Annotated in this window: 53 protein-coding genes and 1 pseudogene (1 of these 54 running past the window's edge); 31 read left to right on the top strand and 23 right to left on the bottom strand. The window is 65.9% G+C overall.

All coding sequences use genetic code 11. The features are described from left to right. Positions 1-253: 253 nt before the first annotated feature. Positions 254-502 carry a hypothetical protein gene (locus CCOS865_RS28200; RefSeq protein WP_167469055.1) on the bottom strand — a complete coding sequence of 83 codons (249 nt, stop codon included), beginning with the start codon at positions 500-502 and terminating at the stop codon, positions 254-256. A 622-nt stretch (positions 503-1124) separates the two neighbouring features. On the opposite strand from CCOS865_RS28200, the gene CCOS865_RS12305 reads away from it, so the two are divergent. After that, positions 1125-2132 (top strand): FecR family protein, encoded by a 1008-nt coding sequence (locus tag CCOS865_RS12305; protein ID WP_119141124.1) that lies wholly within the window; start codon positions 1125-1127, stop codon positions 2130-2132. A 4-nt stretch (positions 2133-2136) separates the two neighbouring features. Here the strand turns inward: CCOS865_RS12305 and CCOS865_RS12310 are convergent, their stop codons facing one another. Next, on the bottom strand, positions 2137-3456 hold the full coding sequence (locus CCOS865_RS12310; protein WP_119141127.1) for a Na+/H+ antiporter family protein: 1320 nt from the start codon (positions 3454-3456) through the stop codon (positions 2137-2139). A 604-nt stretch (positions 3457-4060) separates the two neighbouring features. Here CCOS865_RS12310 and CCOS865_RS28740 point away from each other — a divergent pair. The 5 genes and pseudogenes from CCOS865_RS28740 to CCOS865_RS12330 form a co-directional block, all read left to right on the top strand. Beyond that, positions 4061-5026, top strand: a pseudogene (locus CCOS865_RS28740) (methyl-accepting chemotaxis protein); the annotation flags it as partial. 102 nt (positions 5027-5128) lie between these two features. Next, a complete protein-coding gene (locus tag CCOS865_RS28745; RefSeq protein WP_415842727.1) occupies positions 5129-5884 on the top strand; it encodes a methyl-accepting chemotaxis protein in 756 nt (251 codons plus the stop codon). A gap of 129 nt (positions 5885-6013) precedes the next feature. After that, positions 6014-6883, top strand: a complete 870-nt coding sequence (locus CCOS865_RS12320) for a LysR family transcriptional regulator (protein WP_119141131.1) — start codon at positions 6014-6016, stop codon at positions 6881-6883. 379 nt (positions 6884-7262) lie between these two features. Beyond that, on the top strand, positions 7263-8180 hold the full coding sequence (locus CCOS865_RS12325) for an AEC family transporter (RefSeq protein WP_119141133.1): 918 nt from the start codon (positions 7263-7265) through the stop codon (positions 8178-8180). Positions 8181-8228: 48 nt separating this feature from the next. Then, complete coding sequence (locus CCOS865_RS12330; RefSeq protein WP_119141135.1) at positions 8229-8840, top strand: cell wall hydrolase; 612 nt, start codon at positions 8229-8231, stop codon at positions 8838-8840. Between the two features lie 16 nt (positions 8841-8856). Here CCOS865_RS12330 and CCOS865_RS12335 read toward each other — a convergent pair whose 3' ends face one another. Beyond that, positions 8857-9486, bottom strand: coding sequence for a glutathione S-transferase family protein (locus CCOS865_RS12335; protein ID WP_119141137.1), 630 nt, complete (start codon positions 9484-9486; stop codon positions 8857-8859). Positions 9487-9574: 88 nt separating this feature from the next. On the opposite strand from CCOS865_RS12335, the gene CCOS865_RS12340 reads away from it, so the two are divergent. The 6 genes from CCOS865_RS12340 to CCOS865_RS12365 all read left to right on the top strand — a co-directional run bounded on the left by CCOS865_RS12340 (position 9575) and on the right by CCOS865_RS12365 (position 14773). Continuing rightward, on the top strand, positions 9575-10117 hold the full coding sequence (locus CCOS865_RS12340) for a GNAT family N-acetyltransferase (protein WP_119141139.1): 543 nt from the start codon (positions 9575-9577) through the stop codon (positions 10115-10117). A 232-nt stretch (positions 10118-10349) separates the two neighbouring features. Beyond that, a complete protein-coding gene (locus CCOS865_RS12345) occupies positions 10350-11669 on the top strand; it encodes an NAD(P)/FAD-dependent oxidoreductase (protein ID WP_119141141.1) in 1320 nt (439 codons plus the stop codon). A gap of 10 nt (positions 11670-11679) precedes the next feature. Next, positions 11680-12450 carry an NAD(P)-binding domain-containing protein gene (locus tag CCOS865_RS12350; RefSeq protein WP_119141143.1) on the top strand — a complete coding sequence of 257 codons (771 nt, stop codon included), beginning with the start codon at positions 11680-11682 and terminating at the stop codon, positions 12448-12450. 221 nt (positions 12451-12671) lie between these two features. After that, the gene (locus tag CCOS865_RS12355) at positions 12672-14057 is read left to right on the top strand and encodes an MFS transporter (RefSeq protein WP_119141145.1); all 1386 of its coding nucleotides are present in this window, start codon (positions 12672-12674) and stop codon (positions 14055-14057) included. A 12-nt stretch (positions 14058-14069) separates the two neighbouring features. Continuing rightward, positions 14070-14420: a cupin domain-containing protein gene (locus tag CCOS865_RS12360; protein ID WP_119141147.1), complete on the top strand. Its 351-nt coding sequence runs from the start codon at positions 14070-14072 to the stop codon at positions 14418-14420. 11 nt (positions 14421-14431) lie between these two features. Further along, the gene (locus CCOS865_RS12365; protein ID WP_119141149.1) at positions 14432-14773 is read left to right on the top strand and encodes a RidA family protein; all 342 of its coding nucleotides are present in this window, start codon (positions 14432-14434) and stop codon (positions 14771-14773) included. A gap of 167 nt (positions 14774-14940) precedes the next feature. Here the strand turns inward: CCOS865_RS12365 and CCOS865_RS12370 are convergent, their stop codons facing one another. Continuing rightward, complete coding sequence (locus CCOS865_RS12370) at positions 14941-15915, bottom strand: GlxA family transcriptional regulator (RefSeq protein ID WP_244216096.1); 975 nt, start codon at positions 15913-15915, stop codon at positions 14941-14943. A 310-nt stretch (positions 15916-16225) separates the two neighbouring features. On the opposite strand from CCOS865_RS12370, the gene CCOS865_RS12375 reads away from it, so the two are divergent. Then, positions 16226-16543, top strand: a complete 318-nt coding sequence (locus tag CCOS865_RS12375; RefSeq protein WP_119141153.1) for a DUF2388 domain-containing protein — start codon at positions 16226-16228, stop codon at positions 16541-16543. A gap of 106 nt (positions 16544-16649) precedes the next feature. Here the strand turns inward: CCOS865_RS12375 and CCOS865_RS12380 are convergent, their stop codons facing one another. Continuing rightward, complete coding sequence (locus CCOS865_RS12380; protein WP_119141155.1) at positions 16650-17561, bottom strand: LysR family transcriptional regulator; 912 nt, start codon at positions 17559-17561, stop codon at positions 16650-16652. A gap of 21 nt (positions 17562-17582) precedes the next feature. Further along, complete coding sequence (locus CCOS865_RS12385; protein ID WP_119141621.1) at positions 17583-18410, bottom strand: helix-turn-helix domain-containing protein; 828 nt, start codon at positions 18408-18410, stop codon at positions 17583-17585. A 109-nt stretch (positions 18411-18519) separates the two neighbouring features. Here CCOS865_RS12385 and CCOS865_RS12390 point away from each other — a divergent pair, with 109 nt between their 5' ends. From CCOS865_RS12390 to CCOS865_RS12415, 6 genes are all read left to right on the top strand, one after another. Continuing rightward, positions 18520-18831: a DUF2834 domain-containing protein gene (locus CCOS865_RS12390; RefSeq protein ID WP_119141157.1), complete on the top strand. Its 312-nt coding sequence runs from the start codon at positions 18520-18522 to the stop codon at positions 18829-18831. Continuing rightward, positions 18828-19265 (top strand): MAPEG family protein, encoded by a 438-nt coding sequence (locus tag CCOS865_RS12395; protein ID WP_119141159.1) that lies wholly within the window; start codon positions 18828-18830, stop codon positions 19263-19265. The genes CCOS865_RS12390 and CCOS865_RS12395 overlap by 4 nt, the downstream gene beginning before the upstream one ends. Before the next feature lie 166 nt (positions 19266-19431). Next, positions 19432-20931, top strand: coding sequence for a glycolate oxidase subunit GlcD (gene glcD, locus CCOS865_RS12400; RefSeq protein WP_119141623.1), 1500 nt, complete (start codon positions 19432-19434; stop codon positions 20929-20931). Beyond that, positions 20931-21983 carry a glycolate oxidase subunit GlcE gene (gene glcE / locus CCOS865_RS12405; protein WP_119141161.1) on the top strand — a complete coding sequence of 351 codons (1053 nt, stop codon included), beginning with the start codon at positions 20931-20933 and terminating at the stop codon, positions 21981-21983. The genes glcD and glcE overlap by 1 nt, the downstream gene beginning before the upstream one ends. A 9-nt stretch (positions 21984-21992) precedes the next feature. Continuing rightward, positions 21993-23219, top strand: coding sequence for a glycolate oxidase subunit GlcF (glcF, locus tag CCOS865_RS12410; RefSeq protein ID WP_119141163.1), 1227 nt, complete (start codon positions 21993-21995; stop codon positions 23217-23219). Between the two features lie 2 nt (positions 23220-23221). After that, positions 23222-23620, top strand: coding sequence for a heme-binding protein (locus tag CCOS865_RS12415; RefSeq protein WP_119141165.1), 399 nt, complete (start codon positions 23222-23224; stop codon positions 23618-23620). A 77-nt stretch (positions 23621-23697) separates the two neighbouring features. On the opposite strand, the gene CCOS865_RS12420 is transcribed toward CCOS865_RS12415, so the two are convergent. Together CCOS865_RS12420 and CCOS865_RS12425 are read right to left on the bottom strand one after the other, a co-directional pair. Continuing rightward, entirely contained in the window at positions 23698-25452 is a 1755-nt protein-coding gene (locus CCOS865_RS12420) for an FAD-dependent oxidoreductase (protein WP_119141167.1), read from the bottom strand. Then, on the bottom strand, positions 25449-26303 hold the full coding sequence (locus tag CCOS865_RS12425) for an IclR family transcriptional regulator (protein WP_119141168.1): 855 nt from the start codon (positions 26301-26303) through the stop codon (positions 25449-25451). Before CCOS865_RS12425 ends, CCOS865_RS12420 begins: the two co-directional genes overlap by 4 nt. 315 nt (positions 26304-26618) lie before the next feature. Here CCOS865_RS12425 and CCOS865_RS12430 point away from each other — a divergent pair, with 315 nt between their 5' ends. Beyond that, complete coding sequence (locus CCOS865_RS12430) at positions 26619-27443, top strand: sugar phosphate isomerase/epimerase family protein (protein WP_119141170.1); 825 nt, start codon at positions 26619-26621, stop codon at positions 27441-27443. Between the two features lie 153 nt (positions 27444-27596). On the opposite strand, the gene CCOS865_RS12435 is transcribed toward CCOS865_RS12430, so the two are convergent. Beyond that, entirely contained in the window at positions 27597-28970 is a 1374-nt protein-coding gene (locus tag CCOS865_RS12435; RefSeq protein WP_244216104.1) for an MFS transporter, read from the bottom strand. Positions 28971-29140: 170 nt separating this feature from the next. Then, the gene (locus CCOS865_RS12440) at positions 29141-31954 is read right to left on the bottom strand and encodes a non-ribosomal peptide synthetase (protein WP_119141172.1); all 2814 of its coding nucleotides are present in this window, start codon (positions 31952-31954) and stop codon (positions 29141-29143) included. Between the two features lie 208 nt (positions 31955-32162). Between CCOS865_RS12440 and CCOS865_RS12445 the strand changes: the two genes are divergently transcribed. Together CCOS865_RS12445 and CCOS865_RS12450 are read left to right on the top strand one after the other, a co-directional pair. After that, positions 32163-32498 (top strand): hypothetical protein, encoded by a 336-nt coding sequence (locus CCOS865_RS12445; protein ID WP_119141174.1) that lies wholly within the window; start codon positions 32163-32165, stop codon positions 32496-32498. A 209-nt stretch (positions 32499-32707) separates the two neighbouring features. After that, positions 32708-33640 (top strand): sensor domain-containing diguanylate cyclase, encoded by a 933-nt coding sequence (locus CCOS865_RS12450; RefSeq protein WP_119141176.1) that lies wholly within the window; start codon positions 32708-32710, stop codon positions 33638-33640. A 4-nt stretch (positions 33641-33644) separates the two neighbouring features. Here CCOS865_RS12450 and CCOS865_RS12455 read toward each other — a convergent pair whose 3' ends face one another. Both CCOS865_RS12455 and CCOS865_RS12460 read right to left on the bottom strand, forming a co-directional pair. Further along, on the bottom strand, positions 33645-34286 hold the full coding sequence (locus CCOS865_RS12455) for a DUF1109 domain-containing protein (protein ID WP_119141178.1): 642 nt from the start codon (positions 34284-34286) through the stop codon (positions 33645-33647). After that, positions 34273-34860 carry a sigma-70 family RNA polymerase sigma factor gene (locus CCOS865_RS12460; protein ID WP_119141180.1) on the bottom strand — a complete coding sequence of 196 codons (588 nt, stop codon included), beginning with the start codon at positions 34858-34860 and terminating at the stop codon, positions 34273-34275. Before CCOS865_RS12460 ends, CCOS865_RS12455 begins: the two co-directional genes overlap by 14 nt. 210 nt (positions 34861-35070) lie before the next feature. Here CCOS865_RS12460 and CCOS865_RS12465 point away from each other — a divergent pair, with 210 nt between their 5' ends. The 5 genes from CCOS865_RS12465 to CCOS865_RS12485 all read left to right on the top strand — a co-directional run bounded on the left by CCOS865_RS12465 (position 35071) and on the right by CCOS865_RS12485 (position 38339). Then, positions 35071-35361, top strand: coding sequence for a BufA1 family periplasmic bufferin-type metallophore (locus tag CCOS865_RS12465; protein ID WP_119141182.1), 291 nt, complete (start codon positions 35071-35073; stop codon positions 35359-35361). 16 nt (positions 35362-35377) lie between these two features. Next, positions 35378-36211, top strand: coding sequence for an MNIO family bufferin maturase (gene bufB / locus CCOS865_RS12470; RefSeq protein ID WP_119141184.1), 834 nt, complete (start codon positions 35378-35380; stop codon positions 36209-36211). Next, positions 36208-36963: an HvfC/BufC N-terminal domain-containing protein gene (locus CCOS865_RS12475; RefSeq protein WP_119141186.1), complete on the top strand. Its 756-nt coding sequence runs from the start codon at positions 36208-36210 to the stop codon at positions 36961-36963. The genes bufB and CCOS865_RS12475 overlap by 4 nt, the downstream gene beginning before the upstream one ends. Positions 36964-36973: 10 nt before the next feature. Continuing rightward, positions 36974-37441: a DoxX family protein gene (locus tag CCOS865_RS12480; RefSeq protein WP_119141188.1), complete on the top strand. Its 468-nt coding sequence runs from the start codon at positions 36974-36976 to the stop codon at positions 37439-37441. A 220-nt stretch (positions 37442-37661) separates the two neighbouring features. Then, positions 37662-38339 (top strand): response regulator transcription factor, encoded by a 678-nt coding sequence (locus tag CCOS865_RS12485; RefSeq protein ID WP_119141190.1) that lies wholly within the window; start codon positions 37662-37664, stop codon positions 38337-38339. Positions 38340-38381: 42 nt separating this feature from the next. Here CCOS865_RS12485 and CCOS865_RS28205 read toward each other — a convergent pair whose 3' ends face one another. Then, positions 38382-38522 (bottom strand): hypothetical protein, encoded by a 141-nt coding sequence (locus tag CCOS865_RS28205; RefSeq protein WP_167469056.1) that lies wholly within the window; start codon positions 38520-38522, stop codon positions 38382-38384. 298 nt (positions 38523-38820) lie between these two features. Between CCOS865_RS28205 and CCOS865_RS12490 the strand changes: the two genes are divergently transcribed. The 3 genes from CCOS865_RS12490 to CCOS865_RS12500 all read left to right on the top strand — a co-directional run bounded on the left by CCOS865_RS12490 (position 38821) and on the right by CCOS865_RS12500 (position 43428). Continuing rightward, a complete protein-coding gene (locus CCOS865_RS12490; RefSeq protein ID WP_119141192.1) occupies positions 38821-39339 on the top strand; it encodes a sigma-70 family RNA polymerase sigma factor in 519 nt (172 codons plus the stop codon). Further along, complete coding sequence (locus CCOS865_RS12495) at positions 39336-40289, top strand: FecR domain-containing protein (protein WP_341868377.1); 954 nt, start codon at positions 39336-39338, stop codon at positions 40287-40289. Before CCOS865_RS12490 ends, CCOS865_RS12495 begins: the two co-directional genes overlap by 4 nt. Before the next feature lie 688 nt (positions 40290-40977). Continuing rightward, on the top strand, positions 40978-43428 hold the full coding sequence (locus CCOS865_RS12500) for a TonB-dependent siderophore receptor (RefSeq protein ID WP_119141196.1): 2451 nt from the start codon (positions 40978-40980) through the stop codon (positions 43426-43428). 171 nt (positions 43429-43599) lie between these two features. Here CCOS865_RS12500 and CCOS865_RS12505 read toward each other — a convergent pair whose 3' ends face one another. The 10 genes from CCOS865_RS12505 to CCOS865_RS12550 form a co-directional block, all read right to left on the bottom strand. Then, on the bottom strand, positions 43600-44586 hold the full coding sequence (locus tag CCOS865_RS12505) for a D-2-hydroxyacid dehydrogenase family protein (RefSeq protein ID WP_119141198.1): 987 nt from the start codon (positions 44584-44586) through the stop codon (positions 43600-43602). A gap of 67 nt (positions 44587-44653) precedes the next feature. Continuing rightward, positions 44654-44944 (bottom strand): DUF1330 domain-containing protein, encoded by a 291-nt coding sequence (locus CCOS865_RS12510; RefSeq protein ID WP_119141199.1) that lies wholly within the window; start codon positions 44942-44944, stop codon positions 44654-44656. A 124-nt stretch (positions 44945-45068) separates the two neighbouring features. Then, positions 45069-46601: an acyl-CoA synthetase gene (locus CCOS865_RS12515; RefSeq protein ID WP_119141201.1), complete on the bottom strand. Its 1533-nt coding sequence runs from the start codon at positions 46599-46601 to the stop codon at positions 45069-45071. Between the two features lie 41 nt (positions 46602-46642). Continuing rightward, positions 46643-47419 (bottom strand): enoyl-CoA hydratase-related protein, encoded by a 777-nt coding sequence (locus tag CCOS865_RS12520; protein WP_119141203.1) that lies wholly within the window; start codon positions 47417-47419, stop codon positions 46643-46645. Continuing rightward, positions 47420-48415, bottom strand: a complete 996-nt coding sequence (locus tag CCOS865_RS12525) for an NAD(P)H-dependent flavin oxidoreductase (protein ID WP_119141205.1) — start codon at positions 48413-48415, stop codon at positions 47420-47422. It lies immediately after the preceding gene. 1 nt (position 48416) lies between these two features. Further along, positions 48417-49577 (bottom strand): acetyl-CoA C-acetyltransferase, encoded by a 1161-nt coding sequence (locus CCOS865_RS12530; protein WP_119141207.1) that lies wholly within the window; start codon positions 49575-49577, stop codon positions 48417-48419. Then, positions 49570-50370: an enoyl-CoA hydratase/isomerase family protein gene (locus tag CCOS865_RS12535; RefSeq protein ID WP_119141209.1), complete on the bottom strand. Its 801-nt coding sequence runs from the start codon at positions 50368-50370 to the stop codon at positions 49570-49572. Before CCOS865_RS12535 ends, CCOS865_RS12530 begins: the two co-directional genes overlap by 8 nt. Continuing rightward, complete coding sequence (locus CCOS865_RS12540; protein ID WP_119141211.1) at positions 50367-51434, bottom strand: phosphotransferase; 1068 nt, start codon at positions 51432-51434, stop codon at positions 50367-50369. Before CCOS865_RS12540 ends, CCOS865_RS12535 begins: the two co-directional genes overlap by 4 nt. Beyond that, on the bottom strand, positions 51431-52606 hold the full coding sequence (locus CCOS865_RS12545; protein ID WP_119141213.1) for an acyl-CoA dehydrogenase family protein: 1176 nt from the start codon (positions 52604-52606) through the stop codon (positions 51431-51433). Before CCOS865_RS12545 ends, CCOS865_RS12540 begins: the two co-directional genes overlap by 4 nt. Then, positions 52603-53364: an SDR family NAD(P)-dependent oxidoreductase gene (locus CCOS865_RS12550; protein ID WP_119141215.1), complete on the bottom strand. Its 762-nt coding sequence runs from the start codon at positions 53362-53364 to the stop codon at positions 52603-52605. The genes CCOS865_RS12545 and CCOS865_RS12550 overlap by 4 nt, the downstream gene beginning before the upstream one ends. 212 nt (positions 53365-53576) lie before the next feature. Between CCOS865_RS12550 and CCOS865_RS12555 the strand changes: the two genes are divergently transcribed. Next, on the top strand, positions 53577-55220 hold the 5' portion of the coding sequence (locus CCOS865_RS12555) for a winged helix-turn-helix domain-containing protein (protein ID WP_119141217.1). 1017 nt of this gene lie beyond the right edge of the window; only the first 1644 of its 2661 coding nucleotides appear in the window; it begins with the start codon at positions 53577-53579; its stop codon lies off the right edge, out of view.

Here is a 55220-nt window from a genome sequence, read left to right on the forward strand (position 1 = left end):
TGCGTGGGTTCGGTGTAGATGCGTTGGGCGTTGGCCTTTTTGGGGCTTATCCGTTTGATGTGGAGGCGCTTATGGCCCCTTCCGCCCTTACGGCGGGTCCCTTTTTTTCTTTGAAAAAAAGTAACAAAAAACCGCTTGCTCCTGCATCCGGCCCGTCGCTGCGCTACGGGTTCCCTCACTCCGGCCTTGCTCCCGCGAGGACCGGGCTGTACGGGCCTTCCTGGCCCGCAGCCCTTGCCGGCCTTCCTGGCCGTCACCTCGCTTCGCAAGACCTCCGTTCGGCCTCCTGAAGTCGCGGTAGATCAAGATCACAAGCCAGATCAAGGGCCAGATCAAGGGCCAGATCAAGGGCCAGATCAAGGGCCAGATCAAGGGCCAGATCAAGGGCCAGATCAAGGGCCAGATCAAGGGCCAGATCAAGGGCCAGGGCACCGGCTGGCGAATCGCTGCGCTCTCGCTTGTTTATAAGGGCGGTACAGCGCGTCAGCGCCAGAATTTGCATTGGCAGTCCCGGCCTCTTCGCGGGTAAACCCGCTCCCACAGGTTCTCTGCTGACCGTAAGGCCACCACGGCCCCTGTGGGAGCGGGTTTACCCGCGAAGAGGCCAAGCTATCCACCACCATTGCCACTATCGAAGATAACGCCAGCCCAGGCGCCACCCCTAACTTGGCGACCTCAGGAGGCCGAACGGAGGTCTTGCGGAGCGAGGTGACGGCCATGGATGGCCGGCAAGGGCTGCGGGCCAGGAAGGCCCGTACAGCCCGGTCCACGCGGGAGCAAGGCCGGAGTGAGGGAACCCGCAGCGCAGCGGAGGGCCGGATGTGGGAGCCAGCGGTTTTTGGTTACTTTTTTCCAAGAAAAAAAGTGACCCGCCGTAAGGGCGGAAGGGGCCATAAGCGCCACCACATCAAACGGATAAGCACCCAAAAAACCCGACGCATCTACACCGAACAACGGCCCCAGCTTCTAGACTGACCCGGCATCAAGGCCTGCCCGACACCTTGCAATCTGCACGATCCGAGCAGAAACCCGACGAAAAATCGCGCATCTGATAGTCATTCGCCATTATCTCGGTTCTCGGCAGCCCCTTGGCAGGGGTAGAATGCGCAAAACCGGGAGCCGCAATGAACCACGACCGTCTCACCCCCACTGAAGAAGATGCCATCACCGACGCCGCGGCGCACTGGTGCATGCGCCTGCACGCCGATGACTGCACGGCGGCTGAGCGCGAGGCCTTCGACCAGTGGCTGGCGGCCGATCCCCGGCACCTCGACGAATACCGGGCGATGCGCGACATCTGGCAAACCGCCGACCTGCTGCCGCGCAACGCCGACGTTATCGCCTTCACGCCTCAACCGCAGCACCAGCCGGTCCGGCGCAACTGGCAACCGCTGGCGTCGGCCGCGGCGATCGCCCTGCTGGTGCTGCCGCTGGCCGGCTGGATCGGCTGGGAACAAGCCTGGTTGCCCAACCACTACCAGCATTTCGAGGCCAGCGACCAGGTGCGCCAGGTGCAACTGAGCGACGGCAGCGTGGTCGAGCTCAACCTCCACACCGACCTGCGCTTTCTCAACTACAAGGACCAGCGCCAGGTCACCCTGAGCAAGGGCGAGGCGTTTTTCAAGGTCACCCACGACAGCAGCCACCCGTTCATCGTCCGCGCAGGCCTGGGCCAGACCCGGGTCACCGGCACTCAGTTCAACGTCTGGAAGTACAACGACCAGGTCAAGGTGACCTTGGTCGAAGGCTCGGTGCTGGTCAGCAGCCATGGCAGCGACGGCGGCTATCGCCTTGGCCCAGGCATGCAGGCGGCCTACCACAGCGGCGATTTCGAGCCGACCCTGCGCCAGAGCGACGACACCGACAACAGCCTGGCCTGGCGCGATGGCAGGCTGGTACTGGACAACCTCAGCCTGTCGCAGGCGCTGCCGGTGATCAACCGCTACCTGGACAAGCCACTGTTGCTGGCCGATGAAAGCACCGGCGCGATCCGCGTCAGCGGCGTGTACAACACCCGTGAGGTGCGGCGCATGATCGACAACCTGCCCAAGGTGCTGCCGATCTACCTGACCCGCAGCAAGGACGGCAGCACCGTCCTCAACCGCATCACCCCGCTCACCCACAAGGGCTGACGCCTCAGAGCACCATCGCCGCGACCCAACCGAACGCCAGCAGCGGCAGGTTGTAGTGGATGAAGGTCGGCACCACGGTGTCCCAGATATGGTGATGCTGGCCATCCACATTGAGCCCCGACGTCGGCCCGAGGGTCGAGTCCGACGCCGGCGAGCCGGCATCGCCCAACGCGCCGGCGGTGCCGACGATGCACACGGTGGCCAGAGGGTCGAAGCCCAGCTGCACGCACAGCGGCACGAAGATCGCCGCGAGGATCGGCACCGTCGAGAACGACGAGCCGATGCCCATGGTCACCAGCAAACCTACCAGCAACATCAGCAAGGCACCGATGCCCTTGCTGTGGTCGATCCACTGCGCCGAGGTTTCGACCAGGCTGTTGACCTCGCCGGTGGCCTTCATCACGTCGGCAAAGCCGGACGCGGCAATCATGATGAAGCCGATCATGGCCATCATCTTCATGCCTTCGGTGAACAGGTCGTCGGTGTCTTTCCAGCGGACGATGCCTGACAGCGAGAAGATCAGAAAGCCGACCATGGCGCCGATGATCATCGAGTCCAGCCACAGCTGGACGATGAACGCGGCGCCGATCGCCAGCCCGGCCACCAGCAGCGTCAGCGGGTTGTAGCTGACGCTCACCTGCTCGACCTGCTCGATGCGCGCCAGGTCGTAGTCACGCTTCTTGCGGTAGCTGAAGAACACCGCCACCAGCAAACCGGCAAGCATGCCCGCCGCTGGCAGGGCCATGGCGTGGGTGACGTTGACGGCACTGACATCGACCCCGGCGCGGCTGACGTTGGCCAGCAGGATCTGGTTGAGGAAGATGTTGCCGAAACCGACAGGCAGGAAGATGTACGGCGTGATCAGGCCAAAGGTGATCACACAGGCGATCAGCCGGCGGTCGATACGCAGGCGCGTCAGCACATATAACAGGGGCGGCACCAGCAGCGGGATAAAGGCGATATGGATCGGCAGGATGTTCTGCGACGACACCGCCACCACCAGCATCAGGCCGATCAGCAGCCACTTGAGCTTGCCGCCGTCGGCGTGCCCTTGCCGGTCGATCATCGCCAGGGCGCGATCGGCCAGCGCGTGGGCCAGGCCGGATTTGGCGATGGCCACGGCAAAGGCGCCGAGCAGCGCGTACGACAGTGCCACGGTGGCGCCGCCGCCAAGGCCGCCATTGAAGGCCTTCAGTGTGCCTTCGATGCCCAAGCCGCCGACCAGGCCGCCGGTCAGGGCGCCAACGATCAGGGCGATCACCACATGCACGCGGGACAAGCTCAATATCAGCATGATGCCGACCGCGGCAATGACTGCATTCATGGTCTGGTTTACCTCGTTACGACAGACAAAAAGCGACGGTGCCGGCGACAGGCTGCGCGGTGGCAGTGGCCGGACCCAGGGGTGTTGTTATGAAGGGCGCACACTCTGAAGGGCGGGTAGGCAGATGTCAAATTGGCCAGACTAGGCTGGAACGCGGGATGCACGCCCGTCAGCCGGCCGATGTTAGCGCAAAAAGCCCAGCGCTTTAAATTGAACGTTTGAATAAAGAAAAATCGTACAACGCCGATACAGGCTGCAGACCTATTACAACGGATGCTCCCCAATGCCTCTGCGCCAACTGTCCATCCAGTGGAAGATCACCCTGCTCGCCGGCTTGTGCCTGGCCAGCATCGTCACCTTGCTGGTCGGCCTTTCGCTGTACCGCATGGACCACAGCTCCGACCTGGTCAAGGCGAGCAGCATGAAGATGCTCTCCGATTCGGCCCAGGCACGCATCGAGTCGCAAGGTGAAGTCCAGGCGCTGAACATCCGCCGCCAGTTCATGGACGCTTATCAGTACGGCGCCGGCTTTGCCCGCCAGGTGCTGTTCCTGCGCGAGCAGGCAGAAAAGCGCTTTCTGGATGCCTATGATCTGCGCGAAGACATGACCCAGCAGGTGCGCAGCGCGCTGCAGGCCAACCCCGACCTGCTGGGCCTGTCGCTGGTGTTCGAGCCTGACGCCCTGGACGGCAAGGACAGCCTGTTCGACGGCCAGGAGGCACTGGGCAGCAACGAAAAAGGTCGCTTCGCCTTGTACTGGTCCCAGCCGCGGGCCGGCCAGCTGACCGCCATGGCCCTGCCCGAGCACGACATGGCCAACACCGAACTCGGCCCCAGCGGCCAGCCCGCCAACACCTGGTGGGTGTGCCCGCGCAGCACCGGCAAGGTCTGCGTGGTCGAGCCGTACTTCTATGCCATCGACGGCCAGCAGGTCCTGATGACCAGCATCGTCTTCCCGCTGTCGGTCAAGGGCAAGGTGATCGCCACCCTGTCCATCGACATCAACCTCAACAGCCTGCAGGCGCTCAGCCAGGACGCCAGCCGCAGCCTCTACGAAGGCCGCACCACGGTCGGCATCATCAGCCCGGTGGGCCTGCTCGCCGGCTACAGCGCCGATCCGAGCAAGCTGGCCGAGCGCCTGGAGCGGGTCGACCCGGCCCAGGGCGCGGAGCTGGTGCGCACGCTGGCCGAGGGCAAGCTGCAGGTGGTGCACGCCGAGCAACGCCTGAAAGTGCTCGCCGCCTTTACCCCGATCCCCGATGCCAAGCCGTGGGGCGTGCTGCTCGACGTGCCGGAAAACGCCCTGACCGGCCCGGCCGAAGCACTCAAGGTCGAGCTCGACGCGCTCAACACCAGCGGCACCCTGCTCGAACTCGGCCTGGGCCTGGCGGCGGCCATCGCCGGGCTGCTGCTGGTCTGGCTGATGGCGCGCGGCGTGACCCGGCCGATCCTTGGCGTGGCTGCCATGCTGCAGGACATCGCCAGCGGCGAAGGCGACTTGACCCGCCGCCTGCAGTACGACAAGCGCGATGAGCTGGGCGAGCTGGCCGGCTGGTTCAACCGCTTCCTGGACAAGCTGCAGCCAACCATCGCCGAGGTCAAACGCTCGGTGCAGGCCGCGCGCGGCACCGCCGACCAGTCTGCCGCGATCGCCAGCCAGACCAGCGCCGGCATGGAGCAGCAGTACCGTCAGGTCGATCAGGTGGCCACCGCCTCGCACGAGATGAGCGCCACCGCCCAGGACGTCGCACGCAGCGCCGCGCAAGCCGCACACGCCGCGCGCGAGGCTGACCAGGCCACCCGCGAGGGCCTGGCGGTGATCAGCCGCACCACCGACAGCATCGACGCCCTGGCCGCCAACATGAGCGACACCATGGCCCAGGTCGAAGGCCTGGCGCAGAACAGCGAGAAGATTGGCTCGGTGCTCGAAGTGATCCGCTCGATCGCCGAACAGACCAACCTCTTGGCGCTTAACGCTGCCATTGAAGCGGCGCGTGCCGGCGAGGCCGGGCGCGGTTTTGCGGTGGTCGCCGATGAAGTGCGCAACCTCGCGCGGCGCACCCAGGAGTCGGTGGAAGAAACCCGTCAGGTGATCGAGTCACTGCAGGCCGGCACCCGCGAAGTAGTCGGCGCCATGGACAGCAGCCACCGCCAGGCCCAAGGCGGCGTCGAACAGGTCGGCCAGGCCGTCACCGCTCTGCAGCGGATCGGCCAGGCGGTGACGGTGATCAGCGACATGAACCTGCAGATCGCCTCGGCGGCCGAAGAGCAGAGCGCCGTGGCCGAGGAGATCAACAGCAACGTCGCGACCATTCGCGATGTCACCGAGTCGTTGTCCGGCCAGGCCACCGAGTCGGCGCGGGTCAGCCAGTCGCTCAACAGTTTGGCCAACCAGCAGCAGGGGCTGATGGACCAGTTCCGCGTCTGAATCAGGGTTGCCAGGGCGGCCTCACGGGGCGGCGGTGGGCGCAGGGAAGCGCCCACGGGGCTTGCCGCGCAAGCGCCCGGCGCAGAGAATGCCAGGCATAATCCTGCCGCCGCCCCGGAGCTCGCCCGCGTGTCCCTCAAAGCCCTGCGCACCCTGGTGACCATTGCCCGCCATGGCACCTTTGCCCGCGCCGCCGACCTGCTCAGCCTCACCCCTTCGGCCGTCAGCCTGCACATCAAGACGCTGGAACGCGAGCTTCAGGTCGAGCTGTTCGATCGCAGCCGGCGCCAGGTGGTATTGAGCGAGGCCGGGCAACTGGCGGTGGCCCGTGCCGAGAGCATTCTCAGTGCCTATGACGAACTGGCCGACACCTTGGCCAGCGGCCCGAGCCTGCGCGGCCGCCTGCGCATCGGCGCGATCCATACGGTGCTGGCCCGGCGCCTGCCCAAAGCGCTGCTGTGGATCAAGACGCACCACCCGCACCTGCACATCAGCGTTGTTTCGGGGATGTCGGCAGAGCTCGCCCGACGGGTCGAGGACGGCGAGCTGGATGCGGCGATCACCACCGAACCCGTGAGCCCCTATCCGCAGTGCCTGAGCTATAGCGCACTGTTCGAGGACCGTTTCTGGGCCATCGCCAGCCCCGAACTGGCCGGACAGAGCGTGGCGCAATTGCTCGCCAGCCAGCCGTTCCTGCGCTTCGACAAGCGCGCCTGGGCGGGCCGGCAGATCGAACAGGAGCTGCGCCGCCAGCATTTGCACGTCACCGAGCAGATGGAGCTGGACAGCCAGGAGGCATTGGCGCGGATGGCGGCGATGGGCTTGGGCGTGGCGATCATTCCGATTGCCGACGATGACCTGGAGCGCCTGCCGCCGGCCACCCGCTTGCCGTTCGGCGAGCCACAGCTGCGGCGCACGATGGTGCTGCTGGAGCATGAGAAGAGCCAGCGTCGGCACCTGAGTGCGGTGCTCAAGACCGCACTGGATGCTTCGCACTGAGTAGCAGCCCTTCGAGGTCCTCGCATTTTCCCTGGCTTTATTCTTGCCTCGAGCTCGCCGGGGCCGCTGCGCGCCCCTTTCGCGACACAAGGCCGCTCCCACAGGGATTGCGTCAACTGTCAGAAATTGGGCCAGACAGTTTCTGTTCCAAGCGCGACAGTGGCTGCCTGGCGCCGTCCATGTGGGAGCGGCCTTGTGTCGCGAAAGGGGCGCGCAGCGGCCCCGGCGAGCTCACGCCAAGCGCAATTTCAAAACACCTTGAAAAAGGATGGCCCCGCATCAATGCAGTTTTTCTCAACGGTGAATGCAGAAAACAACGTTTTTTTCTGCTGAATCGCCGCTGTAGTCTGCACCGGTACCCGACCACGGAACCTCTCCCATGCTTGACTTGCTGCTGACCACGCTGGTGCCGATCATCCTGTTGATTGCCCTCGGTACCTGGCTACGGGTCCGCGGCTTTCTGGCTGAAAGCTTCTGGCCTGGCGCCGAGCGCCTGAGCTACTACGTGCTGCTGCCGTCGCTGTTCCTGCACGGCCTGGCCACGGCCAACCTCGACGGTGTACCCGTGCTCGGGATGGTCGCGGTGCTGATGCTCTCGACCCTGCTCGGCGCGGTGCTGCTGGTGCTCTATCAGGGCGCGGTGAACCACGACGGCGCGGACTTCACCTCGGTGTTCCAGGGCGGCGTGCGCTTCAACAACTACATTGGCGCGACCTTGGCCGCCGGCCTCTATGGCAGTGCCGGGATCGCCTTGGCGGCGGTGGCCAACGCCGCCATCGTGCCGCTGGTGAACCTGCTCTGCGTGCTGGTGTTCGCCCGCTTCAGCGCCCGTCACAGTTCGCCATTGACCGTCCTCAAGGCGATCTTCGCCAACCCGTTGATCATCGGCTGCGCCGGCGGGCTGTTGCTGCGGGTCAGCGGCCTCGGCTTGCCGGCGGGGCTGGAGCCGACGATCAAGGCGCTCGGCCAGGCCGCCCTGCCCCTTGGCCTGTTGTGCGTGGGCGCGGCCCTGGGGGGTGCGCGTCTCGGCCAGCAGGTACGGCCGTTGCTGGCGGCGTCGCTGTTCAAGTTCCTGGTCATGCCGGTGGCGGCCTGGGGCCTGTGCCGGCTGCTCGGTTTGAGTGGCCAGGCGGCGGTGGTGGCGGTGTTGTTCCAGGCCCTGCCCACGGCCTCCTCGTCGTATGTCATGGCCCGGCAGATGGGCGGCAATGCGCCTTTGATGGCCACGATCATCGCCTTGCAGACCGTCGCCGCGGCGTTGACCCTGCCCTTGATGCTGAGCCTGACGCTGAGTTGAATTCCGCCAGCTAGACTGAGCTTCAGCTCACATTTCGGAAGCTCGACCATGCGCCTATCGTGGATGGTGTTCTGCTTGGCCCTGACCCTGCTCGCAGGCCCCCTCCATGCCGCCGACAGCGCCCAGGCCGCCGTCGCCGAAGACAAGGCCGAAGCCCTCGAGGAAAAGGTCGTCGACGAGGCGCCGCCGCCGAAAAAGAGCGAGACGCTCACCCCCAGCGAGGTCAAGGCCGTCGACCCGGCGGGCCAATCGCCGATGGACGACAGCATCACCTGCCTGGCGCGGACCATCTACTGGGAGGCCAAGCAGGCCGACGCCCAGGACATGAGCGCGGTGGCCAGCGTGGTGATCAACCGGCTGGGTAACGACGGCTTCCCCGACACGATTTGTGGGGTGGTCAAGCAAGGCGTCGAGAGCAAGAGCTGCCAGTTTTCCTGGTGGTGTGACGGGCGCTCCGACCAGGTCGAGGAAAAGGACCGCTACGACGTTGCCAAGGAAATCGCCCGCAAGGCGCTCAACCAGCAGCTCAAGGACCCTACCCACGGTGCGCTGTACTTTCACGACCGCACGGTGCACCCGGATTGGGCCAAGGCCTATCGCAAGACGGCGGAAACCAGGCTGTTCCTGTTCTACAAGCCTAACCAGGCACTGGCGCGCTGAATGGGTATCCGCTCACTCAGGCCGCCGGACCTCTGGGCATCAACTCGTAGGGATGCTTCCACCCCGGCGTAGCCTGGATTCGCGCTTTCCACGCCTCGATGTGGGTGAAGTCGGCCAGTTGCATGCCCGTGTCCTCCGGCATGAACACATAGCCGGCCAACGACAGGTCGGCAATGGTCAACCGCCCGCCGATCATGAACGGTGTCTGGCTCAAGTGCTGGTCGACTACCCGGTACGCCGCCGTAGCACGCTCACGGAAGAACGTGGTGACGTCGGTCTCGCCGGTTTTCTTCAGGCCGTAGAGAAACCGCAGGGTCGCGTAGTAGCTGGTGAACTTGTGGTTATCAAACAGCATCCAGCGCCAGCTCTCGCGGCGCTCTGCTTCGCTCTGCGGGCCGAACTGGCCGGTCTGCTGGGCGAGGTATTCGAGGATCAATGCCGACTGGGTGAGCGTATTGCCGCCATGCTCCAGCACAGGGACTTCGCCTTGCTCGTTGACCTCGCTGCGCCAGGCGTCGCCGCGGGTCTGGCCATGGAAGAAATCGACGAACAGCGGCTGCCAGTCCTGCCCGGTCAGTTCGAGCATCAGCGCGACCTTGTAGGCGTTTCCGGATTCGGCGAAGCAGTGCAGCTTGTATTCAGACATGGTTGACCTTCATATTCCGTTGAATGACCACGGGCCAGTAGATCACGAGCCCGATCGCGTCGCCAACCACCCCGAGCAAGGAGGCTCCATGCCCGTGTTAACGCCCTACCCTGAATTGCCCGAGACCCTTGATAGCGCCCGCCTGCGTGTGACCCGCCCCGATGCTGCGCTGGCACCTCAGGTGCACCAGGCGTTGTCGAGCAGCTACGCTTTGCACCAGCCTTTTCTGGTCTGGGCCAAGCCCGACTGGACACTGGATGACATCCGCCAAAGCCTGGACAAGAGCCAGATCGACTTCCTCGCGCCCACCGGGGAAAAGCGCTTTTTCGTGCTGACCCCGCAAGGGGATGCGGTGATCGGCTGTGTCGGCCTGACCCCGAGGGATGGCGAGTATGAGGTCGGCTATTGGGTCAGCCAGGGGTTCGCCGGGCAAGGCCTGATGCGCGAGGCTTTGGAGATGTTGCTCGATGCGCTGGAGGTGCCGGTTTGGCTCACCACTGCCTTGGACAACAGCGCCAGCCAGCGGCTGGCAGAGCGTGTGGGGTTCAGCAAGGTTGGCGAGACCCCCAGAGAGATTGATCCGACCACGCCGGGGCTGCTGTACCGGCGCGCGCCTGTGCAGAGGGGCTAAAGGCATCGAGGCGCATGTCACAGGCTTCTCTAGCGCCCTCGAGATCGAGCGCCGCCCGCGCGGCGCTCGATCGCAAGGGCGCTAGAGAAGCCGGTGACATGCGCATTCCAGCCCCAACACAGTCCAGTCCCCGCCCCCACACCGCCAAAACCTCCCACTCCCCGTCCCGCCCGTTATATCTCCAGCCTCACACCAATGCGATAGTGAGCAAAACAACACGGACAACCTCCCCATGTACAGAAACACCTCTACCCCCGCGGACGACAACGGTTGCGGCTGGTTCCACCTCAGCCCGAAGCGCCAGCCAGGCGCTGCGCACCGGGGGCGGAGCGAGGCGCGCTGGGTGGTGCTCGGCGCGGGGTTCACCGGGCTTGCCGCCGCCCGCCAACTGGCCTTGCATCACCCCAACGACGAGGTGATCCTGGTCGAGGCACAGCAGGTCGGCTTTGGCGCCTCGGGGCGCAACTCGGGGTTTGCCATCGACCTGCCCCATGACATCGGCGCTGCCGACTATATCGGCGACCTGCCCACCGCGCGGATGAACCTCAAGCTCAATCTGCGCGCCCAGGCAATCCTCACGCGGTTGATCGCCGAGCACAACATCGACTGCCAACTGCGCGCCGATGGCAAGTACCAGGCGGCGGTCGAAGACAAAGGCCTGGCAGTGCTGGAGGCGTACCGCGCCGGCCTGGAAAAACTCGACCAGCCGTACCAGATGATCGACACCCGTGACCTGCCGGCGAACGTCGGCACCGGCTTCTACCGCAAGGCGCTGTACACCCCCGGCACCCTGCTGCTGCAACCGGCCGCCTTGGCCAAGGGCCTGGCCGAAAGCCTGCCGAGCAACGTCACCTTGTATGAGAACACAGTGATCACCGCGCTCGAACAAGGCGCCAAGGTCACCCTCAAGCACGCCGCAGGCGAGATCGTCGCCGACCAGTTGCTGCTGACCAACAACGCCTTCGCCTCGTACTTCGGGTTCCTGACCGGCCGGCTGCTGCCGATCTTCACCTACGCCAGCATGACCCGCCCGCTAAGCGAGGACGAACAGGCGCGCCTGGGCGGCAAGTCGACCTGGGGCATCATCCCCGCCGACCCGTTCGGCAGCACCCTGCGGCGCACGCCCGACCAGCGCCTGCTGGTGCGCAACAGCTTCAGCTTCAACGCCAATGGCCAGGCCAGCCAGCGCCACCTGCAGCGCGCCGGGCGCCAGCACCGCGAGGCGTTCGAGCGGCGCTTTCCGATGCTGGCCGGCACGCCCTTTGCGTACACCTGGGGTGGCTCGATGTGCCTGTCGCGCAATCACCAGTCGCACTTCGGCAGCCTGGCGCCGAACATCCATGCAGCGCTGTGCTGCAATGGCCTGGGCATCACCCGCGGCACCGCCACCGGCACCCTGCTGGCCGACTGGCTGGTCGGTGAGCGGGACGAACTGATCGACTTCCTGCTCGGCGCTGATGGGCCGAACCGCAACCCGCCGGAGCCGCTGCTGAGCCTGGGGGTCAACCTGAACCTGCACTGGGGCCAGCGTCGCGCTGGCCTCGAAAGCTGAAGGAGGCGCCATGCACAGCCTGGGTATCCTCGGGGTCGGCGAGCTGACCGAAAAAGTCGTGCAGGGTTTGCGCCGCAGTGGCTTCAGCGGCGCCATCCTGCTCTCTCCACGTAATGCCGAGCGCGCCGAACGGCTCGCCCGGGAACATGCCTGCCAGGTCATGGCCGACAACCAGGCGGTGGTCGACGGCGCCGATCTGGTGCTGCTCGGGGTGCGCCCCGCGTCGCTCGGCGAACTGGCCGCCCAGGTGCAGCTGCGCCCCGGCCAGCATCTGCTGTCGCTGGCCGCCGGCATCAACCTCGAGCAACTGGCCGGCGCGTTTGCCGGGGCGCAGTGTGTACGGGTGATGCTGTCGTATGCCGCGCAGTACAACCAGTCCACCGTGGTGGTCTGCCCGTCCGACCCGCTCACCGAGCAAGCGCTCGGCGCGCTGGGCAACCTGGTGGTGATCGAGGACGAAGCGGCGTTCGAACTGGCGACCGTGGCCGCCTGCATGAACGGCTGGTTCTACTTCCTGCTGCATGACCTGCAACAATGGCTCAGCGACAAAGGCCTGCCCGCCGACCAGGCCCGAGCACTGGTGCTGGGCAACCTGCAGGACTGCCTGAGCAGCGCCCGCGAGCAGCCCGAACACACCCTCAAGGCACTCGGCGAGGCGATTGCCACCCCCGGCACGTTCACCGCCGATGGCTTGGCCGTGCTCACGCACCAGCCGGTCAGCGCCACCTGGGGCGCAGCCTGCGAAGTCGTGCTGGATGGGCTGCTGACGCGCTCCCGCTGACCCCACGCTGCGCCCTCTTACAAGGCCGCTGCCATACGCGCAGGTACCGCGCGTGTGGCAGCGGCCTTGTGCCGCAACAGGGCTGCACCCCTGCCCCGACAACCTCCAACCATACGTCCCATGACTCGTCCCAGCCGTTATATGGCCGCTCTCGGAGCCGGTGCGATAGTGCCGGCCAGACACGCCCGACGCGTGCGCAATAACAACAACAGGAGTCTCTAATGTCCGTATCCCGACGCTCCGTCGAAGATGCACCGCTCAATGCCTTCCACCGCAAACTGACGGTGTATTCCGCTGGCGGCCCCTTCCTCGACGGCTATGTGCTGAGCATCATCGGTGTGGTGATGATGCAGATCAGCGGTGCCCTGCAGCTGTCCGCCCTGTGGGAAGGCCTGATCGCTGCCTCGGCGCTGATCGGCGTGTTTCTCGGTGGTTTTCTCGGTGGCTGGTTCACCGACAAGTACGGGCGCAAGGTGCTCTACCTGGTCGACCTGATCGCGATCATCGGCTTTTCCGTGGCGCAGTTCTGGGTCGAGTCGGCCTGGCTGCTGTTTGTCTGGCGCTTGCTGATCGGCATCGCGGTCGGCGCCGACTACCCCATCGCCACTTCGCTGCTGGCCGAGTTCCTCCCGCGCAAGCAGCGTGGGCCACTGCTGGCGGCAATGGTGCTGATGTGGTTTGCCGGTGCGGCGATCGCCTACCTGGTCGGCGAGATACTCCTGCGGGTGGCGGGTGACGACGGCTGGCGCTGGGTGCTGGCGAGTGCGGTGGTGCCGGGGGCGTTGTTCCTGATTGCCCGCAGCGGCACCCCGGAGTCACCTCGCTGGTTGCTCAGCAAAGGTCGACGTGCCGAAGCCGACGCGGTGATCAAGAAGGTCTACGGGCCGGACTACTCGATTGCCGACCTGCCCGAGCCGAGCAGCGACCAGCACGTGTCGGTGTGGTCGCTGTTCCACTCCGGCTATGGCAAGCGCATGGCCTTCGTCACGCTGTTCTGGACCTGCGCCATCGTGCCGCTGTTCGCCATCTACGCCTTCGCGCCGAAAGTGCTGACCGCGCTCAAGCTGACCGGCGACTGGGCCAGCTATGGCTCGATCGCGATCACCTTCCTGTTCACCCTGGGCTGCCTCTTCGCGACCAAGCTGATCAACCGCATGGGCCGGCGCAAGATGCTCATCCACAGCTTCCTCTGGTCAGGCCTGGCGCTGGTGCTGCTGGGCCTCAACCCAGACGCCTCGCCGACCACGGTGCTGTTGCTGTTCGGCGCCTATGCGGTGTTCATCGGCGGAGCCCAGGTACTGGAATACGTCTACCCCAACGAGCTGTTCCCGACTGAAATCCGCGCTTCGGCGGTCGGCCTGGCGACCTCGCTGTCGCGTATCGGGGCGGCAGTGGGGACCTACCTGGTGCCGATTTCGCTGGTGTCGCTGGGCACCGCCAACACCATGTTCGCCGCCGCGTTGATTTCGCTGTTCGGCGCGCTGATCTCCTGGTGGCTGGCACCTGAAACCAGCCAGCTCGACCTGCAGCAGGCTGCCTCGCTGGGCAACGCCCCGGCGCGTACCGAGCGTAGCCCTGCAGCCCCCTCCACTGCTCGCAAAGCCTGAAGGAAACCATTCATGAGCCAAGTACTGACCGTTGTCCGTAATGCTGCCGCATCGCCCTTGGGCGCGGCAGCCCCCGCCAAGCTGCCGCTCGGTGAGCCGATTGCCCAGGCCGCCACGGCCCAGGACCAGACCGATGAGGCCGTCGGTGCCAGCATCGGCGTCTGGGAAAGCAGTCCGGGCGTGTTCCGTCGCCACCTGAAGAACCGCGAGTTCAGCCATATCGTCAGTGGCTGGTGCATCTTCACCCCGGAGGGCGGTGAGCCGGTTGAACTGCGCGCGGGTGATGCGGTGCTGTTTCCGGAGAATTGCGAGGGGGTGTGGGATATCCGCGAAACCCTGCGCAAGACTTACGTACTGTTCTAGGGAGTGGCGTGATGATCGAACGGATCAATCCGGGGGCCCGGGCCAGCCAGATGGTGCTGGTTGGCGGGCGCCTCGAAACCTCAGGGATCGTGGCGTTGGCGCCGTACGGGGATATCGCCGCGCAGACGCGCTGTGTGCTGGCACAGCTGGAAAGCTGGCTGGCGCAGGTCGGTGCGGGCAAGGAGAACATTACCCGGGTGCAGATCTGGCTGGCTGACATGGGCGAGTTTGCCGCGATGAATGCGGTGTATGACGCCTGGGTGGGTGCGCAGCCGCCGGTGCGGGCGTGTGTCGGGGCGGCGTTGGCGGCGCCTGAGTACCTCATCGAGATCCAGGCCTTCGGGCAAATTTGAGACTGCTGGGGCTGCTTTGCAGCCCTTTCCGACCGGTCCGGCGCCCCGGCAAGGCCGCTCCCACAGGATGGCATCGCTTTCAAGGCATGCGCTGTACTTGTGGGAGCGGCCTCGCCGGGGCGCCGGACCGGTCGGAAAGGGCTGCGGAGCGGCCCCAAAAATAGTGGCTACAACTCGGGATCGAGCCCCACCCGATCCCCATGCCAATCAAAACGCTCCACCTCATGCCGACGTTTGCGGAAGCTGTACGGCGTCTCGCCATACTGCTTGCGAAACCACAGAATGAAGTGCGACGCATCGGAAAACCCACACGCCAAGGCAATCGTGGTGATGTTCTGGCTGGTGTTCACCAGCAACCGCCGCGCATGGTCCAGGCGCAACTTGCGCCAGTAGTTGGCCGGCGGCTCCTGGGTGTTGGCGACAAACTCCCGGTGCAATTGCCGAGGGTGGGTGCCCACCGCTTCCGCCACCGCCTTGAGCGTCAACGACGCATCGAGGTTGGCCCGCATGAAGGCGATCGCCCGCTGCACGCGGTCATTCTGATACACGCTGTCGCTGGCCGCCGCCTGGCCGGCCTCCTCCTCCGGCTCATCCACCAGCAGGTACTCCAGGCCCTTCTGCGCCCGCACCGCGCCGCAATGGCGGCGGATCAGGTTGGCCGCGAGGTCGATCGCGGTGCCGCCCGGGCAGGTGATGATGCCGCGGTCATCGACGTAGCTCTTGTCGATGACCATGGTGGCCTGGGCGAAGCGCTCCTTGAACTCGTCGCGCAAGGTGAAGTGCACCGCGCACCGCCGACCATCGAGCAGGCCCGCCTTGCCCAGCACGAACGAGGCCGAACACAGGGCGATGATCGGGATATTCGCCGCATGCACGTCGCGCAGCCCTTCGAGCAACCAGTCGGGCGGGTTGCGCGTCTCGCTCAGCAGGCCGCCGGCCAGCACGATGTAATCGTACTGCGCCCACAGGTTGAGCGGCTTGGTCGGCGAGATCGGCATGCCGCAACTGGCGGTGATCGGCAGGTCGTCGAGGGTCATCCAGTCCCATTGGCAAAGCACTTGCTGGCTGCGAAACGATTTGTCGGCGGCGAAGCGCAGCGAGTCGACCAGGCCGGCGACCGGCACCAGGGTGAACTGGTTCATCAGGACAAAGCCGACGCGCAGTTCGGGTTTGACGGGGGCTGCCACAGGGGCAATGGGCGATGCCTCTATTGTTGTTATCGAGACCATGAACGCATCCACTCGGGGAACGGGACAGCCCCATTGTAAGGCGCCGGCTACGTCCGAAATATCATAGTAATCACATGAAATAGCAGATTCTGGACAAAGATAAGCCAACGGCTGCGCAATAGTCAGCCCAGGCAACAACGTCGAGGGAACTACCCGCCCTGCGCAGCGCTCTTACCATCATGCAGACTTTCCCCCTGGGCTTCACCCTCTTGGAGGTTTCGCCATGCGTCGTTTGCTTATCGTTTCTTCGCTGATGCTCATGATACCTGCCGGCTCTGCCTTGGCCCGTGTCGATGCGGGTGATGTCGCCACCTCGGCCGGTGTCTCCGCCTCGCTGTACTCGACCTTCAAGGATGACAAACGGATCATCCCTGCCCGTGACGAGTTGTCCGCGTTCGTCGCCAGCGGCGGTGCTATCCGTGGGGCTTACGTGGAGTCCGCGCTCGAGCAGGCACGCAAGGGCAATCCTGGCCTGCAGGTAAGTGATGAAGAGCTGGCCCGGGCGATTCTGTCGCAGGATGACCCGCTGGCAGACAACTAATTGCGTCCGTCGGCCCCATCGCGGGCAAGCCCGCTCCTACAGGGTTCTTACGCGTCAACCTTGTAGGAGCGGGCTTGCCCGCGATGGGGCCATCACTGTCACACCCTCAATCGGCGGTCATCCCCGCAAACCGCTCGAGCAGAAACGCCCGCAACTGCTGCACCACCGGCGTCAACGATTGCCGATGCGCGCACACCAGTTGCAACGGCGTCGGCTGCCCCCACGCCCTGGGGAACAACTCGACCAGACGCCCCGCCCGCAGGTCATCGCGCACATCCAGCTGCGACTTGTACACCACCCCCAGCCCCGCCACGCCCCAGCGCCGCACTACGTCGGCATCGTCACTGGTGCGGTCCCCCGCCACCACCACCGCCTTGACCCCCTGCGGGGTATGGAAGGTCCAGCGCTCGTGGGTCAATTCGCCCATCACATAGCGCAGGCAATTGTGCCGTACCAGCTCCTCCGGCGTGCTCGGCGCGCCATGCAGCGCGATGTAGGCCGGTGCGGCGCAGAGGATGCGGCGGTTGTCCGGTACCAGCGGCAGTGACACCAGGCTCGAGTCGGCCAGTTGCCCGTAACGGATACCGGCATCCAGGCGATCACTGAAAAAATCGGCGATCTGGTCACTCAGGCGCAGTTGCAGTTCGATCCGCGGGTGAGCGGCCTGGAACTCGATCAGCCACGGCAGCAGCAAGTTGCGGCCCAGGTCGGAGGGCATCGACAGGCACAGCGGCCCGGCTATTTCTTCACGCCCTTGCGCCAGGGCCATTTCACCCTCGCTGAGCGCATCCAGCACCTGCCGTGCATGCGGCAGGTAGCGCTGGCCATCCTCCGACAGCCGCAGCTTGCGCGTCGAACGCACGAACAAGCGGATACTCAGGCTGGCTTCCAAGCGCAGTACAGCGCCACTGGCCAACGCCGGGGAAATGTCCAGTTGCCGGGCCGCCGCAGAAAAACTGCCGGCCTCGACCGTGGCGACGAACACCTCCAGATCGTCCATGCGCACCCGTTTTTTCATCAAGCAGTCTTCCTCATCGGTTCAAACAACGCTGCAGGAAGCTGAAGCGCTCAACCGCTGCCAGGCCTCGGTCATGACCTGCCAGGTGTGCGCATCAGCAGGGATCAGGTGCTCGATGCGCAGCGAGGCGACGGTGATGTCGAGCGGCATGCCAAAGGTGGTGAAGGTCGACATGAAGCTCAGCTCACCCTGCGCCGAGGCGATACGGGTCAAGAGCAACGGCGGCATGCCGGTGGTGGGCGCGGCCGGGTCCGATAGTGGTGGCAGCGCACCCAGCCGCTCGGCCAGGCCAGGATTGCCCAGCGCCTCCTGACTAGCCCGGCGCCAGGCCACGGCCCTGACTTCGCCGGCATTGACCAGGTGCTCGCCCAACCCGCCGGGCTCGAGCAGGGTGTCCAGCAGGTTAAGCCCCGCAAGGCCATTGACGGGCAACCCTATCAACGCAAACAACGCCGCCGTCGCGCCGTTTGCCGCGCGTACATCCCACTGCCCATCGATGACGATGGCCGGTGCCGGGTTGTTGGCCTGCAGCAAGTGATCGATGGCCAGGCGCACCGCTTCCAGCGCCGGCGCGTCGAGGTCCGTCGCCGCGTAGCGCGGCGCCAGGCCGGCCGCCAGAAAGACCTCGTTGCACTGCTCCAGCGGGGTCTCCAACACCATCAGCAAGGCATGCAGGGTGCCCGGCCCAGGCTTGGCCCGGCCGGTCTCGATGCAGCTCAGGTGGCGCTGGGAGATGCCGGCCAGCATCGCCAGCTGCAATTGGCTGAGCCCCGCCTGGCGGCGCAATTGGCGCAACGGCAAGCCGGCCGAGGTGTGCGGGGTGGTGCGATGGAAATGTGGGGTGTGCATGAGGCGAGCCTGGCAGTCCGTGCGAGGGGCGTCGATGACCTGGGAGGTCATTGCACGCGCGCCGACCATAGCATTAATTTGCCTCGACCGATCATCCCTGGAGGCCCCGATGAACAAACCTTGGCTCGCCCTCGCCTGCCTGCTGGCATTCACCGCCTATACCGTCTGGAGCATGACCATCGCGTCGCAGTCGCTGCTCATGTTCGGCCTGGAACTGGCCTCGCGCCCAGACACCCTGCAGGTGCTGATCGACCTGTACCTGATGGCCCTGCTGGCGTGCGTCTGGATGTACCGCGATGCCCGGCGCAAGGGCCGATCAGCCTACTCGGTCGTGCCGTACTGGGCGCTTACGGCGCTGTTCGTGTCGCTGGGCCCGCTGCTCTACCTGGTGGTCGAGGGCTTTGCCAGGCGGCGGGCATGAACAGCGTGCTGGTCGCCTATGCCAGTTGCGTGCTGGTGCTGTTCGTGAAGATGCTCGCGCTGTCGTGCTACCAGGGCTTTTACCGCCTGCGCCAGCTGGCCTTCGTCAACCCTGAGGATGCGGCGGTGTTCGGCCGCCAGGCGGGTGTGCAGGAGTTGCCCCAGGTGCAGCGCGCGGCGCAGGCGTGGGCCAATGATCTGGAGAACATTCCGCTGTTCTTCGCTTTGGGCGGGCTGTGCGTGGCGGTGCAGACGCCGGGGGCGGCGACGGTGTGGCTGTGCGGCGGCTTCACCCTGGCGCGGGTGCTGCACAGTGTGGCGTATCTGCGTGCTTGGCAGCCGTGGAGGACACTGGCGTATGCGGCGGGGCTTGCTTGCCTGCTCGGCATGGCGGGGCTGCTGACTGGCGGGATACTGCAGGGGGTTGGGGGGTGAAACGTCCGGCCCTTCGCGGGTAAACCCGCGCCTACAAAGATCGTGATTGAGCGTTGGGCTGGACTCGGGCGGGTTTCGCGACCAGTCTGAAGGGGTGAACGGTTTGCCGGAATCGGGCCCTCGCCGGCCCGGACAACAACGACAATGATTCCCGCGAGTGAGCCTGATGAACATCCTCTACGACGAACGCGTCGACGGCCCGCTGCCCGCCATTGACCAGGCCGAGCTGCTGGTGGCGCTGCGCACGGCCCTGCCGGACCTCGAGATCCTGCACCGCGACGAAGACCTCAGGCCCTATGAATGCGATGGCCTCTCGGCCTACCGCACCGTGCCGCTGCTGGTGGTGCTGCCCGAGCGCCTGGAGCAGGTCCAGGGGTTGCTCAAGCTCTGCCACCAGCGTGGCGTGCCGGTGGTCGCGCGGGGCGCCGGCACTGGCCTGTCCGGCGGCGCGCTGCCCCTGAGCAAGGGCATCCTGCTGGTGATGGCGCGCTTCAACCAGATCCTCGAGGTCAACCCGCAGGGGCGCTATGCCCGCGTCCAGCCCGGCGTGCGCAACCTGGCGATCTCCCAGGCCGCCGCCCCGTACGGCATGTACTACGCACCCGACCCGTCGTCGCAGATCGCCTGCACGATCGGCGGCAATGTCGCCGAAAACGCCGGGGGCGTGCACTGCCTGAAGTACGGCCTGACCGTGCACAACCTGCTCAAGGTGGAGATCCTCACCGTCGAAGGTGAACGCCTGACCCTGGGCAGCGACGCGCTGGACAGCCCAGGCTTCGACCTGCTGGCACTGTTTACCGGCTCCGAGGGCATGCTCGGCATCATCACCGAAGTCACCGTCAAGCTGCTGCCCAAGCCGCAGGTGGCACGGGTGCTGCTGGCCAGCTTCGACAGCGTCGAGGACGCCGGCCGGGCAGTGGCCGAGATCATCGCGGCGGGGATTATCCCCGGTGGCCTGGAGATGATGGACAACCTCGCCATCCGCGCCGCTGAGGACTTCATCCATGCCGGATACCCAGTGGAAGCGGCGGCGATCCTGCTGTGCGAGCTGGATGGCGTCGAGGCCGATGTGCAGGATGACTGCGAGCGGGTCCAGGCGGTGCTCGAGCAGGCTGGCGCCAGCGAAGTGCGGCTGGCCTGCGACGAGGCCGAGCGCGTGCGCTTCTGGGCCGGGCGCAAGAATGCCTTCCCGGCCGTGGGGCGAATCTCGCCGGACTACTACTGCATGGACGGCACCATCCCCCGCCGCGAGCTGCCGCGGGTGCTCAAGGGCATCGCCGCGTTGTCTGCCGAGCACGGGTTGCGGGTGGCCAACGTGTTTCATGCCGGTGACGGCAACATGCACCCGCTGATCCTGTTCGACGCCAACCTGCCCGGCGAGCTGGAGCGCGCCGAGCTGATCGGCGGCAAGATCCTCGAACTGTGCGTGGCGGTCGGCGGCAGCATCACCGGCGAGCACGGCGTCGGCCGCGAGAAGATCAACCAGATGTGCGCGCAGTTCAACAGCGACGAAATCACCCTGTTCCATGCCATCAAGGCCGCCTTCGACCCGCAAGGCCTGCTCAACCCTGGCAAGAACATCCCCACCCTGCACCGCTGCGCCGAATTCGGCGCGCTGCACGTGCACCACGGCCAACTGCCGTTTCCTGACCTGGAGCGTTTCTGATGAGCATGGACCGCGACATCGCCCAGGACCTGCTCGCGCAGGTCAATCAGGCGCTCGCTTCGGGCACCGCGCTGCGTATTCAAGGCGGCGACAGCAAGCGCATGCTTGGCCGTCCGGTGATCGGCGAGATCGTCGACACCCGCGGCCATTGCGGCATTGTCAGCTACGACCCGACCGAGCTGGTCATCACCGCACGCGCCGGCACCCCGCTGGCGACCCTGGAGGCGGTGTTGCACGAAGCGGGGCAGATGCTGCCCTGCGAACCGCCGCACCTGGGCCCGCAGGCCACCCTCGGCGGCATGGTCGCCGCCGGGTTGTCCGGGCCGCGCCGCCCATGGGCCGGTTCGGTGCGCGACTATGTGCTCGGCACCCGGCTGATCACCGGCCACGGCAAGCTGTTGCGGTTCGGCGGCGAGGTGATGAAAAACGTCGCCGGCTATGACCTCTCGCGGCTGATGGCAGGCAGCTTTGGCTGCCTCGGGCTGCTCACCGAAGTGTCGCTGAAGGTCCTGCCACGGCCGCGCCAGTGCCTGAGCCTGCGGCTGCCGATGAGCGCTCGGCAGGCCTTGGCCGAGTTGGCCGAATGGGGCCAGCAGCCGCTGCCGATCAGCGCCGCGTGCCACGACGGCGAGGCACTTCATCTGCGCCTGGAAGGTGGCGAAGGCTCGGTGCAGTCGGCCCGCCAGCGCCTCGGCGGCGAACCGCTGGACAGCCAGTTCTGGCACGACCTGCGCGAGCAGCGCCTGGCCTTTTTTGAAGGTCAAGCGCCGCTGTGGCGGCTGTCCGTACCCAACGCCTGCGGCGAACTGGACCTGCCCGGGCACCAGCTGATCGACTGGGGCGGCGCCCAGCGCTGGTTGAAGTCGTCGGCACCGGCGGCACAGATCCGCGCACGGCTGGCCGAGGTCGGCGGCCATGCCACCGGCTATGCACTGGGCGATGACAGCACCGCGCCGCTGCCATCGGCACTGTTGCGCTATCACCAGGCGCTCAAGCGCCAGCTCGACCCCCAGGGCATCTTCAACCCTGGCCGCCTGTACCCGGACGTGTGAGGCCATGCCATGCAAACCCACCTGAGCGAATCCGCACGACACCTGGCCCGCGCCGAAGAGGCCGAAAGCATCCTGCGCTCCTGCGTGCACTGCGGCTTCTGCACCGCCACCTGCCCCACCTATCAACTGCTCGGCGACGAACTCGACGGGCCGCGCGGGCGCATCTACCTGATCAAGCAGGTGCTCGAAGGCGAGCCCGTGACCGCCAGCACCCAGCTGCACCTGGACCGCTGCCTGACCTGCCGCAACTGCGAAACGACCTGCCCCTCGGGGGTCAAGTACCACGACCTGCTGGACATCGGCCGCGCCGTGGTCGATCAGCAGGTACCGCGCCCGCTCGGCCAGCGCTTGCTGCGTGAGGGGCTGCGCGCGGTGGTCCCGCATCCGGCCCTGTTCAAGGCCCTGACCCGCACCGGCCAGGTGTTGCGGCCGCTGCTGCCCGCCGGCCTCAAGGCCAAGCTGCCAGCGCGGGTCGCCGACCCCGGCCAGCGCCCGGCACCGCGCCATACCCGCCGGGTGTTGCTGCTCGAAGGCTGCGTGCAACCGGCGCTGTCGCCCAACACCAACGCCGCCGCCGCGCGCCTGCTCGACCGCCTGGGGATCAGCGTCGAGGCGGTGCGCCAGGCGGGCTGCTGCGGTGCGGTGGACTACCACCTGAACGCCCAGGAGCAGGGTTTGCAGCGCGCCCGACACAATATCGACGCCTGGTGGCCGGCGATCGAGGCCGGTGCCGAGGCGCTGGTCGTGACCGCCAGCGGCTGTGGCGCCTTCGTCCACGAGTACGGCCACCTGCTGGAAAAAGACCCGAGCTATGCCGCCAAGGCGGCGCGGGTCAGCGCCCTCGCCCGCGACCTGGTCGAAGTCCTGCGCGACGAACCGGTGGAACAGCTCGGCCTGTGCGCCGAGCAGCGCCTGGCCTTTCATTGCCCGTGCACCTTGCAGCACGCGCTGAAGCTGGGCGGCGCGGTCGAAGCGCTGCTGGTTCGGCTAGGCTTCACCCTGACGCCGGTGCCGGACGGCCATCTGTGCTGCGGCTCGGCCGGTACCTATTCACTGACCCAGCCGGCACTGTCGCGGCAACTGCGCGACAATCGCCTGAATGCCCTGGAGAGCGGCAAGCCGCAGGTCATCGCCACCGCCAATATCGGCTGCCAGACCCACCTCGACGGCGCCGGACGCACCCCGGTGCGGCACTGGATCGAGATCGTCGACGCGGCCCTCAATCAGGAGCTCTGAACATGCACAGCAAACCGGTACTGGGCCAGGCTGAAGTCGCCCGCCTGATCGCCGCCGCCCGCCAGGAAGCCCAGGCGCAGCAATGGAACGTGACCATCGCGGTGGTCGACGACGGCGGCCACCCGCTGGCCCTGGAGCGCATGGACGGCTGCGCCCCGGCCAGTGCCTACATCGCCGTGGAAAAGGCCCGCAGCGCGGCGCTGGGCCGACGCGAAACCCGCGACTACGAGCAGATGGTCAATGGCGGGCGCACCGCGTTCGTCACCGCGCCCTTGCTGACCAGCCTGGAGGGCGGCGTGCCAGTGCGGGTGGACGGGCACGTGGTGGCGGCGATTGGGGTGTCCGGGGTAAAGCCCGAACAGGATGCGCAGGTGGCCAAGGCCGGGGCCGCCGCGTTGTGACATGAACCCTGGGGCCGGCTTGCGGCCCCAGGGCAGACAGAGAAACGCGACTGACAGGTTTCTCGTCGCCGTTCGACTTATTCGGTAAGGGCGGCCGCACGCGCTGACGTTGCATCCCCCACACCCGCCGCGTGCAGCCCGGCGATGTAGCCGAAGGTCATGGCCGGCCCGAGGTTGATGCCGCCTGAGGGGTACAAGCCGCCCATCACGCTGGCCATGTCGGTGCCCACCGCATACAGCCCGGCGATGGCCGCACCGCGCGCATCCAGCACCTGCGCGTGGCCGTTGGTCTTGAGGCCGGCGAAGGTGCCGAAGCTGCCCGGGCGCACCTTGACCGCATAGAACGGCCCGTGCTCGATCGGTGCGACGTTGGGGTTGCCCTCAGTAATGAGCGGGTCACCCTGCTTGCGGTTGTAGGGCGTCGAGCCGCGGCCGAACTCAGGGTCTTCCCCCAGCCGCGCATGCGTATTGAAGTTGCGCACGGTCTCCACCAGCCCCTGCGGATCAATGCCGCACGCCTGGGCCAATGCTTCGATCGAGTCGGCACGCTGCAGGTAGCCGCTGCGCACCGCCGGCCCCACCGGCAAGGGGAACGGCCGCGAATAGCCGAGGCCGAAGCGCCGCTGGAAACGGTGATCGCAGATCAGCCAGGAGGCGACTTCCTCACCTTCAGGCGCCGCGGCGACCATCGCGGCGGTGTAGTCGTAATAGCCGTCGGCTTCGTTGACGAAACGCTTGCCGGTGGAGAGCACGCCGATCAGGCCCGGCTTGGCCCGGTCGATGATGTGCGGGAAGTGCCCCGTGCTGCCGTCGGCATGCCGCACCAACGAGACCGGCGCCCAGGCGGCGGGCGATGCCACCTGCACATCGAGCACGCCGCCGGCCGATTCGCCGAGCGAAATGCCGTCACCCGAGCATTCCACCGGCGGCAAGGCCAGGTGGTCATTGTCGCCCGGCGTACGTGGGAACAGCGCCTTGCGCCGCTGCAGGTCATTGGGGAAGCCGCCCGCTGCCAGCACCACGCCCTTGCGCGCATGGATCTCGGTGATGCCGTCGGGGCTATCGACCCGCGCCCCGAGCACCCTGCCCTGGTCGATGATCAGCGCGCGCGCCGGCGCCGACTCGATCAGCGTCACGCCCAGATCGACCGCCGACTTGGCCAGCCGCGCCACCAGCGCCACACCGTTGACCAGGTGCATCGCCCGGCCATGCAGCGCCAGGTCGCGCAGGTGACGCAGGAAGCGCTTGCTGACATGGATGAACGACTTCAGCGAGCGGGTCATGCTGAGGAACGCGCCAAGGTCGGCGCCGGCCATGATCGGCATCCCCAGGAACGAGGTCTCGCGCATCGTCTTGCGCATACGGTGGATCAGCGCGCCCATCTGTCGCGCGTCATAGGGCGCGGCGATCACCTGGTGGCCTTGGGTAGCAGCGCCAGGGACATTGCCGTGGATGTCGGGGATACCGTTGCCGTCGAGCCATTGCAGCGTGGTGTGCTGCTCGAAGAATGCCACCATGTGTGGCGCGTTCTGCAAAAACGCTTCTACCCGCTCCGGGTCGTAGCGATCGCCCAGTTCGTGCTTGAGGTAGGTGCGCGGCTGCTGCGGGTCTTCATCGATGCCCGCCCGTTTGGCCAACGGGTTGCCGGGTACCCAGAGCCAGCCACCCGACCAGGCCGTGGCACCGCCGAAGGTCGGGTGTTTTTCCACCACGATCACTTTCAGGCCCTGGGAGGCCGCGGTGACCGCTGCGGCCAGGCCGGATGCGCCAGAGCCGATGACCAGCAGATCACACTCGAGACGCCGTGCAGGGGTTTGATTGTGGTTACTCACGCGCGCTCACCCTGACCTGCGTTGACTACCGCGAGCCCCGGGCTCATGAGCGCTGGAGAGCCGGGGATCAGTTGTTGAATGTGCGCGGCCGCCGCGATCAGCGCCGGGGCGATCTGCTGCAAGCGCGCTTCGGACAGGCGGAACACCGGGCCGGCGACGCTGACCACGCCGATCACCTTGCCACTGAGCGGATGCACCACCGGGACGGCGATGGCCGCCATCCAGTCGGCAAAGGTCTGGATGGCCACCGCGTAGCCCACGCTTCGCGCCGCCTCGATACGCGGCAACAAGGCCTCGATGCTTTGCGGCGCCTGGGGGCCGTAGTCCTCGACGCTACCCAGGCCCTGCTGCGCCACCAGGGCCAACGCCCGCGCGTTGTCCATGGTCGATAGCCAGGCATAACCACTCGCCGAGCACGACAGCCTGGCCTCCTTGCCCATGTCCGGGTCATAGCGCAACCCGGCCCGGGCCCCTTGGGCACGGGCTACCCAGGTCAGCCGATCGTCGTCGACTACCGACAGGCGCACCAGCTCACCGACCTCGGCGGCCAGGCGGTTGAGCACCGGCTGGACCGCGTCGAGGGTGCCGTCAGCGCCCAGGTGGGTGAATGCCAGCACTTGTAGTTTCGAGGTCAGCACGTAGGTGCCGCGCTCCTGCTCCTGACGGGCATAGCCGTTTTCACAGAGGATGTTCAGCAACCGGTGGGTCGCGCTGCGAGGGATCTGCAACGCCTCGGAGATCTCGGTCAGCGGCACGCCTTCGGCACTGCTGGCGAGCAGTTCGAGGATGGCCAGGCCACGCTCCAACAACCCTGTGACGGTGGCTTCGGTAGTACTCACTGCGCTTGGCATAACGGTCTCCAGCGTGGCACGCAAGGCGCCCTCGGCATTTGGATTTTGCGGATGACTGGAAAACTATTCCAGTTTTGCCACCAGTGTCAAACACCCCGTGTTTGCTGGGTGAAAATGCCATTGGTCAATCTGCGAAACCGGGTTGGGGGCGGTTATCGAACGCTAAAAAGGCCGGAAAATCGGTTTCATTCGACGGGTCTGTTTTTCGCTTGATTTAAAACTGGAACTCAGTTCTAACTAAAAAGACAGCCGCTCCCGGCCTCCGTTGTCGGAACCAGGACGCGCCTTTTTTTGATTGGAGAACGAGCGTCGAGCATGAGCGATCAAGTATTTTCCCTGGCTGCCCTGACCGTACTGGAACTCTCGCCGCCCGACATGGTGGACGTCGCGGCGCGTGCCGGGTACAGCCACGTCGGCTTGCGCCTCGAACCGGCAACGCCGGAAGAACACCACTTCCCGCTGGTGGCGGATGCGCAACTGCGCCGGCAGACGCGCCAGCGCCTCAGCGACACCGGGATCAAGGTGCTGGACATCGAGATCCTGCGTCTCAAGCCGCAGACCCAGGTCATGGAGTTTCGGCAGATTCTGGAGGTCGGCGCCGAGTTTGGCGCAAGCGAGCTACTGGTCGCCGGTAACGACCCCGATGAGGCGCGGCTCAGCGATAACTTCGCCGCCCTGTGTGACCTGGCCGGCCCTTACGGGATCTACCCGCACCTGGAGTTCATGCCGTGGACCGACGCACGCGACCTGACCCAGGCGCTGCGCATCGTCGAGCAGGCCGGGCGGCGCAATGCCAGCGTGCTGATCGACGCCTTTCACTTCAACCGCTCCGGCTCCTCGCTCGCCGAGCTGGCAGCGGCCACGGCCGAGGCGCCGCAGCGCTTTCGCTATGCGCAGCTGTGCGACGTGGCCGGCCCGCGCCCGGACGACATGGCGGAAACCCTCCGTCAGGCGCGCAACGAACGGCGCTTCCCCGGCGATGGCGACTGTGACCTGCACGGCCTGCTGAACGCCCTGCCCGCGCAGATTCCGCTCAGCCTCGAGATCCCCACCCGGCAGTTGCTGGAGCAAGGCGTCAGCGCCTACGACCGCGCCAAGCTGGCGCTCGACAAGGCCCGCCAGGTCTTGCACAACCGCTGAGCGATGTTGCTGACGCAGTAAGACTTGCACTGGCAGCCCCGGCCTCTTCGCGGGTAAACCCGCTCCCACAGGTATCCGCGCAAAGCTCCAGAACAGCGCGGTCCCTGTGGGAGCGGGTTTACCCGCGAAGAGGCCCGGGCTGCCAGCACACTTCTAGCGCGCCAACACCTGCTCGCCAGCATTCGCCGGCAGCTTCAGGGCATCGACCAACGCGACCACGCCAGTCAGCGCAATACCGACGAACGCCCAGTGAAAATCACTGACCTGCACCGCCCCCATATGCCCCTGAACCTTCATCGACAGCTGCAGCAGCAACGCAGAGACCGCTACCCCCAACGCCATCGCCAGCTGGAAAAACATGCTGAACAGCGTCGACGCCTGGCTCATGCGGTCCTTGGGCACTTCGCTAAAGCCAAGGGCGTTGTAGCAAGTGAACTGCATTGAGCGCGACAGCCCACTGATGAACAACACCAGGGCCATCCACCACCACGGCGTATCGGCCTCGAACGTCAGGCAGCCCAACACCGCCACCACGCCGATCAGGCCATTGCCCAGCAGCACCTGGCGCATGCCGAAGCGGCGCATCAACGGCGTGGTGAACGGCTTCATCGCCAGGTTGCCGGCAAAGATCGCCAACACCAGCAACCCCGCATCGACCGCCGACAGACCAAAGCTCACCTGCAGCAACAAGGGCAGCAGAAACGGCAGCGCACTGATCGACGCACGAAACAGCGTGCCGCCAAAGATGCTCGCCCGGAAGGTCGCGATGGCCGCCGCGTCCAGCGGCAGCAACGGCGTCGGGTGCCGTTGGCAGTGCCGAATCGAGGCAAACGTCAGCGCCAGCCCGAGCACCACCAGCCCGGCACCCTTGGCCAGCTGGCCCGGCTCAGGCGTGCCGAGCCACTCCAGCCCAGTGAACAACGCCGCGCACGCACCGGCCAGGAGCACAAAGCCGACCACGTCGAAAGGCCGGGACTCGACCGCTCGCGTGCTCGGTATCAAGCGCAACGCCGCCCAGCCGGCCACGATGCCCAAGGGCACATTGAGGTAGAAGATCCACGGCCAGGAAAAATGGGTCACCAGAAACCCGCCAATCGGCGGCCCCAGCACCGGCGCCGCCAGGCCTGGCCAGGTAATGATCGCCAACATCCGCACCAGGTCCTTTTTCTCGGTGATGCGCAGCACCACCAGCCTGCCCACCGGCACCATCAAGGCCCCGCCGATGCCCTGCAGCACCCGCGCCAGGACAAACCACTCAAGGCTCGACGCGGCGCCACAGAGGATCGACGCCACGGTAAACAGGCAGATCGCCGCGGCAAACACCCCGCGTGCGCCCAGCCGATCCGCCAGCCAACTGCTCAGCGGAATGAAGATCGCTACCGCCAGCAGGTACGCACTGATACCGACGTTGAGGCTGACGGCCGACTCGCCGAAATCCTTGGCCATCTGCGGTAACGCCGTGGTGATCACCGTCGCGTCGAGGTTTTCCATGAAGAAGGTGACCGCCACCAGCAAGGCGATCCCCATCGCCTGGCGGGCGCTGGGAACGGTATCGGCGGTAGGGGTTTGCAAGGTTGCTGAGCGGGCCACGTACGCGTCCTGGTTGCCTGAGGTGTGCGGCTACCTGCCGCCGTCCAACCTTCTAACAGCGGCCGGGTGCAGGGCAAGCCCAAGACGATGAAATCTTTCCCTGACTATCAGGCGACCCGCTCGAGCGTTTCTTGCGGGCGCTTTTGCCTGCGTTTGTTCCAGCGCAGCAGGGCCACCCGCGCCAGGGTGTTCCAGCAATAGCCGACGACCACGCCACCGACGATGGCGAGCAGCACCGCGACGGCCGGCTCATCACTGATGCGCCGGGCCACGGACTGGAACTGGAAATGCGTCAGGTAGATGAACAGGGTCGACGACGCGATCACCGCGCCTGCCCGCGCCACCGTGCCAGGCACCACCACCGAGCGCAGCCAGATCAACGCAAGCACCGCCGGCAAGGCGACATCGATGTGCTTCATGCTCGCCAGCGCCTGCCAGCCGTACTGCGCCAGGGCGGGGAAGTCCAGCACGCCGATCAGCAGGATCGCCACCACGCTGGCGGCGCACTTCTGCGCCGCCGACTGGGCGAAATGCACGGCCATGCCCAGCACCATGATCGCCAGGTAGTGCTGCGGCACCCGGTTGAACAACGGGGCCGCGTCGAAGACGAACAGGCTGAGCAGGATATCGGTTGCCAACAGCGCGCAGGAGGCCACCACCAGGCAACGGAACGGGTTGGCCATGATGATCATGCGCACGCGCTTGACCGACAGCACCAGGCCGATGATCAACAGCATCTGCACCAGCACTTCGATGTACCAGTAATGAAAATGACCGACCTGCTGCGGGGTGTACCAATTGGAAATCATCAACAGCGATTGCCAGTGCACCCGGTCGAACAGCACCTGGGTCAGCACGGTGTAGAGCACCGTCGGCACCGCGATGCTGGCCACCGAGCGTGCCAGCATGCGGGCGTCGCCGCGCTCTTCGATGGCCTTGAACTGGAACCTGGCCAGGCTGATGCCGGAAATCAGGAACAGCACCGTCGTCTCGCCACCGATGCTCCAGGTCGAAAACAGGTGCAGGTGGCCGATGACGATCAGGATGATCGAGACCATCCGCACGAACACCGGCAGCTCCATGGTCCGCAGCAATGGCCTGGCGGCCTGGGGTCGGCTGGCCAGCTCGGCCAGTTGCCGCACCGGGGTCAGCTCCCAGCGCGGCGGCAGGTGGCCGAGCCGCTCTTCGAGCACGCGCGAGGCCTGGACGAACGACAGCGAGTCGCCGCCCAGTTCGACGAAGTTCAGCTCGGCATCGAGGTGCGGCACCTGGAGGATCTGCGCCCAGGCCTCGCTCAGTTGGGCGGCCTGCGGTGACAGCGCCTGGCGGGTGCTGGTCGCGCGGGTAGCCGCGCTGTCGAAGGCTGCAGGCAGTGCGCGCCGGTCGATCTTGCCATTGGGTGTCAGCGGCATCGCGTCGATGAACATGAATGCCGCCGGGACCATGTAGTCGGGCAGTTGCGCCGTCAGCGCCTCGCGTAATTGCGCGGCCGACACCGGCTGTTGCGCCACGCAATACGCCACCAGGCGCACACTCGAACTGTCGTGATTGGCCTGCACGACACACTGCTTGATCAACGGATGGCGGGCGATGGCATTCTCGATTTCAGCCAGTTCGATACGATGGCCGCGGATCTTCACCTGGCTGTCCGCACGCCCCAGAAAGCTGACGCTGCCGTCGCCAAGGTAGCTGCCAAGGTCACCGGTGCGGTAACAGATATCGCCATCGGCCCCGGTAAACGGGTTGACCACGAATTTCTCCCCGGTCATCGCCGTGTCACCCCAGTAACCCAGCGACAGGTAGGGGCTGCGAATCAGAATCTCGCCGACCTCGCCTTCAGCGACCAGTCGATTGGCGTCGTTGACGACTAGCAGTTGTGCGCCGTCGATGCCTTTGCCCAATGGAATACGGTGATGATCGGCGTGCGGGTCGACTTGATGAAAGGCCATCGCCTGGGGGGTTTCAGTCGTCCCGTAGAAATTCACGCTGACGGCGTTGGGGGCGATCACCCGCATCTGTGCGAACAGCGCAGGGCTGAGCGCATCGCCGCCCCAGAACAGATAGCGCAGGCGCTCGAAGGTCAACGCCTCGAGCCGGGCACCGGTTTCGATCAGCCGGCCCAGCGGCGGCGTGAGGTGCATCACCGACACGCCATGCTGGTCAATCCATGCCGCCAGGGCCGCCGGGTCGATCAGGGTCGCCTGGGCGGGGCAGATGATCTTCGCGCCGATCGACAGCGGCGTGAACACGTCCCGGTACACCGGGTCATGGCCTAGCCCCGATACCAGGGAAAAACAGTCATCGGCCGTGAAGCCATGTCGCCCCACATGCCATTCGATGAAGTGCACCAGCGGCGCGTGATGGGTGACGATGCCTTTGGGTTCGCCGGTGCTGCCCGAGGTAAAGGTGATGTAGGCCGGCTGCGTCGGGTCGACCTCGGGCAGCCGCGTCTGCTGATCACAGGCGAACTGGTCGAACGCTTCAGTCGGGGCTTCCGGCACGCTGACCCGTTGCGGTAATGCAGGGCCTGCCGCGAAGCCGACCTCGGCGTCGCCACAGAGCAAGACAAAGGCGGGCTCGAGGGTGCGCACGATCTGCTCGACCCGCGCGGCGGGGTAAGCGACGTCGGCGACGGTAAAGGTCAGGCCCGCCCGCGAGGCGCCGAGCATCGCGTAGACCAGGCCGGCACAGCGGCTGGCGACAATCACCACCCGGTCACCTTCACGGGCGCCGCGTTCCAGCAGGTACGCCGCAATGCCCTGGCTGATCCGCTCCAGCTGGCGATAGCTGCAGGTAGCGTGTGCAGCGATGATCGCCGTGGCCTCGGGCGTGCGCCTGGCCTGTTGCAGGAAACCGTGAAATATCGACTGCTCGGCACGATAATCCAGGCGCAGCATCGGATTTGGGCGCAGGTCGGGCATGCTGGGACTCCGCAATAGATCGCTGCTCGGGTCCCTGCCGGGCGAATGGGATAGTTAGCTGAACGCTAGTGCACACTGGCCGTCAACGCCACTGCCGGGCGGTGGGCACTGACGAAAAAGCACCGGCCGACGTGGAACTCGACCCACGACCCTGGGTCAATGGCAAGCCGCGGGAATTGGATCCCGTCTGTTGCCATGGAGCTGTTCAATGAATTACCTCAGTAAAGTCGTCGTCGCCGGCGTGTTCGGCCTGGTACTCGCCGGGTGCACCGGCGCGCCGATCAAGTCCACCCAGTACGACAGCAGCCAATACACCGTGCTGGGCCACAGCGAGGCCAGCGCCACCGGCCTGATGCTGTTCGGGATCATCCCGATCCGCCAGAACAGCCGCTTCGTGCGCGCGCAAAACGCGGCCATCAAGGCCAAGGGCGGCGACGCGCTGATCAACACCCAAGTGCAGGAAAACTGGTTCTGGGCGTGGGTCCTGAGTGGCTACACCACCACCATTTCCGGTGATGTGATCAAGCTGAACAACGTCCAGTAAGCCTGCGCCCAGATATCCCGCCGCGTTGCGCCTGCGCTTGCCGATGAGTGACCGGCGGGCGAGGTAGTGGCGCGGGTACGATCCTGTGTATGCTGTCGCGGCGTGGCGACCGCCAACTGACTTCACCGCCCCGAGGGCAAGCCTGCCGGGCGATTCGCTGCCGCCATTTCCGCCAGGATCACGATCGAGCTATCTGTACCGGACGTCGTATGCCCGTTGACCTGCAAGCGCTCTACCCGAAGCTGATCCACTTGATGCTGGACACCGTGTTCGTCGTCGACCCGGACAATACCATCGTATTCGTCAGCGCCGCCTGTGAGGCGCTGCTGGGCTACCGTGCGGACGAGCTGACGGGCACCCCGATCACTCGCTACATGCACCCCGACGACCTCGAGGCGACCCGGGCGTCGATCGTGCGGGTAATGAACGGCACGCCCCACTTCGACTTTCGCAACCGCTATGTGCGCAAGGACGGCGGCGTCGTGCATATCCTCTGGGCGGCCTTCTGGTCTGACGAAGTCGGCGCCCGCATCGGTGTCGCACGCAACGTCACGGCCCTCACCCAGGCCGAGGACGAGCTGCGCTTCCTCGCCCACCATGACCCGCTGACCAAGCTCAACAACCGCTCGCTGTTCAATGAGCGGCTGGCGTCGGCCCTGCACGCAGCAGAGCGTGACCAGCAGCGGCTGGCGTTGCTGTTTCTGGATATCAACGATTTCAAGGGCATCAATGATGGCCATGGCCATGCGGCGGGCGACCAGGTGCTGTGCATGATTGCCCGGCGCCTGGAGCGCTGCGTGGGTGCAACCGATACCGTGGCGCGGATGGGCGGTGATGAATTCATCGTGCTGTTGACCGATGTCGCTTCCGAGGACGCGGTCTTGGCCAAGGTCGAGCAGATCGCCCGGGTCATGGCCGAGCCACTGGACGCTGACTTCGGCCCGATCAAACTGCCCTCCTGCAGTATCGGTGTCGCCTGTTACCCCACCGACGGCAAAGACGCCGATACCCTGCTCAGCCATGCCGATGGCGACATGTACCGGCGCAAGAAGCACCGGGCCTTGGCACGCCAGCAAGCGCAAAGCGCGCAAGCTCCCCTCTGGTCAGACCCTTGTGACGCCTCGCCCGTACTGACGGGCTAGCGCTTCACCAGCGCAACACGCGCGGCGCCAGGGCAGCCCCAAGCAGCGTCGGCAGGAGCATCCCCAGCAGGTACCACACGCCCCAGAACGGCACCGCCATCTCCGGGCAGTGCAGGCAGTACACCAGTGTCGCGGTGGCACCGGCGAGCAAACCTCCCGCAGCGCCGGCCTGGCGCAGACGGGTCGGTGCCAGGCCGCGCAAGGCCCAGAAGATGCCCAGCAGGACTGGCAGCGAGAGCAGCGTGATGTTCAGCGCGCAGGTGCGCCAGGTGCGTCCGAAGACCAGCTCGGCACGGGCTTCGACCGGCGACCCGAGCAGGCTGATCGACGCCCCCAGCCAGACCAGCAGCAACGGCAGGCCGAGCAAGCCCCACAGTGCACCGCCCCTCATCCCCGGCCTGGCCAACCGCTGGGTCAAGCCCAGGCCGAGCAGCGCCAGGCTGGCCGGCAGTGCCACTTTGGCCCAGAACAACGGCGTGCGCGCGACCTCGGCGAGGTCGCTGCGCACGCCGTAAATCGCCACCACCAGCACCAGCGCTGCCAGCAGGCCTGCGAGCACGGCCACTGCCAGGCGCCGAACCAGGGCATGCCGGTCAATCGGCGCCTCGGCGGTGGCCAGCAGGGCAATCAAGTCATCGGTCTTCATCGTCGTTCCTACGTTGGATCAGCTTGGCCAGGGCCCTCAAGCCGCGGTGGATGCCCACTTTTACCGCCGAGCTGGAAAGCCCGGTGATCCGTGCGGCCTGCTCTACCGACAAGCCCTCGAGCTTGACGTGGACGATGGGCAGGCGCTGGCGTGGCGGCAAGTATTCGAGCAGCTTGAGCAGGTCCCGGCTGGCGTCGCTCTGCGCTTCATCGCTGCAGGCGAGCAGCTCGTCATCGTCTTCCAGGGGTGCATGCCGTGCCTCGCGGCGGCCATAGCCACGCAGGTAGTCAGCCAGCTTGTAGCGGGCAATCGCCTGCACCCAGGCGGTCAGTGGCTGCTGCGCCTGGTAGGTATGCCGGGCATTGTGCACCGCCAGCAGCACCTCCTGCAGCAGGTCTTCGACCTCGCTCGGTCGCGCGGCCAGACGCCGTCGGAGAAAACCGCGCACATGCAGCGCCAGCGCCGCGAGAAACTCGCGATAGGCCACGGCGTCCCCGGCCAGCCCTCGCAGCAACAGGGCCTGCAACTCCAGCTCGCGGGTCATCAGCAGGTCATGTGGGTTAGTTCGTTGCATCGGCCGCCAGGGTTACAGCATCAGTGGATTTATTCACGCGATGGGCGCGCGCGCGTCCGGTCGAACGTCGCACGTCCCTTCATAAGGTAGGTGCTGCGCAGGCGGGCGCAAAAATATTTTGCGGCGGCTGTAACCCGATCGCGGTAGCCCACGAATTACTCAGTGAGCCGCCGGTAACTCGCCACGGCCCCATCCTCTGGAGACATCACCATGAAAACCCTCGCCCTCGCCACCGCCGCCCTCGCCCTCGCTTCACTGGCAGGCGTCGCCATGGCCGCCGGTGACAGCACCGCTCAACCCAGCAATGGCGCAGCCATGGAGAAGTGCTACGGCGTCGCCATGGCCGGCAAGAATGACTGCAAGGCCGGCGCCGGCACCAGTTGCGCAGGCAGCGCGAAGAAAGACTACGACGCCATGCACTGGAAAAACGTCCCTGCTGGCACCTGCACGTCGATCAAGACCCCGCATGGCATGGGTTCGCTGACCCCGATGAAATCCTGAGCACAGGCGAGCGACCATGAACGCAGTTACGCCAATCGGCGCCGGGCTCTCGCTCAAGGCCGAACACTATGCCCAGGCCTTGGCGTGCTGCGCGCAGGGTCTGTGGTTTGAAGTGCATGCGGAAAACTACCTGTGCGGTGGCCCGCGGCTGGCTTGGCTCCGGCGCATCGCCGAGCAGCATCCGCTGTCACTGCATGGCGTTGCGCTGTCACTGGCGGCCGACGCCGAACCGGATGCGCTGCACCTGCAGCGCTTGCGCAGGTTGATCGACGCGGTGCAGCCGGTGCTGGTGTCGGAGCACCTGGCGTGGTCGACCTGGCGCGGTCAATACCTCCCCGACTTGCTGCCCTTCCCGCGCAGCGCCGAGGCACTGGCGCGCATCAGCGACAATATCCAGCGCACCCAGGATGCCTTGGGCCGCCGCATCTCCATCGAAAACCCCAGTCACTACCTGCGCCTTGAGGGGCACGACTGGGACGAAACCGGCTTTCTTGCCGAGTTGGTGCGGCGTACAGGCTGCGGCCTGCTGCTGGACGTCAACAATGTCCATGTCAGTGCCCACAACCTCGGTTACAGCGCGGCCGATTACCTCGGCTGCTTCCCGGTACAGGCCGTCACCGAAGTGCACCTGGCCGGGTACAGCGATGACGCCCAGGGCGCACTGCTGATCGACTCGCATGACGCGACCGTCGCCGAGCCGGTCTGGGCGCTGTACCGGGCGTTGATCCAGCGCATAGGCCCTCGCCCGACCTTGATCGAACGCGACGGTAACCTGCCTGCGTTCAGCGAGCTGCTGGCTGAACGCGACCTGGCCCAAGGGCTGCTCGATCGTGCTGGAGGCTTGTCATGAACCTCACCCTCGGCCAGTTTCAGCAGGCGTTTGTCGACGCGCTGCAGCGGCGCGGCGGGCCGCCATTGGCGGGGCTGACTGAACAGCCGGCATTCGCGGTGTACCGCAACACGGTACTGGCGGGCTGTGTCGATGCGCTGTGCGCCAACTTCCCCAGTGTGCAAACCCTGGTGGGGCCTGAATGGATGCACAGCGCAGCGCGCCATTATGCGCAGCAGTCGCCCCCCAGCGACGTGCGGCTGATCTGCTACGGCGAGACCTTTGCGGCGTTTCTCGACGACCTGCAAGGGCATCACCAGCTGCCATACCTGGCGGATGTTGCGCGGGTCGACTGGGCCTGGTGCGCAGCCTTCAGCGCCGCCGACGATCCGCGCCTGGCGCTGGCCGACCTGGCCGGGATGACCGCCGCCGACCTGGCCCGCAGTCACCTTACCCCACGCAGCAGCGTGCGCTGGCACTGGTGCGCCGAGCACCCGCTCTACAGCCTCTGGCGCGCTAGCCGCGACGGCTTGGCCCTGCCTGCCGGGCAACCCTGGGTCGGTGAAGGCGTGTTGCTGTGCGGCGATGACCAGGGTGTGAGCGACCAATCGCTGGAGCGAGGCGGCTGCGCCTTTCTCGATGCCTGCGCGGCCGGCCATTCACTGGAAACCGCCTCGCTGCTTGCCGAGCAGTGCCAACCCGACCTGGACTTCACCGACCTGCTCGGTCGGTTGCTGCAGGCCCAGGTCTTTCGTCCGCTCTCGTTCAAGTGAAGGAACCGCCATGCACACCCACCTCTCCAGCACCCTGCCTCACGGCCTGCGCCAGCACTGGAACCAGTCTGCCGAGCACCTGCAACGGCTGCTCAGCGATAACCTGTTGTGCCTGATCGCACGCTGGGGCATCGCCTCGGTGTTTTTCCTTTCCGGCCGGACCAAGGTCGAAGGTTGGCTGAGCATCACCCCCAGCACCTATGAGCTGTTCCAGACCGACTATGCCCTGCCGCTGGTCTCGCCCTGGCTGGCGGCCCACCTGGCGACCTACGCCGAGCATCTGTTCCCGCTGTTGCTGGTGCTGGGCCTGTGCACCCGGCTCTCCGCGCTGGCCCTGCTGGCCATGACCACAGTGATCGAGGTGTTCGTCTATCCCGATGCCTGGCCCACCCACCTGTGCTGGGCCGGCCTGCTCCTGCTGCTGGTCAGCCGCGGCGCGGGGGCGTTGTCCCTGGACCGGCTGCTGGGGCTGCGCTAGGCCGTGGCAGCCCCGGCGCGGCAATCGTTGGCAGTGGAGAACGGGCGTCGAAACGCTGCATAGCAAGGCTTTTTTCACATTTGCTTCACCCTCCTCCAACACCCCGCCACCTAAGGTGCAGCCACCTGGGAGGCGGAGTGTCGACTGGGCTCCCCCCGCGCCTACCCCGTGTTCCTGGAGACACCGTGCTGCAGACCACCGAAACACGACGAGCCGTCAAATGAAGATATTAGTTGTCGAGGACCACCGTGACATTCATGACAACCTGATGGAGTTTCTCGAACTCAGAGGGCACGACGTCGACGGCGCCCTCGACGGCCTCACCGGCTTGCACCTGGCGGCGTCGAACCGCTATGACGCGATCATCCTCGACGTCATGCTGCCGGGCATCGACGGCAACCAGATCTGCCGTAGCCTGCGCGAGCATTCGAAGTCGGACGTGGCGATCGTCATGCTCAGTGCGCGGGACGAGCTGGACGACCGCCTGACCGGCTTCAAGGCCGGTGCCGACGACTACATCGTCAAGCCGTTCGCCATGTCCGAGGTGCTGGCCAGGGTCCAGGCCGTGGCGGCGCGGCGGCAGCCGAAAACCAGCCATCTGCTGGTGGTGGCCGACCTGCGCTTCGACCTGGACACGCTTGAGGTGTCCAGGGCCGACAAAGCGCTGAAGCTGAAACCGACGACGCGCAAACTGCTCGAACTGCTCATGCGCAACAGCCCGAACATCGTCCGGCGGGCAGAGCTGGAGGCATACCTGTGGGGCAAGGACAGCCCGCGGACCGAGAACCTGCGCACCAACATTCACCTGTTGCGGGTGATCGTCGACAAGCACTTCGATTGCCCGCTGATCCATACCGTCCATGGCGTCGGCTACAAGCTGTGCAAGCAGGCGCTGTAGGCTGCGCGCGTCAGGTGCGCGGTAAGCCCCGCTGCAGCACCACTACTGCACCAGAATGGCTTCCTCAAGGTCGATATTTGGGATCGGCATCACACCGCGGCGCATCTCGAGCCAGAGGCGCATCTTGCGCGCATCGAAAATCTGCCCTTCCTCCATCATGGTCAGGATGAGCGTTTGTGACATCCGGTAACATCCACAGTCAGCACACTCACGCTGTTCCCACCCTTGAGCGCACTCGATGGAGTCGGCGTGGCCTGCACAGATCAGACAACTCATACAGCACCCCGCTTGTTTTTGTTGGTCGGGACTGAAAGGTGAACGTCACCCCATAACGACAGAGTCCGGGGATGCAATGAAAGTTTCGTGCCAACACTGAGGTTTCGCTCGCAGCGAGGCGCTTTGGATGAGTGGCTACAACACGCTTGCGGCTTGGCCCGAACATCAATAATAATGCGATCAATTACCATTTGAGACTCAGGCCATGTCGGCTGACTCCTCCGCCCTTCACGGCGCCGTCAACAAACTCTACCTCGAGCACAACACCTGGCTTCGCGGCTGGCTGCGGCGACGTGTCGACAGCCCGTGCGACGCGGCCGACCTGGTGCAGGATACGTTCGTCAAAGTGCTCAAGGCGCGGAATGCACCGGAGATTCGCGAGCCGCGGCAATTTCTCTCGACGGTCGCCAAAGGGCTGATGATCGACCTGTTCCGGCGGCGCTCGCTCGAACAGGCCTACCTCGACACCCTGAGCCATCTGCCGTGCAACGAAGTGCCGGACGTCGAGACCCAGGCGATCCTGTTCGAAGCGCTGGTCGAGGTCGACCAGATGCTCGCCGGCCTCGGCGCGCGGGTTCGCCAGGTGTTCATCCTGTCGCAGCTCGATGGCTGCACCTATGCGCAGATCGCCCAGCAGTTGGGCGTCTCCCTGCGCACCGTGAACAACGACATGGCCAAGGCCATGGAGCATTGCTGCCTGCTGCAATGGCAGCAAAGCCTGTGAGCCAGCCGCCTACCCTCGCCCAGAAAGACGCTGTGCGCGAAGCCGCGCGCTGGTTCGCCTGCTTGTCGTCCGGCAGTGCCACGGCCGCAGACCACGCACGCTGGCAGTGCTGGTACCAGGCCAGCGCGCTGAACCAAGAGGTCTGGCAGCGCATGCAGGCGGTCACCCAGCACATCGATGGCCTGCCCGCCAGGCTGGCGTCCGCCACCCTGCTCGGCGCGGGCACGGCACGCCGGCACGTGCTGCTGGGCATGGCGACGCTGTTCGGCGGCGCCACGCTCGGCGCGATCGCCTGGCGCAGCGACGGGCCAAGGCTGTGGACCGCCGACTACCGCAGCGGAGTCGGCGAACGCCGCGAGATCAGCCTGGCGGATGGCAGCCAGCTGCTGCTGGACACCGACAGCGAGGTCGATACGCACTTCGACGGCCAGCAGCGCCTGCTGCTGTTGCGCCGCGGTCGGGCACTGATCTCCACCGCGCCAGACGCCGCCGGCAGGCCGTTCATGATCGATACCCGCGATGGCCGCGTGTTGGCGCTGGGTACGCGCTTCAGTGTTTCTACCGACGAGCACGGCAGCGAGGTGGCGGTGCTGGAAAAAGCCGTGCAGCTCAGCGTCGGCGCCAGCCCCGGGCTGCGCCTGGAAGCCGGTGAACGTGCCGCGTTCGGCCCCTCGGGGATCGGCCCGGTGCGTAACAACGATGCGTCGGTGGGGTCCTGGCAGGACGGCAGCCTGATCGCCATCGACCAGCCACTGGGCCAGCTGATCGACGCGCTGTCGCGTTATCGCCCCGGCTTCTTGCGCTGCGCACCTGAAGTTGCGGCCTTGAAAGTCTCCGGTACCTTCCCGATCACCGACACCGACCTCGCCTTGGCGGCGCTGCAGAGCTCCTTCCCGGTAAAAATCGTTCGCCGCACCCGCTACTGGGTGACCGTAGAAGCCAAGGCTTGACCCTCGTGCGAATCGCCCTCCTGAGGTCGCCAAGTTAGAAGTGGCGCCTGGGCTGGCGTTATCTTCGATAGTGACATTTGTGGTGGGTATCTGATCATCGCGGGCAAGCCCGCTCCTACAAGGACCGCGCCCACCTGTAGGAGCGGGCTTGCCCGCGATAGGGCCGGAACTGCCAATGCAAATTCTGGCGCTGACGCGCTGTACTGCTCTTATAAACCAGCGAGAGCGCAGCGATTCGCCAGCCGTTGCCTTGGTACTTGATCTGGCCCTTGATCTGGCTTGTGATCTTGATTTACTGCGACTTCAGGAGGCCGAACGGAGGTCTTGCGAAGTGAGGTGACGGCCATGGATGGCCGGCAAGCGCCGCGGGCCAGGAAGGCCCGTCCGGCGCGGTCCTCACGGGAGCAAGACCGGAGTGAGGGAACCCGTAGCGCAGCGAAGGGCCGCATGCAGGAGCAAGCGGTTTTTGGTTACTTTTTTCCAAGAAAAAAAGTGACCCGCCGTAAGGGCGGAAGGCGTCAGTGGCCGCCCCACATCAAACGGATATGCTCGATAATCGAAACGCGCCCCCCAACAATCCCGAAAACCAAAAAATATCCCAAACCATTGCACTTTTCCCACCCCCCGTTCGGCCCTCCAACACATTCGATTCAAATCGCCGATTCTTGGACAGGGAACCACAACCCCCATGCACCGACCGCACGCCGTTCTGGCAATCCTTATCCCACTGGCCTCAGTAGCCGGTATCTCATGGTCGACGACCACCCTCGCCGCTGAGACCCGCATCGGCCAGACCCGCGCCTACAACGTAGCCCCAGGCACGCTGGCCGAAACCCTGAGCCGATTCGCCAGCGTCTCCGGCCTCGCCCTGTCGTTCGATGCCGCCCGAGTCAAGGGCCTGAACTCGCCCGGCCTGGTCGGCCAGTACACCGTCGACAGCGGCTTCGCCACCTTGCTCGCCGGCAGCGGATTGCAAGCCGCGCGCCAGGCCAACGGCGCCTACGTGCTGATCGGTGCAGGCAAGGACGGCAACGCGCTCGAGCTCGGTGCCACCAACGTCGATGCCCTCGGCCTGGGCCAGACCACCGAGGCCACCGGCTCCTACACCACCGGCATCACCGCCTCGGCCACCAAGCTGCCGCTGACCCTGCGCGAAACCCCACAGTCGGTCACCGTGGTCACCCGCCAGCAAATGGACGACCAAGGCTCGCAGGACATCGGCGACGTGCTGCGCAACACCCCCGGGATCACCCAGCAGGCCTACGACAGCGAGCGCATGGAGTACTCCGCGCGCGGCTTCGCCATCACCAACTACCAGTATGACGGCGTCAACAGCATCTACGACGGCGTCTACGACGAGGGCACCACCCATGTCGACATGGCCACCTACGACCGCGTCGAAGTGATCAAGGGCGCCACCGGCCTGATGACCGGCTCGGGCGACCCGTCGGCCACCGTCAACCTGGTGCGCAAGAAGCCCACCGCCACCTTCAAGGGCTCGATCAGCGCCAGTGCCGGCTCGTGGGACGACTACCGCACCGAGGCCGACCTCTCCGGCCCGCTCAACGACAGTGGCAGCGTGCGCGGCCGGGTGGTCGGCGCGTATCAGGACCGCAAGTCGTACCAGGATCATTACCAGCAGAAAAAGGACGTGTTCTACGGCATCCTCGAAGCCGATGTCACACCAGACACCCTGCTCACCTTCGGCCTCGACAAGCAGAGCGTGACCCCACGCGGCTCGAGCTGGACCGGCAACCCGGTGTACTTCGCCGACGGCAGCCGCACCGACTTCTCGCGCAGCTTCAACCCGGGTGCCGACTGGAGCCGCCGCGACTTCGACTCCACCACCTACTTCGCCAGCCTCGAGCAAGGCCTGGCCAACGACTGGAAGCTCAAGTTCAGCCTCGACCAGAAGACCACCGACCACGACACCCGCCTGGCCTCGGCCAGCGGCGGCAATCCGGACCCTGTCACCGGCGAAGGGATGTTCCTGTACTGGGGGCGCTGGGAAGGTCATCGGGTGCAGAACACCGCCGACATCAACGTCACCGGGCCCTTCAGCCTGGGCGGCCGGCAGCACGAACTGGTGGCCGGCGTGATGGCCTCGCACTCGCGCCAGACCGGCGCCACGTTCGACACCAGCGCGTTCAGCCTGGTCCCGGGGAGCATCTTCGACTGGGATGGCGAGCTCGCCGAGCAGCAGTTCCCGAAAAACGGCAAGTACGAGCGCACGCAAAGCCAGAACGGCGTCTACCTGGCCACCCGCCTGCGCCCCACCGATGACCTGTCGGTGATCCTCGGCAGCCGTCTCAGCACCTTCAAGTACAACGAAGACTACCGCTACTCTGCCGGCGATGGCGCCAACGACACCCACGCCAGTTATCAGCAACACGGCGTGGTCACGCCCTATGCGGGTGTGGTCTACGACCTCGACGAGGTGTACTCGGTGTACGCCAGCTACACCGCGATCTATCAGCCGCAGATCTACAAGGACAGCAACGGCGCCACCCTCGAGCCGGTGGAAGGCGACAGTTACGAGACCGGCCTCAAGGCGGCCTACCTGGACGGCAAGCTCAACGCCAGCCTGGCGTTGTTCCGCATCGAGCAAGACAACGTCGCCCAGTCGATCGGCACCAACCCGCAGACCAACGAGGGCATCTATAAAGCCATCGATGGCGCGACCACTCAAGGTATCGAGCTGGAACTGGCGGGTGAGCTGACGCCCGGCTGGAACCTCTCGGCGGGCTATACCTACGCACGCACCCGCGACAAGGAGCAACAGCGTATCTATGGCTACCCGTTGAGCACCACCAAGCCGGAACACGTGGTGCGGCTGTTCACCAGCTACCGCCTGCCGGGCGCGCTCGACCAAGTCACCGTGGGCGGCGGCATGAGCTACCAGAGCAGCTTCTACGGGCAGATCTACAGCGCCCCCGCCGGCGACTACACGCGTATCAAGCAAGGCGGCTACAGCCAGTTCGATTTGATGACCCGCTACCAGTACAACCAGCACCTGAGCTTTACCGTCAACGCCAACAACGTGACCGACAAACGCTACCTGAGCGGGCTGGGCAACTTTGACACCACGTATTATGGCGAGCCACGTAATGTGATGCTGACCAGCAAGTGGGAGTTCTGATGGTGATGCTGTTCACTTGAGAATGCCGGGGCCGCTGCGCGACCCTTTCGCGACACAAGGCCGCTCCCACACCGACCGCGTTATGCCCATATTCCCAGGACATGCGCGGACACTGTGGGAGCGGCCTTGTGTCGCGAAAGGGCCGCAAAGCGGCCCCAATACGCCTATACCTCAGACTGGATAGCCTGCCACTGGCAACGCATCCGGGTTGGCCACGTTCTTCGGCTCTCCCGCAAAAAACGCCAGCACATTGTCGAACGCATCGCCAAAGTACAACTCGTAGCCATTCCTCTCCACGTACCCCAGGTGCGGGGTACACAGCACGCGCGGGTGATGCAGCAAGGGGTCGGCGCGGTCGAGCACCGGCTCCTGCTCGTAGACATCCACCGCGGCATAGCCCGGCCGCCCTGCGTCGAGCGCCTGGAGCAACGCACCCGGTGCGATCAGCTCGGCGCGGCTGACGTTCACCAGCAGGCTATCGGGTTTCATCCTGGACAAATCATCGAAGCCAACCCCATGCCGGGTCTGTTCGGACAGCCGCAGATTAAGGCTGACGATGTCCGCTTCAGCGAAAAACGCTTCGCGCGAAACGGCGGCGCGGTGGCCATCGGCTGCGGCAGCGGCGCGGCTGCTGTCGCTGCCCCAGACCAGCACCGGCATGTCGAACGCCTGGGCATAGCGCGCCAGGCGCTGGCCGATCTTGCCGTAGCCCCAGATGCCAAGCGTCTGACCGGCCACGGCCTGGCCGAGGTTGACCTGCCACTGGCCTTGCTGGAAGGCTTCGATGGCTGGCACCAGTTGCCGGCGGGCAGTGAGGATGAGCGTCCAGGCCAGTTCGGCGGGCGCCACGGGCGAGCCACGGCCTTCGGTCACGACGATGCCGCGTGCGGTACAGGCGTCGAGGTCCAGGTGGCTGGAAACCTTGCCGGTCTGGCTGATCAGCTTGAGGTTCGGCAGGCGGTCGAGCAACGCGGCGTCGATGCGCGTGCGTTCGCGGGTGAGGACCAGTGCGTCGGCTTCGGCGAAGCGCGTTGCCAGCTCATCCAGCGTGGCCGGTTGCACCTGATGGAGGACGCTGACCTCGTGCCCGGCCAGTCGGCGGTAGCAGTCGAGGGTGCGGATCACGTCCTGATAGTCGTCGGGAATGACAATGCGCATGTGCTTGGCCCCTGGCGATGCCGTGAAAGATCCGGAGGCACGGTTATACCACCCTCCGGAACAATCGCTAGGCCAGGTTGCCTTCGATGATGATCAGCTCACGGCGTGAAGCGCGCAGGGCGAAGTGCTTCGCTTCGGTGTAGGCCGGGTCGTTGTAGCAGGCCTTGGCCTGCGCGTAGCTGGCAAACTCGACGGCCAGCACGCGAGTGGTAGTGTGCAGCTCCAGCAAGGCACCCGGCTCCAGCACCTTGAGTTTGGCGCTGTAGCGCTCGCCGATGGGCGCCCAGAGGCGGCCGTATTCCTGCAGTGCTTCAGCGTCGACGACGTCGGAGCTCAAAATGATCCAATAGCCCTTCACCCGATTTCTCCATTGCGGTCTGAGAGTCTCGCAGGCGCTGCGCCGCGAGGCGTGATTATCCTCCCCTGCCCAGCGCCTCGCAAATCATCTGTTCTGCCACTACCGAATAGAAAAACTACGCCATCTAGGGTTGCCCTGCACAGGCGGCTTCGTACTCCGCTTTCAACAAACGCTTCATCAGCTTGCCGGTAGGCTCACGCGGCAGCTCAGCCCGAAAGTCGAACTGCTGCGGGCATTTCACCCCACCCAACTGCGCGCGGACGAAGCCGCGCAAGCGCTCGCCGAACGCGGTATCGCCGACCACGCCACGCCGAGGCTGGACAATCGCCACCACCCGCTCGCCCATCTCTTCATCCGGCGCGCCGATCACCGCGGCATCTTCAATGTCCGGGTGGGTGATCAGCAGGTTTTCGATTTCCTGCGGGTAGATGTTCACCCCACCGGAAATGATCATGAAGCTCTTGCGGTCGGTCAGGTACAGGTAGCCCTCTTCATCCACCCAGCCGATGTCGTTGAGGGTCGCCCAACCACGGTCATTGTGGGCGCTGCGGGTTTTTTCCGGGTCGTTGTGGTATTCGAACTTCGGCCCGTCGGCGAAGTACACATCACCCTGGGTGCCGGACGGCACTTCCTCGCCGTCCGGCCCGAGGATTTTCACCTTGCCGAGCACCGCACGGCCGACCGAACCCGGTTTGCGCAGCCATTCGTTGGCGTCGAGTGCGGTGATGCCGCAGGTTTCAGTGCCCGAATAGTACTCATGCACGATCGGCCCCCACCAGGCGATCATCGCCTGCTTGACCGGGATCGGGCACGGCGCGGCGGCATGCACCACGGCGCGCAACGAGGCGAAGTCGTAGCGCGAGCGTACCTCGTCGGCCAGTTTGAGCATGCGCACGAAGTGAGTCGGCACAAAGGTCGCGTGGCTGATGCGGTGCTGCTCGATCAGCGCCAGCGATTGCTCTGCGTCAAAGCGGTTCATGATCACCACGGTGCCGCCAAAGCGCTGGATGACCATCGCCCAGCGCAGCGGCGCGGCGTGGTACAGCGGCGAGGTGGACAAGTACTGGCTGTCGCTGCCCATGCCGTAGAGGGTCTGGCCCATGTTCATCAAGGGCGTCATCGCCTCGATCGGGCCGGTAGGCAGCTGCGGTTTGACGCCCTTGGGGCGGCCGGTCATGCCGGAGGAATAGAGCATGTCGATCCCCGCGCTGGGGTCGCTGATCAGGGTGGTCGGCAGGTCTGAGCAAGCTTCAGCGAACGGAGTGCGGCCGGGTGCGTGGCTGAACACTCGAAGCGTTGTCGAGCCGAGCTCGGCACTGGCCTGCTCGGCCACCTCGGAGTACGCCGCGCCGGCGATCAGTACCTTGGCCCCGGAGTTGTCCAGCACGTAGGCAAGATCGGCTGCCGAGGTCTTGGTCGAGACGGCAGTCAGGTACAGGCCGCAGCGCTGGGCAGCCCAGGCAACGATGAAGATGTCGAAGTCATTGCCCAGTACCACGGCGAGGGTATCACCGCGTGCCAGGCCCAGCGTGCGGAACAGGTGGGCGCCTTGGTTGGCGCGGGCGTCGAGCTCTGCATAGGTCATCACGGCGTTGCTGTCGGCCAGGATGCAGGCCGGTGTGTCGGGGCAGGTGCTGGCGTGTATCAGGGGGTGCATGGCTTGTCCTCTTGTTGTGATTGTTGGCCGCACGCGTCGAATCAGTAGCCGAGCCAGTTGGGCGGGCGTTTTTCGGCGAAGGCCCTGGGCCCCTCGATCGCATCCTGCGAGGCCAGCATCGCCTGCACCTGCGGGTAGTCCCACTGCTCGTGCAGGGCCTGGGCGACGGGTACATCGACGCCACGCATCACCGCCTGCTTGGTCGCACGCACCGACAACGGGCTGCACGCGAGGATTTCGGCCGCCCAGCGGCGCGCGGCCAGCAGCACGTCGCCGTCGACCACTTCGTTGACGAAGCCCAGGCTCAGCCCTTCGCTGGCGGTCACCCGGCGGCCGGTGAGGAGCATGCCCATGCTGCGTTTCAGGCCGATCAGCGCGGGCAGGCGCTGCATACCGCCCGCCAGTGCGGCCAGCCCGACCTTGGCCTCGGGCAGGGCGAACTGGGCATTGGACGAAGCAACGATGATGTCGCAGGCCAACGCCAGCTCGAAGCCGCCGCCCATGGCCACGCCGTTCACCGCGGCGATCACCGGCTTGTGCAGATCAAAGCGCGCGCTCAGCCCGCCAAAGCCTGACGGCGGCGTGGTCAGGCTGCCATCGCTGGCCTGCTGCTTGAGGTCGTGGCCGGCACAGAACGCCTTGGCGCCGCTGCCGGTGAGAATCGCCAGCCATTGCTGGTCGTCGGCGGCGAAGGCATCGAAGGCATGCTCCAGCTCTTCATGGGCGCGGTAGTTGAGCGCGTTGTGCGCCTCGGGGCGCTGCAGCGTGATCAGGGTCAGATGCCCTTCGCGCTCGACGCTGATATGTCGGTAGTCCATTTATGCCATCTCCTGCCGTTGCACCAGCATGCGACCGAGTCGCTGTTGAATGATCTCGCTGGCCTCGCGGACCATGCGTTCGAGCAGCACCTGGCAGCTCGGAATGTCGTGGATCAGCCCCTGGATCTGACCGGCCCAGATCAACCCCGCATCCAGGTTGCCGGTGGCCAGTGCCTCGCGCCCGCGGGCGCCCGACACATAGCTGCGCACGTCCTCGAAAGTGGCCTCGGCCGCCTGCGACAGGCTCACAACCTTGTCCGACACGCTGTTGCGCGCGACTCGGCCGGTGTTGTGGAACTTGCGGAAGATCAGGTGCGTGGCGCGCTCGTCATTGTCGACCAGAAACTGCTTGATCGCCTCATGGATCGGCGCCTCTCGGGTGGCACAGAAGCGCGTGCCCATGTTCACCCCTTCCGCACCAAGGGCCATGGCCGCGGCCAGCCCGCGACCGTCGCCAATACCGCCGCTGGCGATGATCGGGATGGTTACCTGGTCGGCCGTCGCAGGGATCAGCACCAGGCCGGGAATGTCATCCTCACCCGGGTGGCCGGCGCACTCGAAACCGTCGATGGAAATGATGTCGACGCCCATGCGCTGCGCCGACACGGCATGGCGCACGGCGGTGCACTTGTGGATCACGGTCAGGCCATGGGCCTTGAACGCTTCGACATGCTCCTGCGGTTTGTTGCCGGCGGTTTCGACGATGCGCACGCCCGACTCGATGATCGCCCTGCGGTACTCGGCATAGGGCGGCGGGTTGACCGACGGCAGGATGGTCAGGTTCACCGCGAAGGGCTTGTCGGTCATGCTCCGGCAACGCTCGATTTCGCGGCGCAGGTCGTCCGGCGTCGGTTGGGTCAAGGCGGTCAGGGTGCCGAGCCCGCCGGCGTTGGAGACGGCGCTGGCCAGCTCGGCCCGGCCGACCCACATCATGCCGCCCTGGACGATCGGATGGCGGATGCCCAGCAGCTCGGTGACGCGGTTACGAAACGCCATATCAGAGCACCTCCAGAATGGTCACGTTGGCGATACCGCCGCCTTCACACATGGTCTGCAGGCCATAACGCTTGCCGCTGGCCTTGAGCGCGTGAATCAGGGTGGTCATCAGCTTGGTCCCGGAAGCACCCAGCGGATGGCCCAGGGCAATCGCTCCGCCATTGACATTGAGCCGCGCCGGGTCGGCCTCGAGGGCGTCGAGCCAGGCCAGCGGTACCGAGGCAAAGGCCTCGTTGACTTCATACAGGTCGATGTCGGCGATGCTCATGCCGGCGCGTTTCAGCGCCTTGCGGGTGGCAAAGATCGGCTCTTCGAGCATGATCAGCGGGTCACCGGCGGTGACGGTCATGTCGACGATCCGCGCGATCGGTGTCAGGCCGTATTGCTTGAGGGCGCGCTCACTCACCACCAGCACCCCGGACGCACCGTCACACACCTGGCTGGCATTGGCCGCGCTGATCACCCCGCCCTCCTCCAGCAGCTTGACCGCGCCGATGCCTTCCAGCAAGGCATCGAAGCGGATCCCCTCATCGACCAGGTGCATGCCATCGCCGCTGGCCAGGCCGATGATTTCGCCGGCAAACGCGCCGCTGTGGGTGGCCTGCGCCGCCCGCTGGTGGCTCTGCAGGGCAAAGCGGTCGAGGGTCAGGCGGTCGTAGCCATACTTGTCGGCGATCATCTGCGCGCCGGCAAACTGGCTGAAGCTCTTGACCCCGAAGCGCGCCTGAATCCGTTCGCTGAACGGGCCGACGCCGATGCCTTCCTTCGCATGCAGCGACAGGTTGGAGAACATCGGCACGCGGCTCATGCTCTCCGCGCCACCGGCGATGACCACGTCCTGGAACCCAGACATGACCGCCTGGGCGGCGAACTGCACGGCCTGCTGCGAGCTGCCGCACTGGCGGTCGATGGTCACGGCCGGTACCGACTGCGGCAGTTTCGAAGCCAGTACGACGTTGCGGGCGAAGGCAAAGGCCTGCTCGCCGGCCTGGGTGACGCAACCGAAAATCACGTCATCCACGGCAGCGGGGTCGATGCCCGCACGGTCGACCAGCGCGTTGAGCACCTCGGCGCCCAGGTCGGCGGGATGCCAGTGGGCGAGTTTGCCGTTACGCCGGCCACCGGCGGTGCGCACTGCTGCGACGATATAAGCATCAGCCATGAGTCGATTCCTTGTTGTTGTTCTTGGGGGTGCGCTGGGCAACGAACGCAGCGACTTTTTCACGGACGTAGGGTGCCGAGGCCAAACCGGCGATGCTGCGCGCTTCCTGCTCGAGCTGGGCCTCCAGCGCGCTGCCATGGCTGGCCAACAACAGTTGGCGGATACGGCCAAGGGCTGGGCGGTGCATGGCCGCCAGGGTCTGCGCAACCGTGCGGCCCTCGGCTTCGAGCTGACCGTCGTCGACCACCCGGGTGATCAACCCCAGGTGCTCGGCCTGGGTGGCACTCACGCGCTGGTTGAGCAAGGTGATTTCCTGCGCGCGGCGCAGCCCGACCAGGCGCGGCAACAGCCAGCTGAGCCCGCCATCCGGGCTCAGGCCGATGGCACCGTAGGCCGGGGTGAACGAGGCGGTGCGCGGCGCCAGGACGATGTCGCCGATCAGCGCCAGGCTCATGCCGGCACCGGCGGCGGCGCCATTGACCAGCACCACCAGCGGTTTGTCCATGCGCATCAGCCGGGAGATCGCCAGGTGCAGTGTACCGGCAAGCTCGCTGAGAAACCCCGAGATGCCGTCACCGGCCGCCACGAACGCCTCCAGGTCGCCGCCGGCGGAGAACAACTTGCCGCTGCCGGTGAGCACCACGCAGCGCACCGCGCCGTCCTGGTCACAGGCAATGGCAGCCTGCAGCAAGGCTTTGGCCAGGTCTAGGTCGATGGCATTGCCTTGCCCGGGCCGGTTCAAGGTCAGGGTGGCGATGCCGTCTTGCACGTCAAGCAGTAGCGGGCTGTTCATCGGCAACGCTCCATGGCCTTGCGCGCCAGTTCAGCCAGCACCGGGAAGCTGCGCGCACGCTCTTGGGCATGCACCGAGGCGGCCGTACCACGGATCACCCGGCCTTTGATGCCGTGGAAGATCGCGGCCAGGCGGAACAGGTTGAAGGCGATGTAGAACTCCCACGACGCAATCGAATCGCGCCCGGTGCGCTCGCAGTAGGCCTCCACGTACGCTTCCTGGGTGGGAATGTTGAGGCTGGCCAGGTCGGCACCCGCCAGCCCCGCGACGATATCCGGGGGCATCTGGTACATCATCGCGTGGTTGGCGAAGTCGGCCAAGGGATGGCCCAGGGTCGACAGCTCCCAGTCGAGCACCGCGACCACGCGCGGCTCGACCGGGTGGAAGATCATGTTGTCGCAGCGAAAATCGCCGTGCACGATGCGCGTTTCGTCGCCCAGCGGAATGTGCTCGGGCAACCAGCGCAACAGCAGGTCCATGTTGGCATCGCGCCCTGCTGCCTCGTCTTCGAGGTACTGGCGCGACCAGCGATTGATCTGCCGGGCAAAATAGTTGCCCGACTTGCCGTAGTCGCCCAGGCCGACGTCGGCCGGCTCGATCCGGTGCAGGCTGGCCAGGGTTGCATTCATCGCGTCGAAATAGCGCGGGCGCTCCTCGACGCCGACTTGAGAGAAACGCGCATCCCAGAAAATCCGGCCCTCGACGCGCTCCATGACATAGAACGGCGTGCCGATCACCGACGCGTCGGTGCACAGGCCGAAGATCTTCGGCACGCTGAAGCCCACCTGCCCCAGCGCCTGCTGTACCTGTGCTTCGCGCTCTACCGAGTGGGCGCCCTTGAGCAACAGCCCTGACGGCTTGCGCCGCAGCACATAGCTCGCCGTGGGCGTCGTCAGCTGATAGGTCGGGATCGACTGGCCGCCCCTGAACTGGCTAACCGTCATCGGCCCGCTGAAACCGTCGACGTTGGCCCGCATCCAGCGGCTCAGGGCCTGCTCGTCGAAGCCCATGTCCGGGCGCACCGCGCCGGCGCCTGCGTTTGCCTGCTGCTGCAATACCGTCATGCCTGCGCCCTCGTCCAGTCCCGCTTGATCTTCTTCGCCAACGACCATTTGTGCACCTCGGTCGGGCCGTCATAGATGCGAAACGCGCGGATCTCGCGGTACACCTGCTCGACGATGGAGTCCTCGGTCAGGCCGCTGCCGCCCATCACCTGGACACAGCGATCAGCCACCTTCATCAAGGTTTCGCTGACGGCCACCTTGGCCATCGAGCTCTCCGCGCCGCCGGGCGCGCCGCTGTCGAGCACACCGGCGCACCAGTCGATCATCAACTCGACCTGCTTGAGGTCGATGAGGTTCTCGGCGAGGCTGAAGCCGGTGCCTTCGTGGTCGATCAGCAGCTTGCCGAAGGCCATGCGCCGGTTGGCGTACGCGGTGGCGATCTCGTTGGCCCGCAGGCACGCGCCATACCAGCGCATGCAGTGCGACAAGCGCGCCGGCGCCAGCCGCACCTGGGCATAGCCGAAGCCTTCACCGGCGTTGCCGAGCATCTGCCGCGACGGCACCCGCAGGTTGTCCAGGGTGACGATGGCATGCCCGCCGGGCATCGAGCTGTCGAGGGTGCGCGGCACCCGCTCGATGCGGATGGCCGGGTCGGGCAGGTCGACCAGGAACATGCAGGCACCTTCCTGTGCCTTGGCCATGACGATGCCGATCTGCGCGCCCTCGGCGCCGGTGATAAATGCCTTGCGGCCGTTGATCAGCCAATCGTCGCCGTCACGCTGGCAGGTGGTCTGCATCATAGAAGGGTCAGAGCCGGCACCGCCGTCTTCGGCCGGTTCGGTCATGAAGAACGCCGAACGCGCCTTGCCCGCCAGCAACGGCGCGAGAAAACGCTCCTTGAGGAACGCGCTGCCGACCTTGCCGAGCAGGTACATATTGCCTTCGTCCGGCGCGCAGGTGTTGCAGGCCAGCGGCCCCAGCGGCGACAAGCCGGTGCGCGCCAGCACCAGGGCGGTACCGCGCTGGCTCAGGTGGCGGCCATCGGCAAGGATGTGTGGCGTCAGCACGCCCGCTTCGCGGGCCCGTTCGCGCAGCTCCAGGACCAGCGCGTCGGTCGGGCAGTCGTGGTGATCGCGGCGCGGGTCCTTTTCATACGGCACCACCACCTCGCGGACGAACTGCTCGACCCGCTCGGCGATGGCCATGGCTGTTTGCAGATCGTCGACGTTCATCGCGCGGCCATCCGGATAGCGCCATCGAGGCGGATGACTTCGCCATTGAGCATGGGGTTCTCGACGATGGACTGCACCAGCTGAGCGAACTCGTCGGGCTGGCCCAGGCGGCTGGGGAACGGCACCTGCTGGCCGAGCGAGCGCTGGGCTTCTTCTGGCAGCGTGGCCAGCAACGGGGTGAGGAAGATGCCCGGCGCGATGGTCATCACGCGGATGCCATAACGGGCGAACTCGCGCGCCAGCGGCAGCGTCATGCCGACGATGGCGGCCTTGGACGCGGCATAGGCCGGTTGGCCGATTTGCCCATCGAACGCGGCGACACTGGCGGTGTTGATGATCACGCCACGCTCTTCTGCGTCCAGCTCGCTGGCATGCAGGCGCGCGGCAAACTTGGAAAGCACGTTGAAGCTGCCGTTCAGGTTGATGTTGACGATGCGGGCGAAGTCGGCCAGCGGCAAGGCCTTGCCGTCGCGACCGATGGCCTTGGCAGGTGGCCCGATGCCGGCGCAGTTGACCAGGATCCGCGCCTTGCCATGCACGCCTTCTGCGGTTTCCAGTGCGTGCTCGATGGCCTGCTCGTCGGTCACATCCGCCTTGATGAAATAGCCACCGATGGCCTTGGCATGCGCTTCGCCCAGCGCCTCGTTGAGGTCGATGATGGTGACCTTGGCCCCGGCGCCGGCCAGGCGCGCGGAGACCGCGCCACCCAGGCCCGAGGCTCCGCCCGTTACCACCGCTGCTGACGCTTGAATCTTCATCGGGCACTTCCTCTCTTTAATTGTTCTTGTTCACGAAAACAGAGGGCCTGGAGGGGCGATCGATCCTCAAAAAAGACCAGCCAGTAGACCATCTACTCGTCAGTAGGCTAGAATCCGCTACGTTGCTCTGTCAAGCACTGCGTACAGAAAATAATCGCCCCTCACCCCCACAGTGAGCGGCGTCATAACAAATGCGCAAGAGGACACGCCCCATGAGCTCGAACAGTCTGCCCCCCGTATCGCTCGACGCGGATGTGCTGTTCCCCTGCCCTGCCTCGGCCGCCGTGCAGGTAGTGCGCGCGCCGCTGCTGTCGATCATCGCGCGCTCGCCCGGCACCCTGACCTTGCTCACCGCGCCTGCCGGCTTCGGCAAGACAACGCTGATGGCGCAGGCGTTTGCCCAGTTCGAGGCGGCGGGCGTGGCCGCCGCCTGGATCAACGCCAGTGCCGCCGACAATGACCTGCCGCGGTTTCTCAGCCGGCTGGGCAAACTGGTCGCCTACCTGGGCATCGCCCGGCCGGGCCAGGATGCGATCACCTGCCTGAGCACGCACCCGCAGCCCTTTGCGCTGTTCATCGATGAGCTGGAAAACATCCAGGAGCGCTCGGTGCTGGCGCTGGTGCAGGAGATCGCCCAGCACCTGCCGCGCCGTGCCCACCTGGTGATCGCCACGCGCTGCACGCCGGCCCTGGGGCTGTCGCGGCTGCGGGTCGGCGGCAGGCTGAGCGAAATCGACGCCTTGCAGCTGCGCTTCGACCTGGCCGACAGCCAGGCGCTGTTCGCCCCCCAGCTCGCCAGCGGGGCCTTGTCGCTGGCCGAACTGCAGCACCTGCAGGCCAAGACCGAGGGCTGGATCGCAGCGCTGTGGCTGGCGTCGATAGCTTTGCAGCGGGCGAAGACCCGCCCCGACTTCGTCGCTCAGTTTTCCGGCTCGACCGGCACCGTCGCGCAGTACCTGGCGGAGGTGGTGTTCGCCGAGCAACCTGCCGAGGTGCGCGACTTCCTGCTGCGGGTGAGCCTGCTCAAACAGTTCGATCGGTCGGTCTGCCAAGCGCTCAACCCGCACGCGGATGGCCAGCGGATGATCGACCACCTGCGCCAGCAAGGCCTGCTCATCGCCATCGAAGCCAAGGCCGGCCACTGGCGCCTGCACGGGCTGTTCGCCGAGTACCTGCGCAACCAGCTGGCCAGCGAGCTGCCGGGCGCCGTGGCGGGCCTGCAACTGGCCGCCTCGCAGTGGTTCGCCGACCACGCGCAGCCGGTGCTGGCGATCGAGCACGCGGTCAAGGGCCAGCAGTTCGAGCAAGCGCTGAACCTGCTCGAAGCGCACGCCGAAGCGCTCCTCGAGCAAGGCCGCATGCGCCTCCTGAGCCGCTGGTTCGCGGCCGTCCCGCAGGCTCTCGGCCGCGCACGGCCGGTGCTGTACATGGTGTCGATCTGGGCGACGGCGTTCACCGAAGGCGCCCACCAGGCCCTGCACAGGCTCAACGGCATCGACTGGCGCAGCAGTGCCGACCCGCGCGTGCGCCATCATGGCGGCGCGCTCTACCCGACCCTGCTGGGGATGCAGGACCGCTGTGAAGAAGCCCTGCGCGAAGGCATGAACACGCTGGAAGGCATGCAGGCCGGGCACGGTTTTGCCAGCGCCACCCTGCTCAACGCCATCGCCCACCAGACCCTGATCATCGGCCATGCCCGCGATGCCCAGCGCATGGTCGATGCGGCGCGGCGCCTGCATGGCGGCGAAAGCCTGTTCAACCGGATGTACTCGGAGACCACCGAAGGCCTGATCGACATGCTGCACGGCCGCCTGCGCCACGCCGCCGCGCGCTTTCGTTTGGCGCTCGACACGCTG

Origin of the sequence: Pseudomonas reidholzensis (assembly GCF_900536025.1) — a bacterium.
Taxonomy (GTDB): Bacteria; Pseudomonadota; Gammaproteobacteria; order Pseudomonadales; family Pseudomonadaceae; genus Aquipseudomonas; species Aquipseudomonas reidholzensis.

What these genes read in the sequence shown, in the direction of transcription:
- CCOS865_RS28200 (WP_167469055.1), bottom strand. Translation starts at nt 502, where the DNA reads ATGCAAATTCTGGCGCTGACGCGCTGTACCGCCCTTATAAACAAGCGA.
- CCOS865_RS12305 (WP_119141124.1), top strand. Translation starts at nt 1,125, where the DNA reads ATGAACCACGACCGTCTCACCCCCACTGAAGAAGATGCCATCACCGAC.
- CCOS865_RS12310 (WP_119141127.1), bottom strand. Translation starts at nt 3,456, where the DNA reads ATGAATGCAGTCATTGCCGCGGTCGGCATCATGCTGATATTGAGCTTG.
- CCOS865_RS28745 (WP_415842727.1), top strand. Translation starts at nt 5,129, where the DNA reads ATGGAGCAGCAGTACCGTCAGGTCGATCAGGTGGCCACCGCCTCGCAC.
- CCOS865_RS12325 (WP_119141133.1), top strand. Translation starts at nt 7,263, where the DNA reads ATGCTTGACTTGCTGCTGACCACGCTGGTGCCGATCATCCTGTTGATT.
- CCOS865_RS12330 (WP_119141135.1), top strand. Translation starts at nt 8,229, where the DNA reads ATGCGCCTATCGTGGATGGTGTTCTGCTTGGCCCTGACCCTGCTCGCA.
- CCOS865_RS12335 (WP_119141137.1), bottom strand. Translation starts at nt 9,486, where the DNA reads ATGTCTGAATACAAGCTGCACTGCTTCGCCGAATCCGGAAACGCCTAC.
- CCOS865_RS12340 (WP_119141139.1), top strand. Translation starts at nt 9,575, where the DNA reads ATGCCCGTGTTAACGCCCTACCCTGAATTGCCCGAGACCCTTGATAGC.
- CCOS865_RS12345 (WP_119141141.1), top strand. Translation starts at nt 10,350, where the DNA reads ATGTACAGAAACACCTCTACCCCCGCGGACGACAACGGTTGCGGCTGG.
- CCOS865_RS12350 (WP_119141143.1), top strand. Translation starts at nt 11,680, where the DNA reads ATGCACAGCCTGGGTATCCTCGGGGTCGGCGAGCTGACCGAAAAAGTC.
- CCOS865_RS12355 (WP_119141145.1), top strand. Translation starts at nt 12,672, where the DNA reads ATGTCCGTATCCCGACGCTCCGTCGAAGATGCACCGCTCAATGCCTTC.
- CCOS865_RS12360 (WP_119141147.1), top strand. Translation starts at nt 14,070, where the DNA reads ATGAGCCAAGTACTGACCGTTGTCCGTAATGCTGCCGCATCGCCCTTG.
- CCOS865_RS12365 (WP_119141149.1), top strand. Translation starts at nt 14,432, where the DNA reads ATGATCGAACGGATCAATCCGGGGGCCCGGGCCAGCCAGATGGTGCTG.
- CCOS865_RS12370 (WP_244216096.1), bottom strand. Translation starts at nt 15,915, where the DNA reads ATGAACCAGTTCACCCTGGTGCCGGTCGCCGGCCTGGTCGACTCGCTG.
- CCOS865_RS12375 (WP_119141153.1), top strand. Translation starts at nt 16,226, where the DNA reads ATGCGTCGTTTGCTTATCGTTTCTTCGCTGATGCTCATGATACCTGCC.
- CCOS865_RS12380 (WP_119141155.1), bottom strand. Translation starts at nt 17,561, where the DNA reads ATGAAAAAACGGGTGCGCATGGACGATCTGGAGGTGTTCGTCGCCACG.
- CCOS865_RS12385 (WP_119141621.1), bottom strand. Translation starts at nt 18,410, where the DNA reads ATGCACACCCCACATTTCCATCGCACCACCCCGCACACCTCGGCCGGC.
- CCOS865_RS12390 (WP_119141157.1), top strand. Translation starts at nt 18,520, where the DNA reads ATGAACAAACCTTGGCTCGCCCTCGCCTGCCTGCTGGCATTCACCGCC.
- CCOS865_RS12395 (WP_119141159.1), top strand. Translation starts at nt 18,828, where the DNA reads ATGAACAGCGTGCTGGTCGCCTATGCCAGTTGCGTGCTGGTGCTGTTC.
- glcD (WP_119141623.1), top strand. Translation starts at nt 19,432, where the DNA reads ATGAACATCCTCTACGACGAACGCGTCGACGGCCCGCTGCCCGCCATT.
- glcE (WP_119141161.1), top strand. Translation starts at nt 20,931, where the DNA reads ATGAGCATGGACCGCGACATCGCCCAGGACCTGCTCGCGCAGGTCAAT.
- glcF (WP_119141163.1), top strand. Translation starts at nt 21,993, where the DNA reads ATGCAAACCCACCTGAGCGAATCCGCACGACACCTGGCCCGCGCCGAA.
- CCOS865_RS12415 (WP_119141165.1), top strand. Translation starts at nt 23,222, where the DNA reads ATGCACAGCAAACCGGTACTGGGCCAGGCTGAAGTCGCCCGCCTGATC.
- CCOS865_RS12425 (WP_119141168.1), bottom strand. Translation starts at nt 26,303, where the DNA reads ATGCCAAGCGCAGTGAGTACTACCGAAGCCACCGTCACAGGGTTGTTG.
- CCOS865_RS12430 (WP_119141170.1), top strand. Translation starts at nt 26,619, where the DNA reads ATGAGCGATCAAGTATTTTCCCTGGCTGCCCTGACCGTACTGGAACTC.
- CCOS865_RS12435 (WP_244216104.1), bottom strand. Translation starts at nt 28,970, where the DNA reads ATGGGGATCGCCTTGCTGGTGGCGGTCACCTTCTTCATGGAAAACCTC.
- CCOS865_RS12440 (WP_119141172.1), bottom strand. Translation starts at nt 31,954, where the DNA reads ATGCCCGACCTGCGCCCAAATCCGATGCTGCGCCTGGATTATCGTGCC.
- CCOS865_RS12445 (WP_119141174.1), top strand. Translation starts at nt 32,163, where the DNA reads ATGAATTACCTCAGTAAAGTCGTCGTCGCCGGCGTGTTCGGCCTGGTA.
- CCOS865_RS12450 (WP_119141176.1), top strand. Translation starts at nt 32,708, where the DNA reads ATGCCCGTTGACCTGCAAGCGCTCTACCCGAAGCTGATCCACTTGATG.
- CCOS865_RS12455 (WP_119141178.1), bottom strand. Translation starts at nt 34,286, where the DNA reads ATGAAGACCGATGACTTGATTGCCCTGCTGGCCACCGCCGAGGCGCCG.
- CCOS865_RS12460 (WP_119141180.1), bottom strand. Translation starts at nt 34,860, where the DNA reads ATGCAACGAACTAACCCACATGACCTGCTGATGACCCGCGAGCTGGAG.
- CCOS865_RS12465 (WP_119141182.1), top strand. Translation starts at nt 35,071, where the DNA reads ATGAAAACCCTCGCCCTCGCCACCGCCGCCCTCGCCCTCGCTTCACTG.
- bufB (WP_119141184.1), top strand. Translation starts at nt 35,378, where the DNA reads ATGAACGCAGTTACGCCAATCGGCGCCGGGCTCTCGCTCAAGGCCGAA.
- CCOS865_RS12475 (WP_119141186.1), top strand. Translation starts at nt 36,208, where the DNA reads ATGAACCTCACCCTCGGCCAGTTTCAGCAGGCGTTTGTCGACGCGCTG.
- CCOS865_RS12480 (WP_119141188.1), top strand. Translation starts at nt 36,974, where the DNA reads ATGCACACCCACCTCTCCAGCACCCTGCCTCACGGCCTGCGCCAGCAC.
- CCOS865_RS12485 (WP_119141190.1), top strand. Translation starts at nt 37,662, where the DNA reads ATGAAGATATTAGTTGTCGAGGACCACCGTGACATTCATGACAACCTG.
- CCOS865_RS28205 (WP_167469056.1), bottom strand. Translation starts at nt 38,522, where the DNA reads ATGTCACAAACGCTCATCCTGACCATGATGGAGGAAGGGCAGATTTTC.
- CCOS865_RS12490 (WP_119141192.1), top strand. Translation starts at nt 38,821, where the DNA reads ATGTCGGCTGACTCCTCCGCCCTTCACGGCGCCGTCAACAAACTCTAC.
- CCOS865_RS12500 (WP_119141196.1), top strand. Translation starts at nt 40,978, where the DNA reads ATGCACCGACCGCACGCCGTTCTGGCAATCCTTATCCCACTGGCCTCA.
- CCOS865_RS12505 (WP_119141198.1), bottom strand. Translation starts at nt 44,586, where the DNA reads ATGCGCATTGTCATTCCCGACGACTATCAGGACGTGATCCGCACCCTC.
- CCOS865_RS12515 (WP_119141201.1), bottom strand. Translation starts at nt 46,601, where the DNA reads ATGCACCCCCTGATACACGCCAGCACCTGCCCCGACACACCGGCCTGC.
- CCOS865_RS12520 (WP_119141203.1), bottom strand. Translation starts at nt 47,419, where the DNA reads ATGGACTACCGACATATCAGCGTCGAGCGCGAAGGGCATCTGACCCTG.
- CCOS865_RS12525 (WP_119141205.1), bottom strand. Translation starts at nt 48,415, where the DNA reads ATGGCGTTTCGTAACCGCGTCACCGAGCTGCTGGGCATCCGCCATCCG.
- CCOS865_RS12530 (WP_119141207.1), bottom strand. Translation starts at nt 49,577, where the DNA reads ATGGCTGATGCTTATATCGTCGCAGCAGTGCGCACCGCCGGTGGCCGG.
- CCOS865_RS12535 (WP_119141209.1), bottom strand. Translation starts at nt 50,370, where the DNA reads ATGAACAGCCCGCTACTGCTTGACGTGCAAGACGGCATCGCCACCCTG.
- CCOS865_RS12540 (WP_119141211.1), bottom strand. Translation starts at nt 51,434, where the DNA reads ATGACGGTATTGCAGCAGCAGGCAAACGCAGGCGCCGGCGCGGTGCGC.
- CCOS865_RS12545 (WP_119141213.1), bottom strand. Translation starts at nt 52,606, where the DNA reads ATGAACGTCGACGATCTGCAAACAGCCATGGCCATCGCCGAGCGGGTC.
- CCOS865_RS12550 (WP_119141215.1), bottom strand. Translation starts at nt 53,364, where the DNA reads ATGAAGATTCAAGCGTCAGCAGCGGTGGTAACGGGCGGAGCCTCGGGC.